Source organism: Aquisalimonas sp. 2447 (assembly GCF_012044895.1).
In the GTDB taxonomy this organism is placed as follows: domain Bacteria; phylum Pseudomonadota; class Gammaproteobacteria; order Nitrococcales; family Aquisalimonadaceae; genus Aquisalimonas.
Map to the genome: position 1 here is coordinate 2,723,863 of NZ_CP050695.1, position 55,618 is coordinate 2,779,480.

A 55,618-nucleotide genomic window follows, 5' to 3' on the forward strand; every position below is an offset into this window, starting at 1 on the left:
GGCACTGCCCCGACACGTCAGGCCCAGGTGGCGGAAATGGTAGACGCGCTAGCTTCAGGTGCTAGTGGGGGAGACCCCGTGGAGGTTCAAGTCCTCTCCTGGGCACCAGGCATTGAAAAAGGCGGCCACAAGGCCGCCTTTTTCGTTTCCGCACCACTACCTGTGCGGCCGACCGGCACGCGACGCCACCGCGCCGCGCACCGGCGGTTCCCGGCGCACGCACCCGATCAGACGCCGTCCTCGAAGGGATGCTTGATCATGATGGTCTCGTTGCGATCCGGGCCGGTGGAGATCATGTGCACGGGCACGCCCACCAGTTCCTCGAGCTTGTCCAGGTAGGCCCTGGCATTGGTCGGGAGCTCTTCCATGGACGTGAGCCCGGCGGTGGAGCCTGACCAGCCCGGCAGTTCAATGTATTCAGGCTGGCAGTCGGCCATGGCCTCGGCACCCAGCGGCGGCACCGCGTGCCACTGGCCACCGCACTGGTAGCCCACACAGATCCGCACTGTCTCCAGGCCGTCGAGCACGTCGAGCTTGGTGATGCACAGCCCGGAGACGCTGTTCACCTGCACCGAGCGACGCAGCGCCGCGGCGTCGAACCAGCCGCACCGCCGGGCACGCCCGGTGGTGGAGCCGAATTCATTGCCCTGCTCGGCCAGGTAGCGGCCGATGTCGCAATCCAGCTCCGTCGGGAACGGCCCGGCACCGACGCGGGTGGTGTACGCCTTGGTAATGCCCAGGACATAGTCGATGTCCCGCGGCCCCATGCCACTCCCGCAGGCGGCACCACCGGCGGTGGTGTTGGATGAGGTCACGAAGGGATAGGTGCCGTGGTCGATGTCCAGCAGCGCACCCTGCGCCCCCTCGAACATGATCCGGTTTCCTGCCTTGTTGTGGGCATGCAGGATGCTGATCACGTCCTCGACCATGGGGCGCAGTTCTTCGGCATGCTTCAGGCAATGCTCGTAGACCGCATCGAAGGACTGCACCGGCTCGCCGAAGTACTGCTCCAGGACGAAGTTATGGAAGGCCACCAGGTCCCGCAGCTTGGGCGCCAGCACGTCCGGGCGCATGAGGTCGGCCACGCGGATGCCGCGCCGGGCGACCTTGTCCTCGTAGGCGGGGCCGATACCCCGCCCGGTGGTGCCGATGGCCTCCTTGCCGCGGGCCTTCTCCCGCGCCTTGTCCAGGGCCGCGTGGGAGGGCAGGATCACGGGGCAGGCAGGGCTGATGCGCAGCCGGTCCCGCGCCGGTACGTCGCGGGCCTCCAGCTCGCGAATTTCCTTGAGCAACGCTTCCGGGTCCAGCACCACACCGTTACCGATCAGGCAGTGCACGCGCTCGCGCAGGATGCCGGAAGGAATCAGATGCAGGACGGTCTTCTCGCCGTCGATCACCAGGGTGTGCCCGGCGTTGTGTCCGCCCTGAAAGCGCACCACTGCGGCGGCGCGCTCGGTAAGCAGATCCACCACCTTGCCCTTGCCTTCGTCACCCCATTGGGTGCCGATTACGACCACGTTGTTTGCCATGCTGTCCGTTCCAGTTCCTGTGGCGCGGCGACTGCCGCAATGAATCATGAACTCGCTGGATCGTCAGAGATCCACCACTTTCCAGGCCCCGTCCTGCTCCACCAGCTGGCGATCGCAGCCGAGTTCGTCCGGTAGCGCGGGCTGCCCGGGCAGCTGCACGACGACACGCTCGCCATGCTCGCGCAGCTGGCGAATGGCATTCACCAGGTCGGCGGCATCGCCCCAGGGCGCGAGGATCCCTCGAGGCGCAGGCGCCGCAGCACGCTCGCCCAGAGCGCACAGGGTCTTGAGATCGGCACTGAAGCCGGTGGCCGGCCGCGAGCGCCCGAAGACTTCACCGATGCTGTCGTAACGACCGCCGCGTGCGACCTCCTGACCATACCCGGGCACGAAGGCGGCGAACACCACGCCGGTGTGGAAACGGTAGCCGCGCAGCTCGGCCAGATCGAAATGCAGGGTCGCTTCCGGGATGTGCCGCTCGATGGCCGAGGACAGAGCCCAGAGATGGCGTAGGGCCTGCTGGACCTCTTCGCCTGCCCCGGCCAGCTGCTCACCGGCGTGGTCGAGCACTTCGACGCTGCCATTGAGATCCACTAGCGCCGCCAGACGATCCCGGACCGGGCCGTCCGCCACCTCGTCCAGCAACCCCGCAATCTCGGTGCGGGCCTTGCGCTGAAGACAGTCGAACAGCCGCGCCTCGAGATCGCGGTCGAGTTCGGCTTCCCGGGCCAGGGCCCGGAAAATCCCGACGTGCCCGATATCCAGGTGCGGCGACGGCAACCCGGCGATGCCCAGGGTCTCCATCATCAAGGCGATGATTTCCACATCGCTCTCGACACCGGCATGCCCGAACAACTCGGCCCCCAGCTGGACGGGATTACGGCTGCGCCCCGGCCCTTCAGGGCGCGTGTTGAGCACTGTCCCCAGATAGCACAGCCGTGCCGGACCGACACGCCGCAACTGGTGGGCATCAATGCGCGCCGCCTGCGGCGTCATGTCCGCGCGCACACCCATGAGCCGGCCCGAGAGCTGATCGGTGAGCTTGAACGTCTGCAGATCCAGATCCGGGCCGGTACCAATCAGCAGCGAGTCCAGGTACTCGATGACCGGCGGCATCACCAGCTCGTAGCCCCAGCGATCCCAGGTATCCAGGATCTCCCGGCGCAGCGTTTCCAGCGCCGCCGCCCGCGGCGGCAGCACTTCATCCACCGCATCCGGAAGCAGCCAGCGATTGGTCCGGGAAAACTCGGCTTCTTTCATCGGGGACGGTTCTCCATATCAGGGACCGAACAGGTAGAGCAGCCCCAGCCCACTCAACATGGCCGCCAGGCCGCCCAGGCGCAGGCTGCGGTCATCCATCGCCAGCACCTGTGCCAGATAGCGACGCAGCAGCGTCGGACTGAGAAACGGCAGGATCCCCTCGACGATCAGCACCAGGGCCACCGCGGTCATCAGCAGCTCGAAAGGTCCCATGCCATCTCCAAAAAAAGCCGGGCGGTATGAAAACCGCCCGGTGACCGTTGCTCACCCGTGACTACCTGCCAGAACTCTCAGTCCTCGCGGCCGCCATCCATCTGGTCCAGATAGCGGAAGAACTCACTGTCCGGCGTCAACACCAGTACGTCGTCATCACTGCGGAAGGCGCGGTCATACGCCCGCAGGCTGCGGGTGAATTCGAAGAACTCGCGGTCCTGCTCCGCTGCCTGGGCGAAGATGGCAGCCGCCTCGGCGTCACCTTCACCACGCAACTCCTCACCGTCGCGACGCGCCTCGGCCACCAGCACCGTGCGCTGGCGATCCGCGTCGGCGCGGATACGCTCGGAGGCCTCGTCACCACTGGCACGGATATCCCGGGCCACACGCTCACGCTCGGCGACCATGCGATTGAACACCGACTCGCTCACGGCAGGCGGGAGATCCACGCGCTTGAGGCGCACGTCCAGCACTTCGATGCCGAGATCCGCAGCGTAGGTGTTCGCCTCTTCACTGAGGATGTCCATGATCACGTCCCGTTCTCCCGAGACCACATCCTGGATGGTGCGGCGACCGAACTCGCTGCGCAGGCTGTCCTTGATGTTCTCATTGAGACGGGCGTTGGCACGCGTGGGATCACCACCCACGGTGGTGTAGTAGGTGCGCACGTCGGACACGCGCCACTTTACGAACGCATCGACGATCAGGTTCTTCAACTCGCCGGTGAGGTAGCGCTCCGGCTCGGCGTCCAGGGTCTGCACCCGGGCGTCGAACTTCCGGACGTTGTTCACGAACGGCATCTTGAAGTGCAGACCCGGCTCATAGTCGGCCCGCAGGATCTCACCCAGGCGGAACTTCAGGGCCTTCTCGGTTTCGTCCACGGTGAAAACGGAGAAATACCCCAGCACAACGGCGATGGCGACAACAATACCGGCAACGGACTTGAAGGATTGCATCAGCGGCCCTCCCTGGAGCGGAGATCACCGCGGCTGCGGGCGCCATCCTGACCACCACTCTGGGAGGTGCTCAGCCGGCGATCGAGAATGTCCGGGTCGAGCCGACCCGTGTCGCGCTGCCCGTCGCCGTCGGCGCGGGGCCGGGACATGCCGTCCAGCGGCAGGTAGAGCAGCGAATCGGCAGCATCACCCGTCATGAAGATCTTCCTGCTGCGAGAGTAGATATCGGAGACTGCATCAAGATAGATGCGCGTCCGCGTGACTTCCGGTGCCTGGGAGTACTCCTGGAGCAGCGCCAGGAAGCGGGCACTTTCACCCTCGGCCTCGGCAATGGCCTGCTGGCGATAACCCTCGGCTTCCTCACGGATGCGGGCCGACTCACCCTGGGCCCGGGGGATGACCTCGTTGCGGTAGGCGTTGGCCTGGTTGATTTTCCGCTGCTCGTCCTCGCGGGCCATGATGGCGTCCTCGAAGGCTGGCTGGACTTCTTCCGGCGGCTGCACGTCCTGCATGTCGACACTGACCACGCGCAGCCCGGTCTGATAGCTCTCCATGGCATCACTGACCAGGCGCCGTGTCTCCTGCGCCACCTCGGTGCGGCCCTCGGTGAGCACGAAATCCATGCGCCGCTTGCCCACGGTCTCACGCAGCGCACTCTCGGCCATGTCCTTCAGCGTCTGATCCGGTTCACGGAAGTTGAAAGCGTAGGCGGCGGGGTCTTCCACCTGGTACTGCACTGCCAGCTGCACGTCGACGATGTTCTCGTCCTGGGTGAGCATCAGTGCCTCGCGGGGTACATGCCGACGCTGGTTACCACCACCGGTCTGGTAGCCGATCTCGGAAACCCGGATTTCTTCAACGTTGATCCGCTCGACGCTACCGATGGGCTGCGGTGGCCGCCAATGCGGGCCGGGCATGGTGGTACTGTGATAAGCGCCAAAGCGCTTCTCCACGCCACGGTGACCCTCGTCGACAATGTAGATACCGGAGGCGAGCCAGACCAGCACCGCAACACCGATGATGCCGCCAATGGCGGTTCCGCTGATGCCGGACGGGCCTCCCGAGCCGTCATCACCGCCACCCTGCTGACCGTTGCCGCCGGACTGTCCGCCCTTGCCGCCAAACAGTCCGCCGAATTTGCCCTTGACGTTCTTGATGACCTCGTCCAGGTCCGGCGGCCCCTGATTCCCTGAGCCACCCCAAGGGTCCCGATTCCCACGACCGGGTTCGTTCCAGGACATACCCTTCTCCGAGTAAACAATTATTGGAATGCGCGCGGACCGCAGACTAGCACGGGATTGTAATGACCCGGACCGCTGCCCCGCAACATGTCACCGCTACACTGCCTGCAGAGGCGCGGTGAGGCCCTCCTTTTCGTACAGCCGATCCAGATCGCGGCGGCGCAGCTCCACCTCGAGCACCAGCTCGCCGGATTCGGTCCAGTCCTCGCCGAGCACTTCGCCCAGATCGAAGAAGCGCGACCGCAGCCGGCCCTGCGCAGGATCCAGACAGATGCGGCCACGTACCCGCTCTGCGGCCACGCTGTCGGCGATGGCCGACAGCAGCAGATCCATGCCGCGGCCGTCGTGGGCAGATACCCAGACATCGGTGATGCCGGTCTCCGGGTCCACGGACACGCCGGGTTCCCGCGACGTGCGGTCCACCTTGTTGTAGACCCGGATGCGCGGAATCTCCGCCGCACCGATGGACTCCAGCACCGACTCCACTTCGGTGATGCTGGCCTCGCGGTTGTCCTCGCCGGCGTCGATGACATGCAGCAGCAGCTGCGACTCGGTTGCCTCTTCCAGGGTGGAACGAAACGCTGCCACCAACTGGTGCGGCAACTCGCGGATGAAACCCACCGTGTCGGCAAGGATCACCGTGTCGCCACTGGCGACGTGCACGCGACGCAGGGTGGTATCCAGAGTCGCGAACAGCCGGTCATCGGCGTAGACACTGGCCTCGGTGAGCCGGTTGAACAGCGTCGATTTCCCGGCGTTGGTGTAGCCCACCAGGGAAACCGTGGGGACTTCCTGCTTGCGCCGGGACTGGCGCCCCTGCTCACGCTGCTGGCGCACCCGCGCCAGACGCTTCTCCAGCTGCTTGATGCGCACGCCCAGCATGCGCCGGTCCATCTCCAGCTGAGTCTCACCCGGGCCGCGCTGGCCGATGCCACCCTTCTGCCGCTCCAGGTGGGACCAACCACGCACCAGGCGCGTGGCCATGTGGCGCAGCTGTGCCAGCTCGACCTGGAGCTTGCCTTCGTGGGTCCGCGCCCGCTGCGCGAAGATGTCCAGGATCAGTCCGGTGCGATCCAGCACACGGCAGCCCAGCTGCTGCTCCAGGTTGCGTTCCTGGCTGGGTGACAAGGCGTGATTGACCAGCACCAAGTCGGCATCGCCGGCGGCGACCAGCGCTGCCAGCTCCTCGACCTTGCCACTGCCGATATAGTAACGCGGATCCGGACTGGTGCGGCGGCTGACGAAACTGTCGATCACTTCGGCCCCGGCCGACTCTGCCAGCGCGTGCAACTCGTCCAGCGCATCGGCAACGCCGCTACGCTCCGTATCCAGATGCACCAGCAGCGCCCGCTCACCTCCCTCGGGCCGGTCAAACAGACTCAGTTCGGACGTCGCCGCTCCCGGTAGTTCACGCGTTACCAAGTTCCTGACCACCTCGCTCCTGTTCCGCCGGCGCCAGCTTGACGTTGCGGGCGGGTACAATTGTGGAGATCGCGTGCTTGTAGACCATCTGGTTGACAGTATTCCGCAGTAGAATCACGAACTGGTCAAAGGACTCGATCTGTCCCTGCAGCTTAATGCCGTTGACCAGGTAGATCGAAACCGGAATCCGTTCCTTGCGCAGCGCATTGAGAAAAGGCTCTTGCAGCGACTGTCCCTTGGACATTGTTAGACCCCTTAAAATTCCTGATGAACTTGTTCTTATGGCAGGCCCGCAGGCACGCTCTATCCATCGAGCATCCACGAAACACCCGCCGCCATTCTAGCACAGCAACCCGGCTTCGCCCCGCATCCCTTAAGGTGATCGACGCGTGAACCAGCCGTGCTTCAGGCCCCGTGAAACCAGTTGGCGATGGCTCCCGAGGCGTCACCCCGCTCCGGGTTCAGCCACGTGGCGTCCTTTTCCCGCCGCAGCCACGTCATTTGCCGCTTGGCGAACTGCCGCGTGGCAATGATGCCTCGCTCCAACAGCGCTTCATGCCCGAACTCGCCGTCCAGGTACTGCCAGACCTGCCTGTAACCGACAGCGCGAATGGACGGGTGGTTCAACCCGAGATCGCCGCGGCTGCGCAACGCATCCACCTCGGCAATGAAACCCGCCTCAAGCATGGCCTCGAAGCGCCCGGCGATGCGCTGATCCAGCACCCCGCGTTCGGCGGGAGCCAGCACCCATTTCACCAAGCGGAGCCCCGACGCAGGCCGCTGGCGCTCCTGCTGCAGAGCACTCAACGGCCGGCCACTGATACGGTAGACCTCCAGCGCCCGCTGGATGCGCTGGGCGTCGTTGGGATGAATGCGCGCGGCGCTGTCGGGATCCACCTGCTGCAACTGCCGGTGGAGGGCTTCCCAGCCCTCCTCCCGCGCCTCGGCCTCGATGGTTTGGCGCAGCGCTTCATCTGCATCGGGAAGGTCCGCCAGGCCGTACTCCAGGGCACGGAAGTACAGCATGGTGCCTCCCACCAGCAGCGGCCACTCGCCGGCGGCCAGGGCAGCCTCGATTTCGCGGACGGCGTCATTGCAGAAACGCGCAGCGGAGTAGGCCTCTGCAGGGTCGAGGATGTCTACGAGCCGGTGTGGCGCACGCACGCGCGTCTCGGCATCGGGCTTGGCGGTGCCGATATCCATGCCGCGGTAGACCTGGGCGGAGTCCACGCTGATGATGCGCACCGGGAAGTGCTCGGCCAGGGCAACGGCGACTCCGGTCTTGCCCGAGGCGGTGGGGCCCATGATGCACGGAATGGCGACCTCGTTCATGGTCACTGTCCGCGCATGAACAGACGATCCAGCGCGGCCATGCCGAGACGCGTCCAGGTCGGCCGACCGTGGTTGCACTGTCCGCTGTTCGGCGTGCGCTCCATATCCCGCAGCAGGGCGTTCATTTCGGCGATGGTCAGTGACCGGTTGGCACGCACCGAACCGTGGCAGGCCATGGTGCCGAGCACTTGGTTGAGCTGCTCCCGAAGGCGCTCGCCGTCGCCGCCGAGGGCTCGCAGATCAGCAAGCACGTCCGCCACCAGACGCCCCACATCGGCATGCCGCAGCAGACCGGGCACCTGGCGCACCAGCACGGAATCCGGGCCGTTGCGGTCCACCTCGAAACCGAGTTGCCGGAAGGTCTCCTGGTGGGACTCCGCCAACTCTGCCTCCGCCGGGGTCACCGCCACCGGCACCGGCACCAGCAGCGGCTGCGAGGCGACCCCCTGGGTGGCCAGCGCCTCCTTCATACGTTCGTAGACGATGCGCTCGTGAGCGGCATGCATGTCCACCAGCACCACGCCATCGGCGGTTTCGGCAAGGATGAACACGCCGTGGATCTGCGCCAGCGCGTAACCCAGTGGCGGAACGTCCCGATCCTCGGTCGCGGCCGTCGGCTCCGGTCTCGCCACCGTCCCCGCCGGCTGATCCGCCGCCGGGGGCGGCTCCCCGTAGAGCGCCTGCGCTTCCCGCAGACCGAAGCCGAAACCACTCTGTTGCGGCGCCTCCGCAGGCGATGCCGGGCTCCCTGCGGTCGACGTGGACCCGGGGCTCCTGGCTGCCGGCGCAGCATCGTTCGGCGCCGCGACAAACGAGACGTCCGCCGCCTCGGGCCGGACCGACTCAAGCACGTCCCGCAGGCTGCGTGCCAGGAAATCGTGAATCAGCCGACCGTCGCGAAAACGGACCTCATGCTTGGCCGGGTGCACGTTCACGTCCACCTTTGCCGGATCCACCTCCAAGTACAGAACGTAGGCTGGATAGCGATCCTTGAACAGCACATCCTGGTAGGCGCGACGAATGGCGTGCGCGGCGGTGCGATCACGCACATGGCGGCCGTTGACAAAAAGGTACTGGAGGTCCGCGGTGCCACGGGAGAACGTGGGCAACCCTACCCAACCCTGCAGGGTCAGCCCCGCGGCTTCCAGGTCCACCCGCAGGGCCTGTTCCACGAACCCCGAGCCCAACAGGCGCGCCAGGCGCTCCTCGCGGGCAACATCATCCATGGCGGGCGCCACCTGCAGGCCGGTGCGGTCGTTGTGGCGCAGACGCACGCCAATATCGAAGCGCGCCAGGGCGATGCGCCGGACCTGCTCCTGGATATGGCCGAACTCCGTGCGGTCGGCCTTGAGGAACTTGCGCCGCCCCGGAGTGTTGAAGAACAGGTCGCGCACTTCGACGGTGGTACCCCGGGGATGAGCCGCCGGCGCCGGTTCGCCGGGCGCAGCGCTGTCGCCGGCATCCACCTCCCAGGCAAGTTCTTCGCCGTCGGCGCGGGACGTCAGCGTCAGCCGCGACACCGACGCGATGCTGGGCAGGGCCTCACCGCGGAAACCGAGGCTGGCCACTCGCTCCAGCTCCTGCAGCGATGCCACCTTGCTGGTGGCATGACGGTTCAGGGCCAGGGCGAGCTGTTCCCGGGCAATGCCGGCGCCATTGTCGCGCACGCGGATCAGCCGCTTGCCGCCGGCCTCCAGGTCCACGTCCACCCGATCGGCACCGGCGTCGAGGCTGTTCTCCACCAGTTCCTTGACCACGGAGGCCGGCCTCTCCACCACCTCGCCGGCGGCGATCTGGTTGATGAGCTGTTCCGGAAGTGCCTGGATGGGGCGCGTTGCAGCCATGAACAATGAGATCCCGCTGGTGCATCAAACGGGCATTATGGCGCAGCGGCTTGTCGCCCTGCCAGTACCGTGCCGGAGAGACCGGGCATGGCGGGGTTCAGCGGGGAATCTTCAGGGTGGAGCCCACGCTGATGCGGTCACCGTTGAGGTCGTTGGCGGAGCGTAGATCGGAGACGCTGACCTGGTGGTCCCGGGCGATCCCGCTGAGGGTGTCACCACGCTGTACTTCGTACTCCTGTGCCGAAGCAACCTGGGAGCCGGATGGACGGTGACGCTCGGCGTAACCGGTCACGCCCCGGGCAATGGCGCGTGCCAGGTCCCACTGGTGGTCCGCCTGGCGCAGCCGCTGCTCCTCTTCCGGGTTGGAGATAAACGCCAACTCCACCAGTACGGAAGGCATGTCCAGGGACTTCAGCACCACGAAGCCGGCCCGCTCCACGTCGCGCCGGTGAACCGGACCCACGCCGGCCAGCTCCTGGAGTACTTCTGCCGCCAGCCCGACGCTGGCCTCCAGAGTGGCCCCCCGGGAGAGGTCCACCAGCACGGAGCGGGTAAGATCATCCTTGTCGGACAGCGAGACATCGCCGAGCAGATCGGCGGTATTCTCCCGCTGCGCCAGCATGCTGGCCGCCTGGGAGGAAGCGCCCGTCTGCGACAGGGTGTACACGGAGGAGCCTCGCGGGCCGCCGCTCTCCACGGCGTCCGCGTGCAGGGAGACGAAGATGTCGGCACGGTTGGAACGCGCCGTTTCACGGCGCTCCGACAGGGGCACATAGGTATCCGAATCACGGATCATCAACGGCTTGATGCCCGGGGCCTCATCCAGCAGGTGCCGCAATTTGCGTCCCACCTCGAGGACCACCTCCTTCTCGGTGAGCCCGGTGGGGCCGATGGCGCCGGGATCCCGGCCGCCGTGTCCCGGATCGATGGCCACCACGAAATCCCGCTGGCCGCTGTCGCGGGCGGTCCGTACCGGCTCATCCCGTTGTTGGTCCGGGCTCAGGTCCACCACCAGGCGATGGCCGTACTGGTCATTCGGCCTGACCATGAAGGACTGCACACGCGCCGCCTGTTCCAGATCCAGCACCACGCGCAGATCCGTATCGCCCCGCGGGGCCGCGCGCAAGTTCTCCACAAGGCCGGCACTGGCCACGGACGGGTCACCCTCCAGGGCAGCACCGCTGAGGTCAATGACGACCCGGTGCGGATCCTGCAGGGTGAACACCTGGTGCTCCGCTTCGCCGGAGAGATCGAACACCACACGGGTACGTTCGTCGCTGGTGGACGTACGCACCTTCTCCACGTGCACCTGGCCTGCAGCAAGGGTGCCGGAGAGCAGAATCAGCAACATGGAGAGGAGTACGCGCGCCATGGAGGACAAGCCTGGTATCGGGCCACTAACAGGAACGATAGACCGGGCGCCCACTGCATTGCAAGCACAACATCAAGGAAAGCGTTTATCTTGTTGATATAAAAATCTAATCATTCAACCGCAGACACCAAGAAGGCAGCGCGCCAGTCGCTCCCCCGCGCTGTCATGACCGACCACCCGCGCGCAGCGACCGTCGCCGTGGTCGGACAGGCCCACCTCCAGGCCCCAGGGCGGCATCACGCCAACGCCCCGTTCCGGCCACTCCACCAGCACCAGCACCCCGTCTGCCAGCTCATCACGCAACCCCAGAAAATCCAGTTCGCCGGGGTCCGCCAGGCGGTAGAGGTCCAGATGCAGCACCCTGCGATCGCCGAGGTCGTAGGGTTCCATCAAGGTGTAGGTCGGGCTGCGCACCGGCCCCGTGTGCCCGGCCGCCCGCAGCAGCCCTCGCACCAGGGTAGTCTTGCCCGCCCCCAGATCACCCTGCAGGGCAACCACGCATTGGCGGCCATCCCAGGCGCGCCAAAGGTCCGTGCCCAGCCCTGCGGTGGCGTCGGCATCCGGCAGGGCCAGCGTGTGTGGAGGCAACTCGGGCCGATCGGCAGAGTGTCTCATGGCACCGGGTTCAACAACGGTCGCAGTTCCGGAAACAGGTCCGTCGCCAGCATGCCCCGTTCGCCGCGAAAAGCGGCGCGGTCACCGGCGGCGCCGTGGAGACAGCAGCCGGCCAGGGCGGCCTGCTCCGGGGTCATGCCCTGCGCCGCCAGACCGCCGATGATTCCGGAGAGCACATCGCCCGTGCCACCGGTGGCCATGCCCGGATTGCCGTCGGTGCACACATGGGGCGCACGCTCCGGGCCTGCCACGATGCTTCCGGCACCCTTGAGCAGGGCAACACCGCCATAGGCGTGACGCAGCCGGTCAACAGCGGCGAAGCGGTCCTGCTGCACCTCGGAAACACTGGCGCCCAACAGCCGGGCCGCTTCGCCCGGATGCGGCGTCAGTACCCAGTTGGCGCCTTGCCGTGGTGCGGCAGCCAGCAGATTCAGAGCGTCGGCATCGACCACCAGCGGCCCGTCAAAGCCGCACACGCCATTGAACAGCTCCTGTCCCCAGGCGCCCTGCCCGATCCCCGGCCCCACCACCACGACATCCACCGCTCCCAGGAGGCGTGGCAGTGCCGTCGTGTCGTGAACCATGAGTTCCGGTTGCGCCGCCAGATACCCGCTTGCGTGCTCGCCCCTGGTGACCACGCTGACCAGGCCCGCGCCGCTGCGGGCGGCGGCCCGGCCTGCCATGAGCGCAGCACCCGCCAGACCATGGTCACCACCGACCACCAGCACATGACCGTAGCGCCCTTTGTGGGCATTCCGGGCCCGCCGCGGAAACCAGTGACGCAGGCCCTCGTAATCCGCGCGCCAGGCCACCGGCTCCATGCCGTCGTGCACCCCGGCCGGCACCTCCAGCCCAAAATACCGGATACGCCCCGCCTTTCCGGGCCCGTCGGCGGTAAGCAGTCCGGCCTTGAGGCCGATGAAGGTGGGCGTCAGGTCGGCGTTCACTGCATCCCCCAGCACCTGCCCGGTTGCTCCATGCAGCCCCGAGGGGATGTCCACGGCCACCACCGGCAGGTGGGAGGCGTTGATCGCCTGGACCGCGTCCAGATAACGCCCCTCCACCGGACGCTCCAGACCGGTGCCCAGCATGGCATCGACAATCAGCTGCGCGCCGGCGGGCAGTTGGCCCTGGAACGGCCGCAACACGCCGCCGTTGTCCCGGAAGCGTGCTGCCATGGTGCCGGCATCGCCCTTCAGGCGCTCCGGGTCAGCAAGGTAGAGCACCTCCACCGGGCAGCCTTCGGCCCGCGCCAGCTCGGCGATCACGTAGCCATCACCGCCATTGTTGCCTGCGCCGCAGAGCACGACCAGATGCCGCCGCTCGGGCCACTGCTCGCGCAGAGCCCCGTAGGCGCAACCACCAGCCCGCTCCATCAGCGTGGCACCGGGAACGCCGAACTCCTGAATGGCGCGACGGTCCAGCTCGGCCACCTGGTCCGGACGATACAGTTCACGGGGAAGTGCAGTCATGGTGACGAGTATAACGGTGGTCTCCGCCTATGGGGACCGCCTGCCGTGGGCGGTACAATGCCGCCATGAACCACGTGGGCAAAGACACCAGCGCTGAACTGGATATGCAGACGCTTGCCGGGCGTATACGGCGATGGGGCCGGGAACTGGGGTTCCAGGAGGTCGGGATCACGGACACGGACCTGGGGCCCACCGAGGAGCGGCTGGAGGCCTGGCTGGCGGACGGGCGCCACGGCACCATGGAGTGGATGGCCCGCCACGGCCGCAAGCGGACCCGCCCTGAAGACCTGGTGCCCGGGACGCACCGCGTGATCAGCGTGCGCATGGACTACCACCCCGGGCACCAGGCTGCATCCGCCGACACCACCCTGGACGACCCCGGCAAGGCCTTCGTCTCCCGCTACGCCCTGGGGCGGGACTACCACAAGCTCATGCGCAAACGACTGCAGCGCCTGGCCTCATGGATCGAGGCGGAGACCGGGAGCCGCGGCTATCGCGCCTTCGTGGACAGCGCCCCGGTGATGGAAAAGCCGCTTGCGGAAAAGGCTGGCCTGGGATGGATCGGCAAGCATACGCTGCTGCTGAACCATCGCGCCGGCTCGTGGTTCTTCCTCGGCGAGATCTACACCGATCTGCCCCTGCCCGTGGACACCCCGGGTACGGATCACTGCGGCAGCTGCCGCGCATGCATCGACATCTGCCCCACCGGCGCCATCACCGGCCCCTATCAGCTGGACGCGCGGCTGTGCGTGTCCTACCTCACCATCGAGCACCAGGGCAGTATCCCGGAGGAGTTGCGGCCGCTGATGGGCAACCGCATCTTCGGCTGTGACGACTGCCAGATGGTCTGCCCCTGGAACAAGTTCGCCCGGCCCACGGATGAGGCGGACTTTCACCCGCGCCACGGCCTGGATACGGCGGCGTTGATCGCCCTGTTCGCCTGGGACGAGGCGACCTTCCTGGCGCGCACCGAGGGTTCGGCCATTCGCCGGCTGGGACACCACCGCTGGCTGCGGAACATCGCCGTGGCCCTTGGCAATGCCCCCTCCACCCCGGAGGTATGCGATGCCCTGCTGGCCCGACGCGACCACCCGGATGACGTGGTCAGGGAGCATGTAGGCTGGGCCCTGGCCCGGCACGGCGAACAGGGCCTGTAGGCGACTGCCCCGGGGTCAGCTCCCCTCGGTGACGATGTCGGCAACTTCGATGTTGTCGATCAGGCGCGCCCGCCCCAGGTGCACCGCCGCCAGCACCACCAGATCGTTGGCGGGCAGATCCGGCACCGGCTCGGAGAGATCCGCTCGGCGCCGAATGCTGACGTAGTCCGGCAACATGCCCGCCGTGGCCAGCTCGCGCCAGCCGTCGCTCTCCAGCATGCCGAAATCCCGCTCGCCAGCGGCCAGGGCCTCTGCCAGCCGGCGAAGGCAACGGTAGAGCGCAGGCGCGAGCTCCCGCTGGGCAGGTTCCAGGTAGGCGTTGCGGGAACTCATGGCCAGGCCGTCGTATTCCCGGGCCGTCGGTGAGCCGATGATTTCCACCGGCATGTTCAGGTCCGTGACCATTCGCCGAATGACCTGGAACTGCTGGAAGTCCTTGCGCCCGAACACCGCGCAGTCCGGGACCACCATGTTGAACAGCTTGCACACCACCGTGGCAACGCCGGTGAAGTGGCCGGGACGGTAGGCACCGCAAAGAATCTCGGACAGCCCCGGAACGTGCACCGTGGCCAAGTGGTCCAGACCACGCGGGTAGACCTCTGCCACGGTGGGATTGAACAGCAGGTCGGCGAGCTCCTCCCGGAGCAGCTCGCTGTCACGCTCCATGGTGCGCGGATAACTTTCGAAGTCCTCCCCCGGCGCGAACTGGGTGGGATTGACGAAAATGCTGACCACGACCCGGTCGCTCACCCGGCGGGCATGGCGCACCAGCCGCAGATGACCCTCGTGCAGATTGCCCATGGTGGGCACGAACCCCACCTTCAGGCCCTGCGACTGCCACGCCCGCACCTGGGCACGCACGGCATCGATCTGGCGCTCTGTCTCCATGGGATACCCGTCAGAAGGTGTGTTCCGGCAGCGGGAAACGGCCCTCGCGGACCGCGCTGACGTAGGCCTCCACCGCTCCCTGGATGGTCTCAGCGTCGTCCATGAAATCGTGCGAGAACTTCGGCGTCTTGCCCGGCGTGATGCCGAGGATGTCCTGCAACACCAGGATCTGGCCGTCGGTATCGGCACCGGCGCCGATGCCGATCACCGGCACCGACACTTCCTGGGTGACGCGGGCCGCCACGGTGGCGGGGACGCATTCCAGCAGGATCATGTCCGCGCCCGCCTCCGCCAGCGCCCGGGCATCACTGACCATAGCGTCGGCGGCCGCCGCATCCTTGCCCTGGACCCGGTAGCCACCCAGCTTGTGCACCGACTGCGGCTGCAGACCCAGGTGGGCGCACACCGGCACGCCGGCCCCGCTGAGGCGGCTGACTGCCTCCACCTGCTCACGCCCACCCTCGAGCTTGATCATCTGCGCACCCGCCTCTTTCATCATGCGCGCACCGTTGCGCAGGGCATCGTCGACAGTGGCATGGCTCATGAACGGCATGTCCACCATCAGCAGCGCCCGTGGGCGCGCCGCGGCAACGCAGCGGGCATGGTAGATGAGGTCTTCCATGGTCACGGACAGAGTGGTCTCGCGGCCCTGCATGGTCATGCCCAGAGAGTCCCCGACCAGGATCACGTCGACGCCCGCCGCATCCGTCACGGCGGCGAAGGAGTAGTCGTAGGCGGTCAGACAGGCAATCTTGTCACCCGCGGCCTTCATTTTTGCCAGGCTGGCGACAGTGACGGGGCGCTTGCGGGATTCACCGGCGTACATAGGCACTCCGTGGTTCAGGGAAATCGGGAACGATCAGGCGATGGGCGCCGGATTGAAGAAATGACGCCCGCTGCGGATGGTCCGCAGGCGCTCAAGCAGCTGCCAGTAATCGCCGTCGTTGCTGACAAGGTCGATCTCCGCGGCGTTGACGATCAACAGCGGAGCCCGGTCATAGTGGTGGAAGAACTCCACGTAGGCATCGCTGAGCCGCTGCAGATACTCGGCATCAATGCGTTGCTCGGCCTCGATGCCGCGCTTGCGCACGCGCTCCATGAGCACGCTCACCGGCGCCTGCAGATAGATCACCAGATCCGGCGGTTGCACCTCCGGCGCCAGATGATTGTAAACCCGTTCGTACAGCTCGAACTCCTCCGGGGTCAGGGTGAGCTGGGCGAACAGCCGGTCCTTCTCGAACAGGAAGTCGGCAATGCGCGTGGTCTCGAACAGGTCGGCCTGCCGAAGCCCCCGCAGCTGCTCGGCCCGCTGCATGAGAAAGTGCATCTGCGTGGCGAACGCGGCATCCCGGGGATTCTCGTAGAAACGCTCCAGGAATGGGTTGTCTTCGGCGCCTTCCAGCAACAGTTCGCTGCCGAAACTGCCGGCAAGCCGCCGCGCCAGCGTCGTCTTGCCCACACCGATGGGCCCTTCCACCACCACGTATGCCGGGTCGTTGTGTTCAGCCATCAGCGACCGCCACTGTCGTACCGTCTGTCCGTATTCGCTGCAGGCCGGCCGCCGGACACACGCACAGCAGTTCCTGCAACGACCCCATGCCCGGGATGTGCAACCCCGGCGCCAGTTCGGCGAGAGGATACAGCACAAACGCGCGCGCATGTATACCGGGGTGCGGTACCTGCAAGCGGGGGCTGTTGATCACCGCATCACCGAACAGCAGCAGATCCAGATCCAGCGTCCGCGGCCCCCAGCGCCGGCCGCGGCGCCGTGCCTGGGCCTGCTCCTGCGCCAGCAGCACGTCCAGCACCGCCTCCGCACCGAGCATGGTAGTCACCTGCATGACGGCATTGATGAAGTCAGGTTGATCCGGCGGGCCCATGGGGGGGCTGGTGTACAGACTGGATACCGCCTCGACCTGCAGGCCATCAGTCCGCCCAAGCGCCGCGGCGGCGGCACGAACCTGGGCCTGCGGGTCATCCAGATTGCTGCCCAGACCGATCCAGGCAGTGGTTGTGCCGGTCATTATTCCGGCGTTTCCGGCGCCTCGTTGCGCCGCGGCCGACGGCGCCGACGACGGCGCTTCTTCGGCGCCCCGTCTTCCCCCGTCGGCGCCTTCTCGGCTTCACCATCTCCCTGCTGCATCGCCGTCCAGCGATCGGCCAGTTCCTGGGGCGCATCCCCCGCGGCGGCACGAATGAGCAGGAAGTCATAGGCGGCGCGGAACCGCGGATGGGACAGCAGTCGCCGTGCCCGCTTGCCCTGGTAGCGCTCCAGCCGCGGCTGCAGCAGCATGATCTCGCGCATGGGCACGCTGAAACGCTTGGGAATCGCCACCCGCTCCAGTTGCTGCCCCACCACCTCGGCGATGGCCTCCTGTAGCGCCTGAGCCGGCGACAGACTGTCGTCTGCGGCCAGCACCTCGCTCCGTTCGGTGACACGGGGCCACAGCAGCGCCGCGAACAGGAACGCCGGTGTCACCGGCTTGTCCTCGTTCACACGCCGATCGGTATTCTCCAGCGCACGCAGGATGAAGAGGTCCCAGACTTCGCCACGGTCGCCGCCCAGAACCGCCTCCGTCTGCGGGAACAGGTGACCGAACAGGCCGTACTGGCGAAGAATGGAGAACGTTGCCGCCCCGGCCCCGGCCATCAGCAGTTTCATGACCTCGTCGAACAGGCGCGCCTGGGGGACGTGATCCAGCAGTTCGGCCATCTCCGGTATGGGCGCGCCGGTGGCCTCGTCGATGCGGAAACCGAGCTTGGCGGCAAACCGCGCCGCCCGCAGCATGCGTACCGGATCCTCCCGGTAGCGGGTGGCCGGATCGCCGATGAGCCGCACTCTGCCCTCCTCGAGGTCCTTGAGGCCGTTGGCGAAATCCACCACGGAGAAATCGGCAATGCTGTAGTAGAGGGAGTTGATGGTGAAGTCACGCCGGAAAGCGTCCTCCTCCACCGTCCCGTAGACGTTGTCACGCAGGATGCGTCCGTCCTCGATCTCCACGTCGCCGTCGTTGTCATCGGCATCCGGATCGTGGAGGGCGCGGAAGGTAGCAACCTCGATGATCTCGCGACCGAAGTGAACGTGTGCGAGCCGGAATCGGCGGCCGATCAGACGGCAGTTACGGAACAAGTCCTTGACGTCCTCCGGGCGCGCATCGGTGGCGATATCGAAGTCCTTGGGTTCGCGCCCCAGCGACAGATCGCGCACACCACCACCCACTAGGTACGCCTCGAAACCGGCGTTGTGCAGCCGGTAGAGCACCTTGAGGGCCTTGTCGCTGATGTTCTTGCGGGAGACCTGATGGTCCTCCCGGGGAATGACGCGAATGCCCGCGCGTAGTTCCTCGAGTTCCTGTTCTGTCACGGATTCCAAGCTTGAGCCAGTGAAGTGAGCGCGTATAATAGCACCCTCACCGTGGTGGAAGAGAACCCGTCCGCCATAGGTGTCCCTGAATGCAAGCACGCTCCCATCGTCTAGCGGTCCAGGACGCCGCCCTCTCACGGCGGAAACCGGGGTTCAAGTCCCCGTGGGAGCGCCATATGCCCAACGCTTGACCGTCGCCAGCCCATGAACGCGTCCACCATTGAGACATCCGAACCCGGCCTGATGCGCCGGCTGGCGTCCCTGACCTACGATTCCATGCTGGTCTTCGCCGTGCTGATGGCGGCCACGGCCCTGCTGCTGCCGATTACCGGCGGCGAGGCGATGGACGGCCTCGGTCCCGCCACCTTCCTCTATCAGGCGTATCTGCTGCTGGTGGTGTTCGGCTTCTTTGCCATGTGCTGGACCCACGGCGGCCAGACCCTGGGCATGCGAGCGTGGCGGATCCGGCTGGTTCTGGCCGACGGCAGCCCGGTGCAGCTACGCGAGGCGGCCATGCGCTATGCGGCGGCCCTGCTGACCTGGATCCCGCTGGCACTGATCCTGCTCTGGACCCACCAGCACGGCCTCATTGGAATGGCCTCCGTGCCAGTGATGGGCGTGTTCGTTTGGAGTCTCGGCGGGAAGGGGCGGCTGGCCTGGCACGACCGGCTGGCCGGAACACGCCTGATCGTCATGCCCAAGGGACAGTGATCGAGAGTCCACTCACCCGTCACGGCAGTTAGGCGTCAACGAATACGCGCGGTGAAGTAGATGGCCGCCGCCAGGCAGATCAGTGTCGGTAGCAGAGCGCTGACCATGGGTGGAATGCCGTAGACCAGCCCCAGGTGGTTGAGCAGCCGGTTGGACAGATAGAAGGCGATGCCGATCATCACCCCCACGAAGATCCGCTGCCCCGCCCCGGTGGAACGCAGCGAGCCAAAGGCCAGGGGGATGGTCAACAGCAGCATGGTCAATGTGGCGATGGGCGTGCCGATCTTCAGCCACAGCGCCAGCTCGTAGCGCTCGCTTTCCAGTTCGTTGCGCTGCAGATAGCCGATGTAGGTCCACAGCTCCACCATGGACAGCGTCTCCGGGTCCACCACCACCACGTCCAGTACGTCCGGCTGCAGGCCGGCCTCCCAGAACAGGGAATCCTGGCTTTCGGTATCGACGTTGCCGCCGGCGAAACGGTTGCGCTGCACGTTCTCCAGATCCCAGCCGTCACCCGCGTAGCGGGCACGGCTGGCGGTGGTCACCTCCCGCAAACGGCGCTGGTCGTCAAAGGCATAGATGCGCACGTCCTCGAGCAACGAGGCCGAAGGCGCCGAGCCGACACTGATGAAGCGCTGCCCGTCCCGGGCCCAGAAACCGTCCCGGCTGAGCATGGAGACCTGCCCGCCCCGGGCCTGTGCCTCGACATCCAGCGAGGCGCGCTCGGCCGGGGGCGCTACCCATTCGCCGATGGCCGCTGCCACCAACGCCAGCAGGAGGCCGGCCGTCATCACCGACCGGCCGATGTTGAGCACGGACATGCCCGAAGCCCGCATGACCACCAGTTCGTGCCGGGCGGCCATGCCGCCCAGGGTCATCAGGCTGCCGATGAGGGTGGCGATGGGAAACGCCTCATACGCCCGTTGCGGCCCCGTGAGTGCGACGTAGAGAAGCGCCTGGAAGGCTGTGTACTCGTCGTCGATATCGCCGCTCTCGTCGACAAAGGAGAAGATCAGCTCCATGGACACGATAATCAGCAGCACTGTGAGGCTGCCACCGATCACGGCCCGGGCGATGTAGCGATCAAGAATGCGCATTCGCCCCTCCTGATCCGGATCGGCCGCCTCGCCGCCGCAGCACGCCGTACTGATGTGCCAGCCACAGCAACGCCACCGTCGCCGCAACCACGTGCACCGGCCACAGCCCCAGCCAAGGGGGCAACGTGCCCTCCTCCAGCCAGCCCTGGCTGACCGTGAGCCCATTGGAGTACACGGCGTAGACCAGCACGGCCAGCAGCAGCCGGCCATAGCGCCCGTCCCGGGGCGAGCTGCGGCTCAGGGGAATCGCCATCAGCCCCAGCGTCACCACCATCACCGGCATGGACAGGCGCCACTGCAGCTCGGAGATGTCACCGAGATCGTCGGACCCCCACAGCTCCGAGGTGGGCATGCCGTCCCGGCGCACCCGTACCTCCGGAGGATCCCCCTCGGCAATGCGCACGCCGTGCACGGCGTACTCGTATTCCCGCCACCGGCCCTGGCCCGGCTCGCCGTCGTAACGGCGCCCGTCCAGCAGCACCAGGTACTGATCCCCGGTTTCCGGATCCGCTTCCACGTAGCCCTCATCGGCGCTAAGAAGAATCTGCTCGCCGCCCTGACGGGTCTGCAGGAACACGTTGCGCATGCGCTCACCGTCCTCGGAGAAGCGCTCGATGTAGAACATGCCGTCCGCCTGGCTGGACTGGATGAACCGCCCGGGGCGGATGGCCTGGATCTCCACTGCCTCCTGCGCCAGCTGCTCTGCCTCGCGCCCTTCCCGGGCGGCCCAGGGCCCCATGTCCAGCGCCATCCAGGCAATGATCATGGTCAACGGTGCCGCCAGCAGGAACAGCGCCTTGTAGAGCTCTTTCGGGCCGATACCGCAGGCCCCCAGGGCAGCCATTTCGCTGTCCCGGTACAACCGGCCCAGGGCGAGGATGATACCGAGGAAAAAGCTCCCGGGGATGGCGAGGGCCAGGTAGCTCAGCGCCTTGTACCCCATGAGCTGCATGACCATGTCGCCGGGAATGGCGCCACTGGCGGCGTCCCCCAGATAGCGCACCAGGCGGTTGGTGAACAGCACGGCAGTCAGCACCAGCGTGACGGCCAGCCAGGCCTGGCCGATCTCGCGGATGAGGTAGCGGGCGACAATGGTGAACCCCACGTTGCGTTCCTTCTCCGTACCGGCCGGGAGGCCCCCGGGAATCCTGCGGCGATCTGCGTTAAACTGCGCACCGTTATTGGACGGCCTGCGCAGGATACCAGTCCCGCACCGTACGCACCGCATTCCAGCAATGACGAACGGGTCGAGGAGTTGCAGATGGAATACACCGTCAAGAGCGGGAATCCCGAGAAGCAGCGATCCGCCTGCGTGGTGGTGGGCGTGTTCGAGAACCGCCGTCTCAGCCAGTCCGCGCAGCAACTGGATCAGGCCTGCGACGGGCAGCTCACCCAGCTCGTGCGCCGCGGCGACATGGACGGACGCAAGGGCCAGTCGTTGATGCTCCACCGCGTCCCGGGGCTGGTCTGCGACCGCGTGCTGCTGGTGGGCCTCGGCCGCGAGCGCGGCTGCGATGAACGCGCCTACATCAAGGCCGTGGAGACCATGGCCGGCGCGCTGCAGGACTCCGGCGCCGGCGATGCCACCTGCTATCTCACCGAGATCGGCATCCGCGCTTGGGACGTATTCTGGCGCATTCGCGCCGCAGCCCGGACGCTGGAAACCTTCTTCTACCGATTCGACCGACTGAAGACGGCCCCGTCGGAGCAGCCCCGCATCAACCTCCGGCGGGTCACCTTCAGTGTCCCCAGCCGTCGCGAGCTCTCCGGCGGTGAGCAGGCCGCCAGCGAGGGGGCCGCCATCGGCAACGGCATGAACGTGGCCCGTGAGCTGGGTAACCTGCCAGGCAACTACTGCACCCCGCGCCACCTGGGTGAGCAAGCCCTCGAGCTGGCCAATGGCCACCCGCGCATGGAAGCGGAACTGCTGGACGAGGCGGCCATGGACGAGCTTGGCATGGGCGCACTGCTGGCGGTTTCCAGGGGCAGCCGCGAGGAAGCGCGACTCATTGTCATGCGTTACCGGGGCGCGGACGACGACAGCGCGCCGTACACGCTGGTGGGCAAGGGCGTGACCTTCGACACCGGCGGCATATCGTTGAAGCCGGCTGCTGCCATGGACGAGATGAAATTCGACATGTGCGGCGCTGCCAGCGTCTTCGGCACTCTCTCTGCCGTGGCCGACCTGGAGCTGCCGGTGAACGTGGTCGGCATCGTCGCCGCCGTGGAAAACATGCCCGACGGCCGCGCGTACAAGCCCGGCGACGTGGTCACCACCATGTCCGGCCAGACCGTGGAGGTCCTCAACACCGACGCCGAGGGGCGTCTTGCCCTGTGTGATGCGCTCACCTACGCCGAGCGGTTCCGGCCCGCCGCCGTGGTGGACATGGCAACCCTCACCGGTGCCGCCATCGTCGCCCTGGGGCACCACACCCACGGGCTGATGGGCAACAACGGCGGCCTGGTGAACGAGCTGCTGGCAGCCGGCAGGGCAGCCACGGACCGGGCCTGGGAGCTGCCGCTGTGGGACGAGTACCAGGAGCAGCTCAAGAGCACCGTTGCCGACATGGCCAACATCGGTGGCCCGCCGGCTGGGACCATCACCGCTGGCTGCTTTCTCAGCCGCTACACGAAGAAATACCGTTGGGCACATCTGGACATCGCCGGCACCGCCTGGAAGTCCGGGGAACATAAAGGGGCCACAGGGCGCCCGGTCCCCCTGCTAACCCAGTGGCTGCTGGACCGCACGGCGCGGTAACCCGGGACCATGAGTGCAAGCCAGGTCGACTTCCATATCCTCGCCTCGGCGGACGAAAACGCCCGCCGCTCCTACGCCTGTCGCGTGGTGGAAAAGGCGCGGGAACGCGGGCACCACGTCTATCTGCGGGTCGCGGATGACACGGCGGCCGGGGAACTGGACAATCTGCTGTGGACATTCCGTGACCGCAGCTTCCTGCCCCACGCGGTGGACGCCCCCGGGGCCCCGGATGAGCCGGTACTCATCGGCACCGCGGACGGACCGTCACGCGGAGAGGCGGACGTGCTGGTCAACCTGGCCCTCACCGCCCCCGGGGAGCCGGCGCGGTATGCGCGCATCGTCGAGATCGGGGACAATCAGGACGAGGTGCTGCGGGCAGCGCGACAGCGCTTCCGGACCTACCGGGACATGGGCATCACCCCTGAACACCGCACCGTGGAGGGCGTGTGAACGACCAGCGGACGCCGCCAGTACTGGATGACGCGGTCGTTGATGGCGACACCCTCCGGCGTCGCGGTCTGTGGCTGCCGCTGCAGGACGTGACCGACGCTGGTCGCCCCCGGCTGGAGTGGGCACCGGAGCTGCCCGCGGATATCCGCGAGACGGCCGACCGGATCCTGCCCCGGGTGCGCGAACGTGCCGTCGAGGCCGCGGTGGACGCCGCACGCCGACGGCTCCGGGGCACTCCACCGGCGGATGACGGCACGGAACAGCGGTAAGACCGGCGGCAACGAATCCAATCCTTTGAATCGCGAAACCACCAACAGGCAAGGCATGGACAAGACCTACGACCCACACCGGATCGAGCAGCACTGGTACGACACCTGGGAACGCGAGAACCACTTCGCCCCCTCCGGCCAGGGGGCGCCCTACTGCATCATGATCCCGCCGCCCAATGTCACCGGCACCCTGCACATGGGTCACGCATTCCAGGACACCATCATGGATGTCCTCACCCGGTATCACCGCATGAGCGGCAACAACACCCTGTGGCAGCCCGGCACCGATCACGCCGGCATCGCCACGCAGATGGTGGTGGAGCGCCAGCTCAACGCAGAGGGCAAGACGCGCCATGATCTGGGTCGCGAGGCGTTCGTGCAGCGGGTATGGGACTGGAAACACGAATCCGGCGGCACCATCACCCAGCAACTGCGTCGCATGGGCGCATCGGTGGACTGGTCCCGCGAGCGCTTCACCATGGACGACGGTCTCTCCAGCGCGGTGCGCGAGGTGTTCGTGCGCCTCTTCGACGAGGATCTCATCTACCGCGGCAAGCGTCTGGTGAACTGGGACCCGGTGCTGCACACCGCCGTCTCGGACCTGGAAGTGGTCTCCGAAGAGGAGAAGGGCCACATCTGGCACATGCGCTACCCGCTGGCCGACGGCGACGGTCACATGGTGGTGGCGACCACACGCCCGGAGACCATGCTGGGCGATACCGCCGTCGCCGTTCACCCGGAGGATGAGCGCTTCACCCACCTGGTGGGCAAGCGTGTGCAGCTGCCCCTGTGCGATCGCACCATCCCGGTAATCGCCGATGACTACGTGGATCCGGAATTCGGCTCCGGTTGCGTCAAGATCACCCCGGCCCACGACTTCAACGACTACGCCGTGGGCATGCGCCACGACCTGGAGCTGATCAACATCCTCACCGAGGATGCCCACATCAGCAACCAGGCACCTGCCGCCTACCAGGGTCTGGACCGCTTCGAAGCCAGGGAGCGCATCGTCGCGGATCTCGACGCCCAGGGGCTGCTGGCGGCGACCGAAGACCATACGCTAATGGTGCCCCGGGGCGACCGCACCAGTGCGGTCATCGAGCCTTTCCTCACCGACCAGTGGTTCGTGCGCGCCGAACCCCTGGCAAAACCCGCCATCGAGGCGGTGGAAGACGGCCGCATCCGTTTCGTGCCGGACAACTGGAAGAACACGTACTACGAGTGGATGCGCCGCATCCAGGACTGGTGCATCTCCCGGCAGATCTGGTGGGGTCACCGCATCCCCGCCTGGTACGACGACGACGGCAACATCTTCGTCGCCCGCGACGAGGAGGCGGCCCGGGCGCAGGCGCGCGCCCATCACGGCCACGACGTGGCCCTGCGCCAGGACGAGGACGTGCTCGACACCTGGTTCTCCTCGGCCCTGTGGCCCTTCTCCACCCTCGGCTGGCCGGAGAACACCCATGAGCTGCGCACCTTCTACCCCACCAGTGTGCTGGTCACCGGTTTTGACATCATCTTCTTCTGGGTGGCGCGGATGATCATGATGGGCATGAAGTTCATGGACGATGTGCCCTTCCGCGAGGTCTACATCCACGGGCTGGTGCGGGACTCCGACGGCCAGAAGATGTCCAAGTCCAAGGGCAACGTCCTCGACCCCATCGACATCATCGACGGCATTGATCTGGAATCCCTGGTGGAGAAACGCACGTCCGGGATGATGCAGCCGCAGCTGGCCAAGCGGGTGGAGAAAACCACCCGCAAGGCCTACCCGGATGGCATCGCGCCCCACGGCACCGACGCCCTGCGCTTCACCTTCTGCTCCCTGGCCACCACCGGGCGGGACGTGGTCTTCGACATGGGCCGTGCCGACGGCTACCGCAACTTCTGCAACAAGCTCTGGAACGCCGCCCGCTACGTGCTCATGAACACCGACGGCGAGGACTGCGGCGCAGACACCGGGTCCGAGGTGCGCTACACCATCGCCGACCGCTGGATCCGCTCCCGGCTGCAGGCCACCGTCGAAGAGGTGGATCGCAACATTCGGGGCTACCGCCTGGATCTCGCGGCCCAGGCGCTCTACGAATTTATCTGGGACGAGTACTGCGACTGGTACCTGGAGCTGTCCAAGCCGGTCCTGCAGACCTCCGAGGACGGCGCGGAGCGCCGCGGTACGCGGCAAACCCTGGTGCAGGTCCTGGAGACCGTGCTGCGGCTGACCCATCCGATGATGCCCTTCGTCACCGAGGAGATCTGGCAGCGCGTTGCCCCGCTGGCCGGCCGCACGGGGCCAAGCATCATGCTGGAGCCCTTCCCGACGCTGGAGGAGGACTGGCGCGATCAGGCCGCAGAGGCAGACGTGACCTGGATCCAGACCTTCATCCTGGGCGTGCGCCGCATCCGCGGGGAGATGGACATCTCGCCGAACCAGGCGCTGCCCGTGCTGCTGCGCAAGGGCGGCAGCGAGGATCGTCGCCGGCTCGACGACTACGGCGTCTTTCTCAGCCGCCTGGCACGCCTGGAACACATCGACTGGCTGGAAACCGGCGACGAGGCGCCGGAGGCCGCCATTGCCCTGGTGGGCGAGATGGAGCTGCTGGTGCCCATGAAGGGCCTCATCGACAAGGACGCGGAGCTGGCGCGGCTGGACAAGGAGCGCAACCGGCTGCGCGGCGAGCTGGACAAGACCGAGAAGAAGCTGGACAACCCCAGCTTCGTGGAGAAGGCGCCGGAGCAGGTGGTGGCACAGGAACGCCAGCGCCTGGAGGACCGGCGCACAGCGCTGGAACAGCTCGACGCCCAGTACGCCCGTATCCAGCGACTCTGACACAGCAACGCCCGCCAGCCTGCGGACTGGCGGGCGTCGCCGCCGCCGGTCAGTCCACGCCGGCGGAGCTCAGCACCACGTTGACCACCACCACCAGGATCACGATCAACAGCACGGTGAACACGACTCCGCCGATGATGTAGGGCATCGGGCTCCCGCTCTGGAAATCCCGTTTGCGGGCTTCGTTGGTCTGCACACCGAAAGCCCCGGCAAGCACGCTTTGCACCACGTGCCAGAAACCCGGCCGCCGTGGTCGATCATCATCCCAATCGCGCTCGTGATCAGTCATTTCCAACTCCCGTGAGCTGTAACGCGAAAATCAGTGCGTCCTCGCGACGGCCTGTGGCGACCGGATAGTATTCGGGGCGCACGCCGACTTCACAGAAACCGGCGCGCTCGTACAGATTCACGGCGCGGGTATTGGACGGACGGACTTCCAGGAACACCGTTTCCGCACCCAGACGTTGCGCGTGTTCGATGCCCGCGGCCAGCAGGAAACGCCCGAGCCCCTTGCCGTGGCGCGCCGGATCGATGCAAATGTTGAGCACATGCCCCTCACCGGCCACCACGGACATGACCAGGTAGCCCGCAAGGCGCTCCTCGGCGATCAGCACCCAGCAGCCGTACCCAACCCGCATGCAGTCGCGGAACACCGTGGGGGTCCAGGGAAAATCGTAGGCCTGGCGCTCGATGGCCACCACATCAGTCAGGTCCTGCTCGCGCATGCGCCGGACTTCCGGGGCCGGTGCCTGAACCACTGCACTCATGCACGCACCTCCTCGCTGGCCGGGAGATATTCCCGCAGACGCTTGAGATCATCCCAGGCCTTGGCCTTGTCCGCCGGCGAACGCAACAGGTAGGCCGGATGGTAGCTCACCACCACGGGAACATCGCCCTGGTGGAGGGTATGAATCTTCTGGCGAAGCATGCGCAGGGGGCGGTCGCTATCGAGCAGGTTCTGTGCCGCAATGCGCCCGACGGCCAGGATCACCGCTGGCTGTACCAGCGCGATCTGCCGCGCCAGATAGGGTCGACACGCCGCCACCTCCTCGGGCTCGGGATCGCGGTTGCGGGGTGGACGGCACTTGAGGATGTTGGCAATGAACACCTGCTCCCGACCGTACCCCAGGGCGCGCAGCATATTGTCCAGCAACTGCCCGGCGCGGCCGACGAAAGGCTCGCCCTGACGGTCCTCCTCCGCTCCGGGGGCCTCCCCGATCACCATGATGTCGGCATCCCGCCGACCCACCCCGAAGACGGTCTGGGTGCGCCCCTGGCAGAGCCCGCAGGAGGTGCAGCCGGCGACGCTGGCTTCCAGCTCCGGCCATTCCATGGCGGCCACGTGTCCGTAGGCATCCGTTGCGCCCGCGGGGGCGGCCGGCGCCGCGGCCCCGGAGGGCGCCACATCCGGCCTCACGCCTGGTGCAGCGGACGCTGGAACCTCAACGGCCGGGACATCACCCGCGTCCGCCTCGGCAGGTGGTCGCCGCACCCAGATATCGATCCCCATGCGGCGCAGAACATCGCGGCGCCGTTTGTCCGCCTGGTACTGCTCACTCATGGGTTCGTCCGCGCTCACCGCTCCACCGCCCGATTCTGACCCTTACTCTACCAGCTCAACCGCCGCGTCGACCGACCGCTCGCTGGCGACGCCGCTGGATGAGCGTCAATGCCGGACCGGACACCGCGTAAGTCAGGAAAGCAAGGAACAGCACCAGCGGCGGGTGGATGGACGCAAAGGCAATGATCAGCACCAGCACCACCAGGACGATGAAGGGCACCCGGTAGCGGAAATCGAATTCCTTGAAGCTGTAGTAGCGGAAGTTGCTCACCATCAGTAGTCCGGTGGCCACCGTCACCAGTAGCGCGATGATCTTGGCGCTGCTGCCGTCGAAGCCGGTACTGGCGCCGAACCAGACCATGCTCGCCAGACCGGCGGCGGCGGCGGGGCTGGGCAGCCCCTGGAAATAGCGCTTCTCGGCAACGCCGGCCTGGGTGTTGAAGCGTGCCAGACGCAGGGCTGCGCATGCCGCATAGGTGAAAGCGCCGATCCAGCCGATTTTGCCCCAGAAATCGCCCATCCCCGCCAGATCCCCCAGCGCCCACTGATACATCACCAGTGCCGGGGCCAGGCCGAAACAGACCATGTCCGAGAGGCTGTCGAACTGGACACCGAAATCGCTCTGGGTATTGGTCAACCGGGCCACACGCCCGTCCAGGCCATCCATGACCATGGCCACGAAAATGCCCAGCGCGGCCAGGTTGAACTCGCCGTTGATGGCAGAGACGATGGCAAAGAAACCGAAGAACAGGCCCGCAGTGGTGAACAGATTGGGCAGGAGGTAGATGCCGCGGCGCCGCCGGGAATGTTGCTCTGTGGGCATGCCGGTTCATCCGTTTGGCTGGGGAAATGGCCGGCCCCTGACCATACCATAGCTGCGAAGAGACGAGCCGAGGGAACACCGCCACCGCCGCAGTCGGGCGGTGACGGATGGTGCCGAACTGAACCGGCGTAACGCCGGTTCAGTTCCTGTTGCGGTCCACCAGCTGCTTCTGACGGATCCAGGGCATCATCTCGCGGAGTTTCTCGCCCACTTCCTCGATGGGATGCTCGGCGGCCAGCCGGCGGCGGGCCTTGAGAGTAGGCGCGTTGGCCTGGTTCTCGAGAATGAAGTCACGGGCGAACTTGCCGGTCTGGATGTCCTCCAGGATCTCCTTCATGGCCTTGCGGGATTCCTCGTTAATCACCCGCGGACCACTGACGAAATCACCGTACTCGGCGGTGTTGGAGATGGAGTAGCGCATGTTGGCGATGCCGCCCTCGTAGAGCAGATCGACGATCAGCTTGACCTCGTGCAGGCATTCGAAATACGCCATCTCCGGGCTGTACCCGGCCTCGGTCAGCGTCTCGAAGCCGCCCTGGATCAGGGAGGTCAGGCCACCGCACAGCACCACCTGCTCGCCGAAAAGGTCGGTCTCCGTCTCCTCGCGGAAGGTGGTTTCGATAACCCCGGCACGACCGCCGCCAATGGCGGAGGCGTAGGACAGCGCCACTTCCTTGGCCTGACCGGAGCTGTTCTGCTGGATGGCGATCAGCGAGGGCACCCCGCCGCCGTCCACATAGGTGGAACGCACCAGATGGCCGGGACCCTTGGGCGCAATCATGATCACGTCCAGGTCGGCTCGCGGCTCGATCTGGCCGTAGTGGATATTGAAGCCGTGGGCGAAGGCAATGGCCGCGCCCTTCTTGAGATTCGGCTCGATCTTCTCCGCGTAGATGGCACCCTGGTGCTCATCCGGGGTCAGGATCATCACCAGGTCCGCCTGGCTGGTCGCCTGTTCGACGCTGGCCACCTCCAGGCCTGCCTGGCGGGCCTTCTCGGCGGACCCTGAACCTTCACGCAGACCCACGACCACCGAGCCACCGGATTCCTTCAGGTTGTTGGCATGGGCATGGCCCTGGGACCCGTAGCCGATGATGGCCACCTTGCGGTTCTGGATAATCGACAGATCCGCATCCTTATCGTAATAGACTTTCATTCCGCCCCCGTTCGGTTGATTGACATGGTCGGGCGCGCCGGCGGCGCGCCCCGGAATTCAGACCCGCAGGTGCTTCTCGCCCCGCGAGATACCGATCACGCCGGAGCGCACCACCTCCAGGATGGTGTTGTGGCCCAGGGTGTCGATGAAGGCATCGAGTTTCGCGCTGGCACCGGTGAGTTCCACGGTATAGACCCGCTCGGTGACATCCAGGATCCGCCCCCGGAAAATGTCGCTCAGGCGCTTGATCTCCTCCCGCGACTCGCCGGTGGACGCCGCCACTTTGACCAGCATCATTTCCCGCTCGATGTGGCTGCCCTCGGTCATGTCCATGACCTTGACCACATCCAGGAGCTTGTTGAGCTGTTTGATGATCTGCTCGATGATACTGTCATCACCGATGGTCACCAGCGTCATTCGTGACAGGGTAGGATCATCGGTAGGCGCGACCGTGAGACATTCGATATTGTAGCCACGGGAGGAAAACAACCCGGCCACGCGGGACAGGGCGCCGAAGTCGTTCTCGACCAGAATGGAAATGATATGGCGCATACGATCCTTCTCGGCAGCTCGCTCATGTCTCACGCGGGCGCAGTCCGTGCCCGTGCAGGGACCGGGACGCACCGCACCGGGTCGCCACGGCCTGACGCCCGACGGTGATGGAAAACGCATGAGAAACAGCCACATTAGCGGCTGGTGAAAGGGCGCAAAGCTACTGCGGATTGCGAGGGACGTCAAGGCGCACCTCACACGACGAGACGCGACACAAGGAAGGCAGCATGATTCTACGAACTCTTCTAGCGATGACACTTGGATTCACCCTGGCAGCCCCGGCCATGGCGGACATTTACCGCTGGACCGATGACGACGGCCAGGTCCACTTCGGCCAGAACCCGCCCATGGGAGTCGATGCCGAGCCGGTGGAAAGCCGCTCCCAACCAGCACCGGCCGACAGCGAGCCGTCACCGGAAACCGGACAGACTGACGAAGAGGACGCAACGCCACCGGACGGCGCGGAAGAGCCAGCGCAGCAGGAAGACGACGACGCCGTCGATCCAGCCATGGCCGAGATGTGCGACGACATCCAGCAGAACGCCGAGATCTACGCCGACGAGTCGGTACGGCGTGTGCAGCGCGAGGACGGCGAAGTGGAAATCCTCACCCCCGAAGAGCGCGAGGAGCGCCTGGGGGAGGCGGAGGCCTTCCTGGACGAGCACTGCTGACACCCTGGCGGGACCAGGGTGGGACAGCTGCCGGTCCGGGCCTGTTTCCCGCGCCGCGGCCTGGGGTATGCTGTGCCGCCGGCGCCGGCGGCCGGATCTCCCGAACAGCAACAAGGAACCAATCAGGCTGATGCGACTTTCCCGATTCCCCCTGTCCACCACCAAGGAGACCCCGGCTGACGCCGAGATCGTCAGCCATCAGCTCATGCTGCGCGCCGGCATGATCCGCAAGCTCGCCGCCGGGCTCTACACCTGGATGCCGCTGGGGCTGCGGGTGCTGCGCCGGGTCGAGGATATCGTCCGCGAGGAGATGAACCGCAGTGGCGCGGTGGAACTGCTGATGCCCGCAGTCCAGCCCGGCGAGCTGTGGCGGGAGACCGGGCGGTGGGACAAGTTCGGCCCGCTGCTGCTGCGCTTCCATGATCGCCATGAGCGGGAGTTCTGCTATGGACCCACCCACGAGGAAGTGATCACCGACCTGGTGCGCCGGGAGATCCGCAGCTACAAGCAGCTGCCCCTGAACCTCTACCAGATCCAGACCAAGTTCCGGGACGAAACCCGCCCCCGCTTCGGTGTGATGCGCGCGCGGGAATTCCTGATGAAGGACGCCTATTCCTTCCACGTCCATGAGGGCTCGCTGGCGGAGACCTACCAGGTGATGTACGACACCTACAGCCGGATTTTCGAGCGCACCGGGCTGAACTTCCGCGCCGTACAGGCGGACTCCGGCGCCATCGGCGGCAGCATCTCCCACGAATTCCACGTCCTCGCCGACTCCGGCGAGGATGCCATCGTGTTCTCCGACGGCAGTGACTACGCCGCCAATGTCGAACTCGCACCCACCCTGCCCCCGCAGGAGGAGCGCCCGGCAGCGGCTGCAACCATGGCCACCGTGGACACGCCCGGCGTGCACACCATGGACGAGCTTGTCGCCGCCCTGGGCCTGCCGCTGGCGCGCTGCGTCAAGACGCTGCTGGTGCAGGGCAGCGAGACCCCCGTGGTGGCGCTGCTGCTGCGCGGCGATCACAGCCTCAACGAACTCAAGGCCGAGAAACACCCCGCGGTGGCCGAGCCGCTGACCATGGCCTCCGCCGAAGCAATCCAGCGGGCGGCCGGCTGCGGCCCGGGCTCCGTCGGCCCGGTGGGCCTGGACGTGCCCCTGATCGCCGACCATGCCGCCCTGCCGCTGGCGGATTTCGTCTGCGGAGCCAACAGCGAGGGGCAGCACTTCACCGGCGTCAACTGGGAGCGGGACCTGCCCGAGCCGGAGGCCGCCGACCTGCGCGATGCCGAGGCCGGCGACACCAGCCCCGACGGCCGCGGCCGGCTGGGCGTCGCCCGCGGTATCGAGGTGGGTCACATCTTCCAGTTGGGCACCCGATACAGCGAGGACATGGACGCCACCGTGCTGGACGAGAACGGCGCCAGCCAGCACCTGCACATGGGCTGCTACGGCATTGGCGTGTCGCGGATCGTGGCGGCGGCCATCGAGCAGAACCACGACGCCAATGGCATGATCTGGCCGGAGGCCATTGCACCGTTCACGGTGGCCGTGGTGGGAATCAACATGAACAAGTCAGAACGCGTCGCCACTGCGGCCGAGCAGATCTATCAAGAGCTGCTGGCACGGGGTGTGGACGCAGTACTGGATGACCGCGACGCCCGCCCGGGGGTCAAGTTCGCCGACATGGAACTGATCGGGGTCCCCCACCGCATCGCCATCGGCGATCGCGGCCTGGAGCAGGGAACGGTGGAGTACCGCGGGCGGCGGGATACGGACAACCAGGACGTGGCCGTTGACCATGTGGTGGCACACATCCTCGCGCAACTGGGGCAGTAACCCGGCAGTGCCGGTACGGATCCTGTGTGTGCTGATGGCGCTGGCTCTGTGGGGCGGCACCGCTGTTGCACAGGAACGTCATCCGGTGGAACCGGAACTGCGCGAGCGTCTCAAGGACGCCGTGGAGCGGTCCGAGAGCTTCGAGAACCGGTTCGTTGCCCAGGTCTGGCTCATGGACATGAGCCAGCGGCTTGCCGGCCAGGTGCAGGACTACGATGAACGTCTGGAGCTGCTGCGCCAGGTCCACTTCGAGGCGCGGAACGCCGATCTGCGCCCGGAGCTGGTGCTGGCGGTCATCGAGGTGGAAAGCAATTTCAACCGTTACGCGATCTCACCGGTCGGTGCCCGCGGGCTGATGCAGATCATGCCGTTCTGGTTGGAGGAGATCGGACGCGCCGACGACAATCTCTTCGAGGTGGAGACCAATCTGCGCTTTGGCACCACCATCCTGCGCCACTACCTGGACAAGGAGAACGGTGACCTCACCCGCGCCCTGGCCCGCTACAACGGCAGCCTGGGCCAGACATGGTATCCCGAACGGGTATTCCGGGCCATGGAGGAGCGCTGGTACCGGCATTAGCACGGTGCATCAAGATGCACCGGTTCCTCCGCAGGAACCTATTCGACGGCTTTCAGGGCCGCAGCGCCGCCGACCACGTGACCCTCTTCATCCAGCGCCGGGTAATCCAGTCCCCGCGCCCGGCAGTAGCGGGCGATCTTTGGCTGCATCCACTCGAACAGTGTGCGGCGGTAGGTTTCCTCATCCATACGGCACCGGTCGTACAGACCCGCCGCTGCGCGCTGGCGCTGCGCTTCATACAGGGTGACCGCCGCCGCCACCGAGACGTTCAGCGACTCGGTCAAGCCCGCCATGGGAATGCTGATGTGCGCATCCGCCGCAGCAACTGCCGCCGGCGGCATGCCTTCCAGCTCCTGCCCCAGGATCACCGCGGTGGGTCGGGTATAATCCACCGAACGGAAATCCACGGCCTGAGCGGAGGCGTGGGCAGCCAGCAGCCGGAATCCCTGCTCCCGGAGCATCGCCAGGCTGGCGGTAATTTCCTCGTGCTGCTGCAGCTTCACCCAGCGGGTAATCCCGGCCGAGGCGGTACGCTTGATGGCCAGCTTGCCGTCCTGACCAATGCTGTGCAGCACCGGCACACCCACGGCGTCACAGCTGCGTACCACGGCCGATACGTTGTGCTCCTTGTGAACACCGGCCATGACCACCGTCAGGTCCGGCTGGCGCATTCTCAACGCCTTCTGCATGCGCCGCAGACGCTCCGCACTCATTGCTCACGCTCCTCCTTTCAGCGTTTCCCTTGCGCCGTCACCGCGCATTCGTCACCTTGGGCAACGTCTGCATTCTACGACACCGAACATCCCATCGACGGAGCACGCCCAATGGCAAACGTACTCATCGCCGGTTGTGGTGACCTGGGCAGCGGCGTGGGCCTGGCCCTGGCCGATGCCGGACACCAGGTCTGGGGCATGCGGCGGCGCCCGGAACAAATCCCCGCCCCGATCCGGCCGCTGGGCGGCGACTTCTCCCGCCCCGACGGCCTGCCCGAGCTGCCTGACGCTCTGGATGTGGTCTATTTCATCGCCACACCGGGGCGCTTCGAGGACGAAGCCTATCGTCTGGCCTACGTGGAGGGGATGCGTCACCTGCTGGCGGCGCTGGACCGGCAGGAGCAGTCCCCGGGGCGTATTATTCTGGTCAGCAGCTCCTCGGTCTATGGCGTCACCGACGGTGGCTGGGTGGACGAGGATACCCCCGCCGAGCCCGGAGGTTTCTCCGGCAAACGCCTGCTGGAGGCGGAACAGCTGCTGGCGGAGAGCCCCCATACTGGCGTGATTATCCGCTTCGGCGGCATCTACGGCCCCGGGCGGGAGCGGATGCTGCGCAAGGTCCGCAACGGCGAGCCGGTGGTCACCGACCCACCCCAGTACACCAACCGCATCCACCGGGATGACTGCGTCGGCGCGCTGGTCCACCTGTTCGGCCTGGAACACCCGGCACCGCTCTACCTTGGCGTGGACAACCACCCCTGCACCCAGGAAGAACTCACCGACTGGCTTGCCGATCGCATCGGCCTGCCCCGTCCGCCGAAGGAAACAGGCTCGGCCGGCGGTGTGCGCGGCAGCAACAAACGCTGCCGCAATGACCGGCTGGTGGCCAGTGGCTACCGGCTCCGGTACCCGGACTACCGGGCCGGTTACGAGGCGATGCTGGCGGACGTGTAACCACCGGCCATGAAGGGCGGCCTCAGCTCTCCTTGTTGACCACGATCTTGGGGAAGCGGCTGCCCTTCTCGGTGGACTGCTGCGAGAGCTTGGCGCCCACCCGGCGGGCAATCTCGCGGTAGGATTCGGCACTCTGGCCGTCCGGCTCGGAGATCACCGTGGGCTTGCCGCCATCCGCCTGCTCACGGATATGCAGGGCCAGCGGCAGCGAACCCAGCAGATCCACCTCGTACTGCTCGGCGATGCTCTGGCCGCCACCGGCGCCGAAGATGTGCTCCTCGTGGCCGCACTGGCTGCAGATGTGGGTGCTCATGTTCTCGACAATGCCGAGCACTGGCACGTTGACTTTCTCGAACATGCGCAGGCCCTTGCGGGCATCCAGCAGGGCAATGTCCTGGGGCGTGGTCACGATGACGGCGCCACTCACCGGCACCTTCTGGGACAGGGTCAACTGGATGTCACCGGTCCCCGGCGGCATGTCCACCACCAGGTAGTCCAGATCGTGCCAGTTGGTGTCCCGCAGCAGCTGCTCCAGGGCCTGGGTGACCATGGGGCCGCGCCACACCATGGGGGTTTCCTCGTCGATGAGAAACCCCGAGGACATCACCTGCATGCCGTAATTGGACAGCGGCTCCAGCTTCTTGCCGTCGTGGGAATCCGGCTTGCCAGTGATGCCGAGCATGCGGGGGACGCTGGGGCCGTAGATATCTGCATCCAGCACACCCACTCTGGCCCCCTCCGTGGCCAGCGCCAGGGCAATGTTCACCGTGGTGGTGGACTTGCCCACGCCGCCCTTGCCCGAGGCCACGGCGATGATGTTCTTCACGCCGCTGACCAGCGAATTGCTGCTCTCCACCATGTAGGCTTCGATATTCGAGCGGATACCCACGGCGACCTCGCCGACGCCATCCAGGCCCTGGACGGTCTCCTGCACCGCCTGGCGCAACCCGACCTCCCAGCGCTTCGCCGGGAATCCCAGCACCAGGTCAATGCTGACCTTGTCGCCGTTGATGCGAATGTCCTCCACGCACCGTGCGGCCACCAGATCCTTGCCCAGATGCGGCTCCACGTACTCCTGCAGACGGGCTTCGACCTGTGCCCGGGTGACCTCGCTCATACCAACCTCCGCCGAATCCGCGCGGTCTGCGCTTGCATTCCCGCAACGGGTGTTATTTGCTTGGGGATGACGGTCCTTGTTCAAAACCGGAATCTCGCATCCATGATAACGCATCGCATTTTCTTCTTGGCGGTTCCTTTGCTTGCCATGGCGCTCTCCGGCCTCACTCTCGCCCACCATGACGGTGATCACGCCGCCGAGGAAGAACTGGTCGACGCCGTACGCGGCGGCGACCGGGACCGGGTGGCGGCGCTGCTGGATCGGGACACCGACGTGGAAGCAGCCCTGTCCGACGGCGAATACGAGGGCAAGACGGCACTGATGTGGGCGGCCGAGGCCGGTGATGTGGCCATCCTGGAGAAACTCATTGACGCCGGTGCCGACGTGGATGCCCGCAACCCCAAGGGTGGCACCGCACTGATGTACGCGGCAGTGAACGGGCGCGAGGATGCGGCGCGGATCCTGGTCGATGCCGGCGCAGACCCCAATCACAGTGTTCGCCACGGCTGGACACCCGTCCTACTGGCCGCGGCCAAGAGCCATGACGACACAGTGACCGCGCTGGTGGAACTGGGCGCCGACCACGACCCCCGCGATGTCTACGGCTGGACACCCCTGATGCGCGCCGCCGAGCGTGGCGACCGGGAGATGGTGCGCACGCTGCTGGAGCTCGGCGCCGACGTCGACGCCGAGGACAACGCCGGCAACACGGCACGCACCATCGCCCGCCGTACCGGCAACCGGGACGTCCTGGACCTGCTGCGTCGGGCGGACGACGAGAGTTCCTCGTAACCCTGCCTTCAGCAGCGCATGACGTTGCCACTGAAACGGCTCATGGGAACCACCTCGGTTTCACCGCGAATGCGCCCGTCGGCTTCGCCGTCCAGGTACTCCATGGCCAGCCGCGCCTCGAACTCGTCGAAAAAGCGCTGGAACATCTCGCCACCCAGCGTGCCAGTGACATACAACCCGTCGTCGTCCGGGTCGTGCTCCAGCAGCACCGCCGCCAGGGGCTGGTCGGCCGGTCCGGAAATCACGTCAGCGCCGGTATACGGATCATAGACGCTGTTCTCGGCGCAGCAGGTAATCTTGCCCCCATTGGCGCCCTCACCCGGCTGCCGAAAGCCGATGTAACTCACCTGCTGGGTGGGGTGCGCCATCTTGTGGGCGCAAATGGCCGAGAACGCCACCAGGGATCGATCAGGGCCGACACCCCCGGGCCAGTCGTAGGTTTTTCCATCCCGGGTACGCAAACCGTTCCGTCCCTCCGCCGGTTCGCCCAGGTCCAGCAGGAAGCACGGCGTGGCCCGGTAGGGATAATGGAAGACGTAGTTGCGCTTTGTTTCCAGCGCCGCCGCGCGCAGCGGTTCTCCACGATCGTCCACCAGTCGGACCCGCTCGTACTCGCGTGGCGTGACCTGCTCGGCGGCAAGCAGCCACTGCGGCCCGACACTGAGACACCCTGCACCCGCGGCACAGGCCTTGACGAAGCCTCGGCGACGCATACACACCCCTCCTCGAACGGGGCCGTCCCGGGCCGTTGCCCACCCGGTCAAGGTGAGGCGGTTCCTGAATGGATTGGCGCACCTGCCCGGGCCGGGCAGGTGCGAACATGGCGATCAGCCGCCCTGCACGACCCCACAGGCGACCCGTGCGCCGGCGCCGCCGATGGGCTGCGTCATGTGGTCATCCGGGTTCTCGTGGATGACCAGCGCGCTGCCATCGTCATCGAGCATGTTGCCACCGACGCTGCCGTCGAGGCTCGCCCGTTCGTTGAACATTTCCACCATGGCGGTGCCGTCGCCGTGGACGTAGAAGTTGGGCAGATCACCGGCGTCCGGGCCTTCCGGATTGAGGTACCCGTGCTTTGAGTCATCGGGATTCAGGTGGCCGCCGGACGCCTGGAAGCCCTCCTCCGGATCATCACAGGTACCGACGCTATGGATGTGGATGGCCTTCCAGCCTTCGTCCAGGCCATCGATGCTGAAGTTGATGAGCACGCCGGCCGTTCCCTGCTCGATACTTCCCTGGCCGACGACCTCGCCCTCGTTGTCGACGAACTCGACGCTGGCCGCTGGCGACATGCCCTCGTCGGCCATGCTCGCCAGGGGAAACGCCACCGCAGTCAAACCGATCAGCACTACATGTCTTATTTTCATCGACTCCTCCAAAGCGCCTGAATAACCATTATTGGTTGAGTTCTTCAAGACGCTGAATCAACGCCCCCTTAAGCATAGACCCAACCGGGAAGCGGGCCAAACTCAACGCTCCCGTAGGCGCGGGATCAGCGAGACGAAGTTGCAGGGCTTGTGGCGGCGATCCAGCTGCTGCTGCAGGATGCCGTCCCAGGCGGTGGCGCAGGCGCCGCTGGAGCCGGGCATGACGAACACCAGCGTGCCGTTGGCCACACCGCCCACGGCGCGGGACTGGATGGTGGAACTGCCGATCTCCTCCCAGGAGAGGTGCCGGAAGAGCTCGCCGAAGCCGTCCACTTCCATGTCCAGCAAGGGCCGCACGGCTTCCGGCGTGGTGTCGCGTCCGGTGATCCCGGTGCCACCGGTGGTCATGACCACCTTCACAGCCTCGTCGGCGATCCAGCGCGACACCACCGCGCGCACCTGGTAGATGTCGTCGCGGACGATGGCCCGATCCACCACCTGGTGCCCGGCACCGACGGCGCGATCGGCAAGCAGCTTGCCGGACTTGTCGTCCGCTTCAGTGCGACTGTCGGAGACGGTCAGCACCGCCACCGGCAGCGGGACGAAACCGCTGGCGTCCGCCCGCAGCTCATCGCTCATGACTGTTCTCCTGATCGGTCTCCCCCGCCGCTTCCGAAGTCACCAGCGGCGTGCCGTCCTGGTAGCCACTGGAGCCGTCGGTGTAGAAATCCTCCTTCCACACGGGCAGGCGCTCCTTAAGCGTATCAATGGCGTACTGACCGGCCTGGAAGGCGTCACCGCGGTGGGCGGAGCGCACCGCCACCAGCACGCTGGCTTCGCCGATGCCCAACTCACCGATGCGGTGAACAATCCGGCACTCGGCGACACCGAAACGCTCGCAGGTTTCCTGCTCCAGCTCCTCCAGTACCCGCTCGGCCATGGGCCCGTAGGCGGTATACCGCATGCCGGCGACACCCCTGCCCTGGTGGTGATTGCGCACCGTGCCGCCGAAGACGACATAGGCGCCGCAGGTATCGTTCTCGGTGTCCGCCAACACAGTATTGATATCCAGGGGCTGCTCGGTAATTCGCTGCATCAGCGGGCCTCCGGCGGCATTGAATGGGAACCCCCGCTCACCGGGGGCAACAGGACCAGCGGCCGCGCCGGGTCCACGCGGTCGGCTCGGCGCACCAGGTGTTCGCCCTGGGCGCAGGCCACCCGGGGCAGGTGATCGGACAGCGCCGGCACCTCGCCCCGCAGGCGCTCCAGCACCTGCTCCACGGTGGGCGCCTCGTCCGGCACCTCCACCTGCAGCGACCGGGCGCCGGCGAGCTGCTGCAGTACGCCGTAGAACTCTACGTCCAGCATCGATCCTCCCGGGTCAGGGAACCGCCGCGGCGGCATCGTGTCCGAGTATGCCACAGAGCACCAGCGGGAAGGCACGGTGGCCCCGGCCACTGTGTTATCGTGAAACCAGATTCAGATCAGGGTGAGAGATGATGGAACTCCAGGACCTGGTAGACACCTTCGAATTTCTGGACGACTGGGAAGACCGCTACCGCCTGCTCATCGACATGGGGCGGGAGCTGCCGGAATTCCCGGATGATGCGCGCACGGAGCATAACCGGGTGGACGGTTGCACCAGCAACGTATGGCTGATCACCGAAGTGGAGGACGACAATCCGCCGCGCCTGCACTTCCGCGCGGACAGTGACGCCTTCATCGTCAAGGGGCTGGTGGCCATCCTGCTCAAGGCCTATTCGGGCCGGACGCCCCAAGAGATTCGCGACACCGACATCGAGGGCCTGTTCAATCGCCTGGGCCTGAGCAAGCAGCTCACGCCCAACCGCCGCGACGGCTTCTTTGCCATGGTCAAGCGCATTCACGGCCTTGCCGAACAGCACGGTGGCACCGCGACCGCCAACGCCTGACCTGCTTTACTGATGTGTTTCCTTAACGAGTGCCGCCCTGCAGGCGGCACTCGTTATCCGACCAATCAGCCTCGACCGGTGGTCAATACGATCTTGCCGGTGGCCTTGCGGCTCAGCAGCCCGTTGAGCGCATCTGCCGCCTGCTCCAGGGGATAGGTCTTCCACACGTGGGGCTTGAGCTTGCCCTCGGCGTGCATGGCGAAGAGTTCCTGGAAGTTCTTGGCGTTGTCCTGGGGCTGACGACGGACGAAATCACCCCAGAACACCCCCACCACGCTTGAGCCCTTGAGCAGCGGCAGGTTGCCGGGGATCTTCGGGATCGTGCCACTGGCGAAACCGATGATCAGCAGCCGGCCGTTCCAGTTGATGCAGCGCAGCGCCTGTTCGCAGGCCTCGCCACCCACCGGATCGTAGATCACGTCGGCGCCCTTGCCATCGGTGAGCGCCTTGACCTGATCCTTGAGGCTACCTTCGCTGTAGTTCACCAGCTCGTCGGCGCCGTGCTCTTTCGCCACCTGCAATTTCTCATCGGAGCTGGCGGCGGCGATCACGCGGGCACCCATGGCCTTGCCCAGCTCAACTGCAGCCAGGCCCACGCCACCGGAGGCGCCCAGCACCAGCAGGGTCTCACCGGCGGCCAGGTGCCCGCGCTGCTTCAGCGCGTGGTAAGACGTGCCGTAGACCATGGGAAAACCGGCAGCGGTGACGTAGTCCATGCTGGACGGCATAGGCAGCACCCGGTCGGCGCCAATCACCACTTCTTCGGCGAAGCCGCCCCAGCCGGTGAGAGACATCACCGGATCCCCCACCTTCAGGTGGCTGACCGCGGAACCCACCTCCAGAATCTCCCCGGCCACTTCAGAGCCCGGGGAGAACGGCAGATCCGGCTGGATCTGGTACTTGCCCTGGATGATCAGGGTGTCCGGGAAGTTGACGCCGCAGGCATGGATGCCAATGCGCACGTCGTTCTCGCCCAGCCCGGGGCTGGGCGCCTCGTCCACCACCAGGGATTCCGGTGGTCCGTGTTCCTTGCACAGTACTGCTCGCATTTGTCCGTCTCCTCGATTAGTCGTCATGGTTGATTCATGCGGCGCATCAGTACGCACGGTGCGCCGGCCGACACTCCCCGGAACCCGGAGGAGCCCGGGGGTTCCATCGTGGATCACCCTGATAATGTCTTGGTGGTTGGTTCATTCGGTGCATCAAGATGCACCCTACGCATAAGGGTGAACGTTTACATCCACCGTTCCCCGACATCTCGCGTCCGGCGGCTCGCGGATGTCCGGCAACGGTGGACCTGAAGGTCCACCCTACGCGACCGCCAACGTCCGCCTCGGCGCGTCGCGATCAATCGTCGTTCTGGACCTTGATCACCAGCTTGCCGAAGTTCTCGCCGCGGAACAGCATCATCAGGTGCTTCTGGAAGTCGTCGATGCCGTCGACCACGTGCTCCCGGGCCTCCAGCTTGCCCTCCTGGATCCACTGGGCCATCTGCTGGGCGGCCTCGCCGTAGCGCTTGGCATAGTCGAACACCACGAAGCCTTCCATGCGTGCGCGGTTGACCAGCAGCGCCATGTAGTTGCGCGGTCCCTGCAGGGAATCGGCGTTGTTGTACTGGGAAATGGCACCACACAGCACCACCCGGGCGTTCAGCCGCAGCCGCGCCAGGGCGCCTTCCAGGACCTCGCCACCGACGTTGTCGAAGTAGACGTCGACGCCGTCGGGGCAGGCGCGCTTGATGCCCTTGCCCGCCTGCTCGGCCTTGTAGTCCACCACGTCGTCGAAGCCCACCTCACGGGCGAAGTCGCACTTCTCCTGGCCGCCGGCCACGCCAACGGCCCGGCAACCCTTGATCTTGGCGATCTGGCCCACGGTGGCACCCACGGCGCCGGCCGCGCCGGAGACCAGCACGGTGTCCCCTTCCTTGGGCTGTCCCACGTCCAGGAGCCCGAAATAAGCGGTCATGCCGGGCATGCCCAGCACGCCCAGGTAGCGCTCCAGGGGCGCGATGGAGGGGTCCACCTCGATGACACCCTTGCCGTCGCTGACGGCATAGTGCTGCACGCCGAACATGCCACTCACATAGGCGCCTTCACGGAAGTGGTCGTTACGCGACTTCACCACGCGACCGATGGCGCCGGCGCGCATCACTTCACCCAGTTGCACCGGCTGGATGTAGGAGCGGCCCTCGTTCATCCAGCCGCGCATGGCCGGGTCCACCGAGTTGTAGAGCACCTTGACCAGGAACTCCCCGTTGCCGGGCTCGGGTACCGGCGCCTCGTTGACTTCGAAGACCTCCGGTCCCGGCTCGCCCACCGGGCGCTGGGCAAGAAGGATCTGCCGGTTGATTTCGCTCATGTACTTCTCCTGTTACGTTATCGGTTCAGGTCGGTTTTCAGAACCAGTCTTCCGCCATGGCCAGACAGGTGTCGTCCAGTCCGGTCAGCAGGCGACTGTGGTGCTCGATCTGCGGCAGCTCCCAGCGCAGGTAGTACTGCGCGGCCTGCAGCTTGCCGCGGTAGAAGGCGGTATCGGCGGCGGCCTGGCCCAGCGCCCGGGCGGCCACGGTGGCCTGGCGCAACCACAGCCAGCCGACGACGAAGCGGCCCATGAGATCCAGATAGATCCAGGCGTTGGCCAGCACCCGTTCCGGGCCCTGTTCGCCCATGGCCGTCATCAAGCTGCCGGCGGTCCGCTCCACCGTTGCCAGGGCGCGCTCCAGCTCCGCCGCCAGCGGTGCCGCCAACTCCGTCTCCCGGGCCTCGGCGATACTGCGTCGAACGCGCTCAAGCAGCGCCTCGAAACCCGCACCGTTGTTCTGGGCCATCTTGCGCCCGAGCAGGTCCAGCGCCTGGATGCCGTTGGTGCCCTCGTGGATGGGATTGAGACGGTTGTCCCGGTAGAACTGCTCCACCGGATAGTCCCGGGTGTAGCCCGAGCCGCCCAGGACCTGAATGGCCAGATCATTGGCCTTGCAGCCGTACTCGGCGGTCCAGGACTTGACGACGGGAGTCAGCAGATCCAGCAGCTCCTGGGCCTCTGCCCGGTCATCGGCGACCGGCGCGGTGGTGCTGTCGTCGAACAGGGTGGAGGCGTACAGGCACAGCGCCAGCGCGCCCTCGGCGTAGGCCTTCTGCGCCAGCAGCATGCGCCGCACGTCCGGGTGCTGGATGATGGGCACCTGGCTGCCACTGCCCTTGGCCGTTACCGGGCGGCCCTGGGGTCGCTGACGGGCGAAGTCCAGGCTGTGCAGATAGCCGGTGTAGGCCAGCATGGCGGCGCCGACGCCGACGCCGATACGCGCCTCGTTCATCATGTGGAACATGTAGGTCAGGCCCTTGTTGGGCTCGCCCACCAGGTAGCCATGACAGTCACCGTTATCGCCGAAGCTGAGTACGGTGGACGTGGTGCCGCGGTAACCCATCTTGTGGAGCAGCCCCGCCAGGGTGACGTCGTTGTGCTCACCGGGCTCACCGTTCGCGTCGGGGCGGTACTTGGGCACGATGAACAGGGAAATGCCCTTGACCCCGGCCGGCTCGCCCTCGATGCGGGCGATGACCATGTGCACGATGTTGTCGGTGATGTCCTGCTCGCCGCCGGAGATGTAGACCTTGTTGCCGACAATGCGATAGCTGCCGTCGGCCTGGGGAACCGCCTTGGTGCGCAGATCGCCCAGGGAAGACCCGGCGTGGGGTTCGGTGAGCGCCATGGTGCCGGCGGAGCGCCCATCCAGCAGCCGCGGCAGCCACTGCGCCTGCTGCTCGGCGCTGCCGTGGGCCTTGAGCAGGTTGCCGGCGGCGATGGTGAGCATGGGATAGGCGGCACTGGCCACGTTGGCGGCGTAGAAGTGGCCCTGGCACGCCTGCTGGATGGTGGTGGGCAGTTGCATGCCGCCGGCTTCGGCATCGTGGTGCGCCGCCAGAAAGCCCGCCTCGGCAAAGGCCCGCCAGGCCGTCTTGGTCTCGGCAATGGTCTCGGCGGCGCCGTCCCGGAACACCGGCTCGTTCTCGTCGCCCTTGCGGTTATGAGGCGCGAACTGCTCCGCGGCAATCTGCCCGGCGGTCTCCAGGGCAGCATCGAAGGTCTCGCGGCTGTGCTCGGCGAAGCGCTGGCGTTGCGTCATGGCCTCGACATCCAGCAATTCGTAGAGCTGGAAGCGCAGGTCACGTGGGTTGATCAACAGATCGCTCATGGCGTGGATTCCCGGTTACTGGGCGGTCATGCCGCCATCGACGGTCAGGGCGTGGCCGTTGACAAAGCTGGCCGCATCCGAACAGAGCCAGACCACCGCTTCGGCCACCTCTGCCGGCTCGCCCAGGCGGCGCATCGGGGAGTTGCGTACCAGTTTCTCGGCCAGATCACGGCGATCGGTCAGAGAGCGCTCGAACATCTCGGTACGGATGGCGCTCGGGCACACGGCATTTACCCGTACGCCCATACGCCCGTATTCCAGGGCGGCCGTGCGGGTCAGCCCCACCACGCCGTGCTTGCTGGCCACGTAGGGTCCGAACAGGGGTGCTCCCACCAGGCCGGCCACGGAGGCCAGGTTGACGATGCTGCCCTGGCCCTGGCGGACCATCACCGGCAGCTCGTGCTTGAGGCACAGCCACACGCCCTTGAGGTTAATGTCCTGAACCCGCTCCCAGTCCTCCTCGCCGAAATCGGCCAGCGCCTGCAGGCCGTGCTCGACACCGGCGTTGTTCACCGCACAGTCCAGGCGGCCGTAGGTATCCAGTGCGGTCGCCACCATGGCCTGCACCTGATCACCGTTGCGCACATCGGTGTGGACGAATACGGCCTCGCCTCCGGCCTGGCGGATCTGCTCGGCGACACTCTCGCCTTCACCGGCGAGGATGTCCGCGATCACCAGCCGGGCGCCGTCCGCGGCCAGCCGCTCCACCACGGCGCGCCCGATGCCGGACGCGCCGCCGGTGACCAGCACCGCTTTGCCGGCAAACCCGGCCCGTGCGGTCATGCCAGCAGGCCGCCGTCGACGTTGACGCAGGTACCAGTGGCGTAGCTGGAGGCGTCAGAGGCCAGGTAGATAATGGTGCCGGCCATTTCCTCCGGCTCCGCATGGCGCTGCATGGGAATGCTGGTCATCACGCCCTTGCGCACATCTTCGTTCTCGAACAACGCGGAGGCGAACTTGGTCCTGGTCAGACCCGGCAGCAGCGCGTTGCAGCGGATGTTGTGCTGGGCACACTCCTTGGCAAAGGCCTTGGTCATATTGATGACCGCGCCCTTGGTGATGGAATAGATGGCCTGCATGTTGCCGGGAGAAACGCCGTTGATGGAGGCAACATTGACAATGGCACCGCCGCCGTTGTCTCGCATGAGCTTGCCGGCCTCGATGGACATGAAGAAGTAGCCGCGAATGTTCACGTCCGCCGTCTTGGTGTACGCCCCAAGATCGGTGTCCAGGATATGGCCGAAGTACGGGTTGGTGGCGGCATTGTTCACCAGGATGTCGAGCCGGCCGTGCGTCGCCCGCACATGCTCGAAGATGGCGGTGATCTGCTCCATGGCGCCCACGTGGCAGGCGAACGCCGAGGCATCCCCGCCTTCCTCGCGGATGCTGGCCGCCACTTCGTCGCAGGCCTCCTGCTTGCGGCTGGAGACGATCACGTGCGCCCCGTGCTGCGCCAGCAGGCGTGCGGTGGCTTCGCCGATGCCGCGGCTGGCGCCTGTCACCAGGGCCACGCGGCCGCTGAGATCAAACAGGTTCTTGCTCATTTCATCACTCCCCGTGATTGTTGTGCGGCCGTGGCGGCTTCGTGCCCCAGGGCCGATTCGACGAATGCGATCATGCCGTCAGCGTAGTCGTCCACGCTCACCTTGCGGCGTCGATATTTCCAGCGCTTGAGATACCAGTCCTGCAGCAGCGGCTTGATCAGGGCCGCCGTGAATTCGGTGTCGCTGACGTGGTAGACACCCTCCGCCACGCCCTCCTCCAGGAGCTCATGGATCAGCGTTTCGGTGCGCAGCTCACCGGCCATGGTCTGAGCCCGGGAGTCCCGGTCGAAGTGCCGGGACTCCATGTAGGAGAAGTAGAACCACGGCTGCATTACCTCGCTGAGGTAGACATGGGTGCGCAGCACATAGCGCATGCGCCGCCGGGCGCCCTGCAAGCCGTCCGGAATGCCCAGGGCATGGTTCACCATTACATGACCGTAGGTCAGGATCATGTCCAGCAGGCGATCCTTGCTCTCGATGTACGAATAGAGAGACCCCATGCTGATACCGGTGGCCTCGCCCAGGTCGCGCACGCTCATGGCCTGGAAGCCGTGCTGGTTGCTGATCTCCAGGGTTTTCTCGAAGATCACCTCCAGCTTCGGCAGCGCCACTTCCTCCTTCTTCACCCGAATGACGTCCTGATGGCGGTTCAGCACCTCGCGCAGATACCCGTCACGGCAACAACGGATGCGGTGCCGGAAGGAGGGATAGTCGGACTGCTCGGCGGTGGCGCTCATCGGAAGGTAATCATCTCTGCGCGTTCCGGGTCTTCCAGGTGGGGCACGCTGTTGAAATCCAGCAGACTGACGTCACCGGATTTGTTGTATACGAACCGCGTCAACGACGTGTTGTAGATGGTCCAGCCCAGGCGCATGGCAGCCTCGTCGCGCAGGCCCAGCACCTGGCCGACCAGCACGCCGATGACGCCGGCGGAGGTCACCACGCCGATGCGCGCCCCGCGGGGCTGCTCCGCCATGAGTTCCGACAGTGCGCCCCGGCAACGCTCACGGAACCCGTCCCACGACTCCAGACCCTCGGTGGGCGGCAACCGCCCTTCCAGCCAGGCGGTCATGGCCTGCGCATAGAAGCGTTGAAACACGCGACGATCCGAATTGAGCAGTTCCCGGTCCGGCATGTTGGCCGGATCCTGCTCCCCCAGTCGCCGCCACCAGGCGCGCAGCACCGGCTGGTGGGCGAACTCGTCGAGACAGGCGGACTGACGCCATTCCGGAGCGAGCTCCCCGCTCATGAGGAGATTGGCGGTGCTGCTCTGCCGGTGCAGCAGGCCGCAGTAGATGACGTCGAATCGCAATCCGAGCTGGCGCCAGTGGTCCCGCAGCGCGACGGTCTGCTGCCGCCCGAGATCCGACAGCCGGTCGTAGTCGTCACTGCCGAAGGAAGCCTGACCATGCCGGATCAGGTGAATTTCACCCATGCGGAGCAATCCTCGTGGTACTGCGATGAACGGCTATGCCGCTGAGGTGGCGGCCAGCGCCCTGTTGTTTTTCGAGCGAGCGCTCGCTCTATTGTTTATCAGCGCCACTCCGTATTGCAAGCCCCGCTCTCATCGCAGCGCGCAATACGGAGCAGTGAACGGGATCAGGCCGGTTCGGTGCGCACGGGGATGCCGGCGATGCGGTCGCGCCATTCCCGGGGACCAGTGTCATGCACGGACTGGCCGGCGGCGTCCACGGCGACGGTCACCGGCATATCCTCCACCTCGAATTCGTGGATCGCTTCCATGCCGAGATCCTCGAAGGCCACCACCCGGGATGTCCTGATGGCCTTGGAGACCAGGTAGGCGGCGCCGCCCACGGCCATCAGGTAGACCGCCTGGTTGTCGCGGATGGCCTGCACCGCCTCGGGGCCGCGCTCAGCCTTGCCGATCATGCCCAGCAGGCCGGTGCGCTCGAGCATCTGGCCGGTGAACTTGTCCATGCGGGTGGCGGTGGTGGGGCCGGCGGGACCAACCACCTCATCGCGCACCGGATCCACGGGGCCCACGTAGTAGATGAAGCGGTTGTTGAAATCCACGCCTTCGGGCAGCGCCTCGCCGCGGGCGAACAGGTCAGCGATGCGTTTGTGGGCGGCGTCGCGGCCGGTGAGCATCTTCCCGGAAAGCAGCAACGTCTCGCCGGGCTGCCAGCTAGCCACTTCCTCCCGGGTGACCGTGTCCAGATTCACCCGCCGGGCGCTGTCGCCCGCATCCCACGTGATCTCCGGCCAGTCGTCCAGGGATGGCGGCGTCAGCTCCGCCGGCCCTGTACCGTCCAGCACGAAGTGGGCGTGGCGGGTGGCGGCACAGTTGGGAATCATGGCCACCGGCAAATTGGCGGCGTGGGTAGGGTAGTCCTTGATCTTCACGTCCAGCACGGTGGTCAGGCCGCCAAGCCCCTGGGCACCGATGCCCAGCTCGTTGACCCGGTCGAAAATCTCCAGGCGCAGCTCTTCGGCCTTGCTGGACGGGCCACGCTCACGCAGTTCGTGGATGTCGATGGATTCCATGCAGGCTTCCTTGGCCTGCACCATGGCCTTCTCCGCGGTGCCACCGATACCGATGCCGAGGATCCCCGGCGGGCACCAGCCGGCACCCATGGTGGGGACCGTCTTCAGCACCCAGTCGACGATGCTGTCCGAGGGGTTGAGCATGGCGAACTTGGCCTTGGCCTCGGAACCGCCGCCCTTGGCCGCCAGCTCCACCTCCACGGTATCCCCGGGAACCACCTCCATGTGAATCACCGCCGGCGTGTTGTCGCCGGAATTCCGACGGGCGCCTGCGGGGTCCTGCAGCACGGAGGCACGCAGCACGTTGTCCTGGTGGGTATACGCGCGGCGCACCCCCTCGTTGACCATGTCCTCGACACTCATGGTGGCATCCCAGCGCACGCCCATGCCGATGCGCAGGAACACCGTGACGATCCCGGTATCCTGGCAGATGGGGCGCCGCCCCTCGGCGCACATGCGGGAGTTGATCAGGATCTGCGCCATGGCATCCCGCGCCGCCTGGGATTCCTCCCGCTCGTAGGCGGCGGTCACCGCCTGCACGAAATCCTTGGGATGGTAGTAGGAGATGTACTGCAGCGCGTCGGCCACGCTCTGGATGACGTCGTCCTGGCGAATGGTGGTCATGGGTGCCCCCTCGCGTTGATCAGGCCAGTCGGCCGGACGCACCGGCCGGGCAAGCGAACGGCGCGGTTATACCACAGAACGGCGCGTGTTGGATCACCCGGTTACGCGGTCTCGCAGGTAGACTGGTGCCGCATCCCGGGCCGTGGTCCACTGCCCGGCCCGCAGGGCATGCCGGGCCAGAGGTAGCATGTCGCGGGCATCAGGGAGCGCCTCGCCGTCCACCAATGCAGGCGACCCGACACGTTCTGTCAGTGCCTGCCGATAGGCCTGCCACCCCGTGCCGATACCAGCGGCGTCGGCCAGGGCGCGAGAGACCGGCACCTGCGCCGGATCACCGACACAATCCGGGACGGCCGCGACCATGACATCGGCACCCTCCTCGAGCACGTACCCGCCCCAATAGACCTCACCCATGCGGGCATCCAGAGCGCTCCAGACCGTCCGCACCCCGTGGCGGCGATACGCCCCCTGTGCCAGGGCCGCAAGCGTGGACACGCCCACCACCGGAAGCTCCCGGCTCCAGGCAATGCCCTGAACAACACCCGCGGCGATGCGCACGCCGGTAAACGCCCCGGGGCCATGCCCCCAGGCAACAGCGCCGAGATCCGCCGCTACCAGGCCCGCTTCCTCCAGCACCTCGTCAATGAGCGGTAGCATCCTCGCGGCGTGCTGACGCGGCATGACGGCAAACCGGCAGAACACGCGATCACCGTCATGCACGGCCACGGAGCAGGCGTCGGTGACCGCGTCCAGCGCCAGCAGGGGCCGTGAGGTCAGTTCCGTAGCGTCAGCCACGCGCACCCCCGTTGTCTGTTACCAGTCATGGTCATCCACCTGCTCCGCAAACTCGAATTCGAACTCCAGCTGGGCGTCGTCAGAGGCGGGATCCAGCCCGGTCCAGTACGGCGTCGAATGCGTCGCCTGGGGCGATACCTGGTAGCGCTCCTGGGCCTCCACCTCAATGCGTTCGCCGACCCGGTCACGATAGCCGCCGAACAGCGCGATCAACGCCGCCACCACCGCGATCCCCAGAAACAGACCGTGGGCGCCAATGGCATCCATGAGGCCGGACAACGCCAGTGGGCCGATGATCATGCCGATGCCGTGGACCAGGAGCAACGTGGCACTGGCCGGCACGCGCTCCTCGGGTGCCATGAAATCGTGGGCCAGGGCAAGGCTCAGAGCGTACATGGTGAAGTTGGTGCCACCCCAGAAAATGACCAGCACGATCACCGTCCACACCGGCTGATCTTGCAGCATCACCAGGCCAACGCTGACGAGTGATACCAGCAGCGCGGTGGCCATGACCACGCGTCGCCGGTCGTACCAGTCGGACAGGCGACCGATCAGGTACTGCAGGAACAGCCCCCCGAGCACCGCCGAGCCCATGAACGTGCCCACCTCACCGGCACTGAAGCCAACCTCCACCGCGTACACCGGACCGAGGAAAAAGAACGCACCATTGGTTATTCCTGCCCCGAGGGCGGTGATGGTCGCCAGGGGGGAGATGCGGTACAAGGCGCGCAAGGTGACGCGCCCGGTGGCCTGGAGCTCCGGCGACGGCACCCGCGCCAGGGCCACGGGAATCAGGGCTGCGGCCAGCAGCATGGCGGCGACACTGAACAGATGGTGGGTATTCACGTCTCCGAGGCCGAGCACGAACTGCCCCGAACCCAGGGCGGCCGAGGTGACCACCACGTAAATGCCCAGCATCCGTCCGCGTATCTCCCGGGGTGTCCGGTCGTTGAGCCAGCTCTCGGCGACCATGTACAGCCCGGAGATGGCGAACCCGAACATGACCCGCATCCCCGCCCATAGCCAGGGATCCACGTACAGTCCGTGCGCCAGCGCGGCGCAGGCGGCAACGGCAGCCAGGGCGGCGAACACACGGATGTGCCCGACCTTCTGGATGATGCGGTCACAGAACAGGGTGCCCAGCACGAAACCCACGGAATAGCAGGCCATCACCATGCCGATGACGGTGGCAGAGACACCCTCGACGCCCATGCGAACGGAAAGCAACGTCCCCAGAAGGCCGCCACCCAGCAGCAGAATGCCGACGGAAATCAGAAGCGCCGCAAGGGACGCAAGAGTCGGAACCATCATCGAGCGAGGCCAACCTTTGTGCTGGGTGACGCGAAAACGAGGCAATCGTCCGCCGGGTGGGCGCCAGCGTCAAGGAAATAAAGCGTGATCAAAGGGTCATCGTAGCGAAGCAATCCATGGTTCCGGCGACTGCGCAGGAGATTGCTTCGTCGCCGCACTGCTCGCAATGACGACTTTTCAATATTACGTCAAGGTAACGCTGAAAACGACGCCGAAGAGATCGACATACACAACTAAAAAAGAATTTATTATATGAGAATAGGAAGAAATAAGAACATGTAACTTCATCTTTTTATATCATTCAATAATTGAATTAATTACAGACGCCTCCAAGCTTGACCCCGAGGCGAAATCATGATTAACTTCCTCACGAACTCAAACCCCAAGGGGCCAGATCTTTGGCTGACCCGACAACACCCGCCCCGGTCGCACCGGGGGGTGACCCCGACACTCCGTTCCGGGCCGACGCAGCGGCCTTTCCCCAGCACTCCAGTGACGCCGACACGCCGAAGCCCGCGGTGCGGCGCCGCCGTGTCGGCAGCACCGATCACCCGGGACGTTTTCTCGGCCATCAGGCCGATCGGGGCAAATGCGCCACCGGACACCACTGGCACGGGCAGGCGACATCCAATGAATGCGAAAAGCGATTCCATTAGCTTCCGGAACCCGTCCACGGAGGATGGTGCGGCCATCTGGCGCGTGGTTAAAGAGTCCGGCGTTCTGGATCTGAATTCGGCGTACATGTACATGCTTCTCGCCCGCGAATTCAGTGACACCTGCGTGGTGGCGGAACATGACAACTCCGTCGTCGGTTTTGTCACCGGCTTCCGACCGCCGCAACGGCCTGACAGCGTCTTTCTCTGGCAGGTCGGGGTGGATGCCAGCATGCGCGGCGCGGGGCTGGGCAAACGGCTTCTGGCCGCCTTTCTGCAGAGCCCCGGCGTCCGCGGAGCCACCATGCTGGAGACCACCATTTCACCATCCAACGAGGCGTCGAAGGCGCTGTTCACCGCCATCGCGCGGGAGCTCGGCACGGGCATCCGCCAGGCCGAGGGGTTCCGCAGCGATCAATTCCCGCCGGAGGGCGATCACGAGGCCGAAGACTGGTACTTCATCGGCCCGTTCAACCCCTCTGCACCCACTCAACTCAAGCCGTGAGGATCAACTCATGACCATGGATTACATGCAGATCATTAATCAGCACGAGTCGGAAGTCCGCAGCTACGTGCGCGGTTTCCCGACCACCTTCGCCAAGGCGCAGGGCTCGTACATGTACAACACCGACGGCGAGGCCTACCTGGACTTCTTCGCCGGCGCCAGTGTCATGAACTACGGGCACAATCACCCGGAGCTGACAAAGGCGCTGATCGAGTACCTCAGCGACGACAACATCACCCACAGCCTGGACATGGCCAGCGTAGCCCGGGCCGAGTTCCTGGAGACCCTGGACCGGCTCGTTCTCAAGCCCCGCAACATGGATTATCGCGTCCAGTTCCCCGGGCCGACGGGCACCAATGCCGTCGAGGCGGCGCTGAAAATCGCGCGCAAGGTGAAAAAGCGCGACACCATCATGGCCTTCACCAACGCCTTCCACGGCATGACCCTCGGGTCCCTGTCCGTCACCGGTAACGGCTTCAAACGTCAGGGCGCAGGCGTCACGCTGGACAACACCTCGCACATGCCCTTCGACCGCTACCTGGGCCCGGGCACCAACAGCCTGGAGTACATCGATCGCATGCTCGCCGACGGCGCCTCCGGGGTGGACACTCCGGCCGCGGTGATCACGGAGACGGTGCAGGCCGAAGGCGGCGTCAACGTCGCCGATCTCGAGTGGCTCCAGGGGCTGGAGAAGTTGTGCCGCAAGTACGACATGCTGCTCATCGTCGATGACATCCAGACCGGCCTGGGCCGCTGCGGCCACTTCTTCAGCTACGAGGAAGCCGGCATCTACCCCGACATTGTCACGCTGTCCAAGTCGCTGAGCGGCTACGGCCTGCCGCTGGCCATCACCCTGATCAAGCCGGAGTACGATATCTGGGCTCCGGGTGAGCACAACGGCACCTTCCGTGGCCAGAACCCGTCCTTCGTCACTGCCAAGCGCACCCTGGAGTTGTTCTGGTCCGACGACAGCTTCGAGAAGGACATCGCCCGCAAGGGCAAGCGCATGGCCGAGTTCCTGGACGGCCTGGCGCACAAGTATCCGGATGCCCGTGGCTGCCCGCGGGGCCGCGGCATGATGCAGGCCATCGAGTTCGCCCACGTGGAGCTGGCGGAGAAGATCTCCGAGGTGGCCTTCCGCCACGGGCTGATCATCGAGACTGCAGGCACTGACGACCAGGTGCTGAAACTGCTGCCGCCGTGCACCATCGAGGATGCCGACCTGGAGAAGGGATTGCAGATCATCGAGACCTGTCTGGTCGAGGCCATGGGTGAGCTGGGCATCCAGCGGCAGGCATCGAGCCAGTGACAGCACTCACAGCACCCCGGCCCACAACCGCGGGCTGGACGTAACGCCACCAGCGACCGATCATGGAGGCGCGGAGAACGCAGCGGCGTTGTCCTGTCCCCCGGATCGGTCGCTTTTCCTTCCGGACGGGTGAAACGCCACCATCCATCGCGTTGCGACGAGGAGAACCGTCAATGAAGATTGTCAACATCAACGACCTCAAGGGTACTGAGCGGGAAGTGCAGGGCCCGGGCTGGACCAGCTACCGGATGTTGCTGAAGAAGGACGGAATGGGTTTCTCCTACCACGAGACCATCATCCCGGCTGGCGCCGAACTGCATCTGTGGTACAAGAATCACCTGGAAGCCGTTTACTGTGTGAGCGGCAACGGCAGTATCGAAGACCTCGCCACCGGCGAGGTGCACCAGATTCATGACGGCATTCTCTACGCACTGGATCAGCACGACCGCCATATCCTGCGCGGCGGTACTGAAGATATGCGCCTGATCTGCACCTTCAACCCGCCGGTGACCGGTCGCGAGACCCACGACGCGGACGGCTCGTACAACCTGGTCGAGGATTGAGACGCACCACCCGCGAGGGTACTCACCTTTCAACAAGTAAAGCCCGCTCTGGCAACCCCTCGGGCGCACTCAGCCGCAGGGGGTTGAATGACCCCAACCCCCTGCGGTGTTCTGAAACCCTGTATGCCGGGCAGCGCCGGACCATGGTGGCACCGGCATCCAGTCCAGCCTCGTCGTTTGGAAAGCAGAAGCGCTTATAGCCCGATAACAATTTCCGCTCGCCTCGCCGCTCAACTCCCTCGTCAACGGCTCCCGAATCCGCCAGCCTTGACTGTACTGACAACGGCCAGCGCTGGATGGGGCCGCCGGGCATGAGAACGACGACGAGAAGGTGGGAGTTATGAGTGAAACCACTACAGCGGCAGCACCCGCGGTGGCGAGGCCCGGCCTCGGTGATCCATGGGTACTCGGCCTAAGCGGCGGCTTCATCGTCGCCTTTCTGGTGTTTTCCCTCATCGACCTGGCTCAGGTGCAGGAACTGGTGGACACGGGACACGCCCTGGCGGCGGAGTACCTGGGCTCATTCTGGCAGCTGCTATTGCTGGCGACCTTCTTTACCGCCATCGGCGTCGCTGTCTCCCCGGCCGGCAGCGCCGTGATGGGTGACCTGGACCGACCGGAGATGAGCACCTTCCGGTGGGTGTCGATCATCATGTGCACGCTGCTTGCCGGAGGCGGCGTGTTCTTCGCCGCCGGCGAACCGCTTTACCACTTTCTGGAGACTCCGCCGGTGTTCGGTGTGGAGTCCGCCACCCACGATGCCGTGGCACCGGCCCTGGCGCA

The 55,618-nt window shown here is 66.0% G+C and carries 58 protein-coding genes and 2 tRNA genes (1 of these 60 cut by a window edge); 18 read left to right on the forward strand and 42 right to left on the reverse strand.

Annotated features, from left to right (window positions below; genetic code table 11):
* The first annotated feature begins 21 nt into the window (after positions 1–21).
* Positions 22–108, forward strand: a tRNA-Leu gene (locus KU884_RS12900).
* Positions 109–227: 119 nt separating this feature from the next.
* Here KU884_RS12900 and KU884_RS12905 read toward each other — a convergent pair.
* The 12 genes from KU884_RS12905 to KU884_RS12960 all read right to left on the reverse strand — a co-directional run bounded on the left by KU884_RS12905 (position 228) and on the right by KU884_RS12960 (position 13,256).
* Entirely contained in the window at positions 228–1,529 is a 1,302-nt protein-coding gene (locus KU884_RS12905) for an adenylosuccinate synthase (protein ID WP_167783004.1), read from the reverse strand.
* A 63-nt stretch (positions 1,530–1,592) separates the two neighbouring features.
* Complete coding sequence (locus KU884_RS12910; RefSeq protein WP_167783005.1) at positions 1,593–2,789, reverse strand: ATP phosphoribosyltransferase regulatory subunit; 1,197 nt, start codon at positions 2,787–2,789, stop codon at positions 1,593–1,595.
* Between the two features lie 18 nt (positions 2,790–2,807).
* Positions 2,808–3,002, reverse strand: a complete 195-nt coding sequence (locus tag KU884_RS12915) for a DUF2065 domain-containing protein (RefSeq protein ID WP_167783006.1) — start codon at positions 3,000–3,002, stop codon at positions 2,808–2,810.
* Between the two features lie 77 nt (positions 3,003–3,079).
* Positions 3,080–3,958, reverse strand: a complete 879-nt coding sequence (gene hflC, locus KU884_RS12920) for a protease modulator HflC (protein ID WP_167783007.1) — start codon at positions 3,956–3,958, stop codon at positions 3,080–3,082.
* A complete protein-coding gene (gene hflK, locus KU884_RS12925; RefSeq protein ID WP_167783008.1) occupies positions 3,958–5,199 on the reverse strand; it encodes an FtsH protease activity modulator HflK in 1,242 nt (413 codons plus the stop codon). Before hflK ends, hflC begins: the two co-directional genes overlap by 1 nt.
* 96 nt (positions 5,200–5,295) lie before the next feature.
* Positions 5,296–6,621 carry a ribosome rescue GTPase HflX gene (gene hflX / locus KU884_RS12930; protein ID WP_254432053.1) on the reverse strand — a complete coding sequence of 442 codons (1,326 nt, stop codon included), beginning with the start codon at positions 6,619–6,621 and terminating at the stop codon, positions 5,296–5,298.
* Positions 6,608–6,865 carry an RNA chaperone Hfq gene (gene hfq, locus KU884_RS12935; protein ID WP_167783009.1) on the reverse strand — a complete coding sequence of 86 codons (258 nt, stop codon included), beginning with the start codon at positions 6,863–6,865 and terminating at the stop codon, positions 6,608–6,610. The genes hflX and hfq overlap by 14 nt, the downstream gene beginning before the upstream one ends.
* Positions 6,866–7,026: 161 nt before the next feature.
* On the reverse strand, positions 7,027–7,953 hold the full coding sequence (gene miaA / locus KU884_RS12940) for a tRNA (adenosine(37)-N6)-dimethylallyltransferase MiaA (protein ID WP_167783010.1): 927 nt from the start codon (positions 7,951–7,953) through the stop codon (positions 7,027–7,029).
* A 2-nt stretch (positions 7,954–7,955) separates the two neighbouring features.
* A complete protein-coding gene (gene mutL, locus KU884_RS12945) occupies positions 7,956–9,797 on the reverse strand; it encodes a DNA mismatch repair endonuclease MutL (protein WP_167783011.1) in 1,842 nt (613 codons plus the stop codon).
* A 97-nt stretch (positions 9,798–9,894) separates the two neighbouring features.
* A complete protein-coding gene (locus KU884_RS12950; RefSeq protein ID WP_167783012.1) occupies positions 9,895–11,169 on the reverse strand; it encodes an N-acetylmuramoyl-L-alanine amidase in 1,275 nt (424 codons plus the stop codon).
* 114 nt (positions 11,170–11,283) lie between these two features.
* Complete coding sequence (tsaE, locus tag KU884_RS12955; protein ID WP_167783013.1) at positions 11,284–11,784, reverse strand: tRNA (adenosine(37)-N6)-threonylcarbamoyltransferase complex ATPase subunit type 1 TsaE; 501 nt, start codon at positions 11,782–11,784, stop codon at positions 11,284–11,286.
* Positions 11,781–13,256 (reverse strand): NAD(P)H-hydrate dehydratase, encoded by a 1,476-nt coding sequence (locus KU884_RS12960; RefSeq protein WP_167783014.1) that lies wholly within the window; start codon positions 13,254–13,256, stop codon positions 11,781–11,783. The genes tsaE and KU884_RS12960 overlap by 4 nt, the downstream gene beginning before the upstream one ends.
* Before the next feature lie 65 nt (positions 13,257–13,321).
* On the opposite strand from KU884_RS12960, the gene queG reads away from it, so the two are divergent.
* Complete coding sequence (gene queG, locus KU884_RS12965) at positions 13,322–14,413, forward strand: tRNA epoxyqueuosine(34) reductase QueG (protein ID WP_167784249.1); 1,092 nt, start codon at positions 13,322–13,324, stop codon at positions 14,411–14,413.
* A 15-nt stretch (positions 14,414–14,428) separates the two neighbouring features.
* Here the strand turns inward: queG and panC are convergent, their stop codons facing one another.
* The 5 genes from panC to pcnB are packed head-to-tail and all read right to left on the reverse strand — an operon-like array spanning position 14,429 to position 18,665.
* Positions 14,429–15,301, reverse strand: coding sequence for a pantoate--beta-alanine ligase (panC, locus tag KU884_RS12970; protein WP_167783015.1), 873 nt, complete (start codon positions 15,299–15,301; stop codon positions 14,429–14,431).
* A 10-nt stretch (positions 15,302–15,311) separates the two neighbouring features.
* Positions 15,312–16,127, reverse strand: a complete 816-nt coding sequence (panB, locus tag KU884_RS12975) for a 3-methyl-2-oxobutanoate hydroxymethyltransferase (RefSeq protein ID WP_167783016.1) — start codon at positions 16,125–16,127, stop codon at positions 15,312–15,314.
* A 33-nt stretch (positions 16,128–16,160) separates the two neighbouring features.
* Entirely contained in the window at positions 16,161–16,811 is a 651-nt protein-coding gene (locus KU884_RS12980) for a deoxynucleoside kinase (protein WP_167783017.1), read from the reverse strand.
* On the reverse strand, positions 16,804–17,325 hold the full coding sequence (gene folK / locus KU884_RS12985) for a 2-amino-4-hydroxy-6-hydroxymethyldihydropteridine diphosphokinase (protein WP_167783018.1): 522 nt from the start codon (positions 17,323–17,325) through the stop codon (positions 16,804–16,806). Before folK ends, KU884_RS12980 begins: the two co-directional genes overlap by 8 nt.
* The gene (pcnB, locus tag KU884_RS12990; RefSeq protein WP_167783019.1) at positions 17,325–18,665 is read right to left on the reverse strand and encodes a polynucleotide adenylyltransferase PcnB; all 1,341 of its coding nucleotides are present in this window, start codon (positions 18,663–18,665) and stop codon (positions 17,325–17,327) included. Before pcnB ends, folK begins: the two co-directional genes overlap by 1 nt.
* 99 nt (positions 18,666–18,764) lie before the next feature.
* Between pcnB and KU884_RS12995 the strand changes: the two genes are divergently transcribed.
* Together KU884_RS12995 and KU884_RS13000 are read left to right on the forward strand one after the other, a co-directional pair.
* Positions 18,765–18,840: transfer RNA gene (locus KU884_RS12995), tRNA-Glu, on the forward strand.
* 29 nt (positions 18,841–18,869) lie between these two features.
* Positions 18,870–19,376, forward strand: a complete 507-nt coding sequence (locus tag KU884_RS13000) for an RDD family protein (RefSeq protein ID WP_167783020.1) — start codon at positions 18,870–18,872, stop codon at positions 19,374–19,376.
* A gap of 35 nt (positions 19,377–19,411) precedes the next feature.
* Here the strand turns inward: KU884_RS13000 and lptG are convergent, their stop codons facing one another.
* Both lptG and lptF read right to left on the reverse strand, forming a co-directional pair.
* Entirely contained in the window at positions 19,412–20,473 is a 1,062-nt protein-coding gene (gene lptG, locus KU884_RS13005; RefSeq protein ID WP_167783021.1) for an LPS export ABC transporter permease LptG, read from the reverse strand.
* A complete protein-coding gene (gene lptF / locus KU884_RS13010) occupies positions 20,460–21,578 on the reverse strand; it encodes an LPS export ABC transporter permease LptF (protein ID WP_254432054.1) in 1,119 nt (372 codons plus the stop codon). The genes lptG and lptF overlap by 14 nt, the downstream gene beginning before the upstream one ends.
* A 156-nt stretch (positions 21,579–21,734) precedes the next feature.
* Here lptF and KU884_RS13015 point away from each other — a divergent pair, with 156 nt between their 5' ends.
* The 4 genes from KU884_RS13015 to KU884_RS13030 are packed head-to-tail and all read left to right on the forward strand — an operon-like array spanning position 21,735 to position 26,777.
* On the forward strand, positions 21,735–23,231 hold the full coding sequence (locus KU884_RS13015) for a leucyl aminopeptidase (protein ID WP_167783023.1): 1,497 nt from the start codon (positions 21,735–21,737) through the stop codon (positions 23,229–23,231).
* A gap of 9 nt (positions 23,232–23,240) precedes the next feature.
* On the forward strand, positions 23,241–23,681 hold the full coding sequence (locus KU884_RS13020; RefSeq protein WP_167783024.1) for a DNA polymerase III subunit chi: 441 nt from the start codon (positions 23,241–23,243) through the stop codon (positions 23,679–23,681).
* Entirely contained in the window at positions 23,678–23,950 is a 273-nt protein-coding gene (locus KU884_RS13025) for a hypothetical protein (protein WP_167783025.1), read from the forward strand. The genes KU884_RS13020 and KU884_RS13025 overlap by 4 nt, the downstream gene beginning before the upstream one ends.
* A gap of 55 nt (positions 23,951–24,005) precedes the next feature.
* On the forward strand, positions 24,006–26,777 hold the full coding sequence (locus tag KU884_RS13030) for a valine--tRNA ligase (protein WP_167783026.1): 2,772 nt from the start codon (positions 24,006–24,008) through the stop codon (positions 26,775–26,777).
* A gap of 49 nt (positions 26,778–26,826) precedes the next feature.
* On the opposite strand, the gene KU884_RS13035 is transcribed toward KU884_RS13030, so the two are convergent.
* The 6 genes from KU884_RS13035 to ilvN all read right to left on the reverse strand — a co-directional run bounded on the left by KU884_RS13035 (position 26,827) and on the right by ilvN (position 30,869).
* On the reverse strand, positions 26,827–27,066 hold the full coding sequence (locus KU884_RS13035; protein ID WP_167783027.1) for a DUF2970 domain-containing protein: 240 nt from the start codon (positions 27,064–27,066) through the stop codon (positions 26,827–26,829).
* Positions 27,059–27,544 carry a ribosomal protein S18-alanine N-acetyltransferase gene (rimI, locus tag KU884_RS13040; protein WP_167783028.1) on the reverse strand — a complete coding sequence of 162 codons (486 nt, stop codon included), beginning with the start codon at positions 27,542–27,544 and terminating at the stop codon, positions 27,059–27,061. Before rimI ends, KU884_RS13035 begins: the two co-directional genes overlap by 8 nt.
* The gene (locus KU884_RS13045; RefSeq protein ID WP_167783029.1) at positions 27,541–28,338 is read right to left on the reverse strand and encodes a uracil-DNA glycosylase family protein; all 798 of its coding nucleotides are present in this window, start codon (positions 28,336–28,338) and stop codon (positions 27,541–27,543) included. Before KU884_RS13045 ends, rimI begins: the two co-directional genes overlap by 4 nt.
* A 55-nt stretch (positions 28,339–28,393) precedes the next feature.
* Positions 28,394–29,161: a CDP-diacylglycerol--serine O-phosphatidyltransferase gene (gene pssA, locus KU884_RS13050; protein WP_167783030.1), complete on the reverse strand. Its 768-nt coding sequence runs from the start codon at positions 29,159–29,161 to the stop codon at positions 28,394–28,396.
* 139 nt (positions 29,162–29,300) lie between these two features.
* Complete coding sequence (gene ilvC, locus KU884_RS13055) at positions 29,301–30,317, reverse strand: ketol-acid reductoisomerase (RefSeq protein ID WP_167783031.1); 1,017 nt, start codon at positions 30,315–30,317, stop codon at positions 29,301–29,303.
* A gap of 57 nt (positions 30,318–30,374) precedes the next feature.
* Positions 30,375–30,869: an acetolactate synthase small subunit gene (ilvN, locus tag KU884_RS13060; protein ID WP_167783032.1), complete on the reverse strand. Its 495-nt coding sequence runs from the start codon at positions 30,867–30,869 to the stop codon at positions 30,375–30,377.
* Positions 30,870–31,096: 227 nt separating this feature from the next.
* Here ilvN and KU884_RS13065 point away from each other — a divergent pair, with 227 nt between their 5' ends.
* From KU884_RS13065 to KU884_RS13075, 3 genes are all read left to right on the forward strand, one after another.
* The gene (locus tag KU884_RS13065) at positions 31,097–31,540 is read left to right on the forward strand and encodes a DUF4124 domain-containing protein (protein WP_167783033.1); all 444 of its coding nucleotides are present in this window, start codon (positions 31,097–31,099) and stop codon (positions 31,538–31,540) included.
* Between the two features lie 130 nt (positions 31,541–31,670).
* Positions 31,671–33,380 (forward strand): proline--tRNA ligase, encoded by a 1,710-nt coding sequence (locus KU884_RS13070; RefSeq protein ID WP_167783034.1) that lies wholly within the window; start codon positions 31,671–31,673, stop codon positions 33,378–33,380.
* Positions 33,343–33,960 carry a lytic transglycosylase domain-containing protein gene (locus KU884_RS13075; protein ID WP_254432055.1) on the forward strand — a complete coding sequence of 206 codons (618 nt, stop codon included), beginning with the start codon at positions 33,343–33,345 and terminating at the stop codon, positions 33,958–33,960. The genes KU884_RS13070 and KU884_RS13075 overlap by 38 nt, the downstream gene beginning before the upstream one ends.
* Before the next feature lie 38 nt (positions 33,961–33,998).
* Here the strand turns inward: KU884_RS13075 and trmH are convergent, their stop codons facing one another.
* Positions 33,999–34,673, reverse strand: a complete 675-nt coding sequence (gene trmH, locus KU884_RS13080) for a tRNA (guanosine(18)-2'-O)-methyltransferase TrmH (RefSeq protein WP_167783035.1) — start codon at positions 34,671–34,673, stop codon at positions 33,999–34,001.
* A gap of 111 nt (positions 34,674–34,784) precedes the next feature.
* Between trmH and KU884_RS13085 the strand changes: the two genes are divergently transcribed.
* Positions 34,785–35,627, forward strand: coding sequence for an SDR family oxidoreductase (locus tag KU884_RS13085; protein WP_167783036.1), 843 nt, complete (start codon positions 34,785–34,787; stop codon positions 35,625–35,627).
* A 22-nt stretch (positions 35,628–35,649) separates the two neighbouring features.
* On the opposite strand, the gene apbC is transcribed toward KU884_RS13085, so the two are convergent.
* Positions 35,650–36,744, reverse strand: a complete 1,095-nt coding sequence (gene apbC / locus KU884_RS13090) for an iron-sulfur cluster carrier protein ApbC (RefSeq protein WP_167783037.1) — start codon at positions 36,742–36,744, stop codon at positions 35,650–35,652.
* A gap of 102 nt (positions 36,745–36,846) precedes the next feature.
* On the opposite strand from apbC, the gene KU884_RS13095 reads away from it, so the two are divergent.
* Positions 36,847–37,536: an ankyrin repeat domain-containing protein gene (locus KU884_RS13095; protein ID WP_167783038.1), complete on the forward strand. Its 690-nt coding sequence runs from the start codon at positions 36,847–36,849 to the stop codon at positions 37,534–37,536.
* 8 nt (positions 37,537–37,544) lie between these two features.
* Here KU884_RS13095 and KU884_RS13100 read toward each other — a convergent pair whose 3' ends face one another.
* The 5 genes from KU884_RS13100 to KU884_RS13120 form a co-directional block, all read right to left on the reverse strand.
* Entirely contained in the window at positions 37,545–38,249 is a 705-nt protein-coding gene (locus KU884_RS13100) for a twin-arginine translocation signal domain-containing protein (RefSeq protein ID WP_167784251.1), read from the reverse strand.
* Between the two features lie 114 nt (positions 38,250–38,363).
* Positions 38,364–38,903 carry a superoxide dismutase family protein gene (locus tag KU884_RS13105; RefSeq protein WP_217351365.1) on the reverse strand — a complete coding sequence of 180 codons (540 nt, stop codon included), beginning with the start codon at positions 38,901–38,903 and terminating at the stop codon, positions 38,364–38,366.
* 102 nt (positions 38,904–39,005) lie between these two features.
* On the reverse strand, positions 39,006–39,542 hold the full coding sequence (moaB, locus tag KU884_RS13110) for a molybdenum cofactor biosynthesis protein B (RefSeq protein ID WP_167783039.1): 537 nt from the start codon (positions 39,540–39,542) through the stop codon (positions 39,006–39,008).
* Complete coding sequence (locus KU884_RS13115) at positions 39,532–39,999, reverse strand: molybdenum cofactor biosynthesis protein MoaE (protein ID WP_167783040.1); 468 nt, start codon at positions 39,997–39,999, stop codon at positions 39,532–39,534. Before KU884_RS13115 ends, moaB begins: the two co-directional genes overlap by 11 nt.
* Entirely contained in the window at positions 39,999–40,271 is a 273-nt protein-coding gene (locus KU884_RS13120) for a MoaD/ThiS family protein (RefSeq protein ID WP_254432056.1), read from the reverse strand. Before KU884_RS13120 ends, KU884_RS13115 begins: the two co-directional genes overlap by 1 nt.
* A gap of 128 nt (positions 40,272–40,399) precedes the next feature.
* Between KU884_RS13120 and KU884_RS13125 the strand changes: the two genes are divergently transcribed.
* The gene (locus KU884_RS13125) at positions 40,400–40,834 is read left to right on the forward strand and encodes a SufE family protein (protein ID WP_254432057.1); all 435 of its coding nucleotides are present in this window, start codon (positions 40,400–40,402) and stop codon (positions 40,832–40,834) included.
* Positions 40,835–40,899: 65 nt separating this feature from the next.
* Here the strand turns inward: KU884_RS13125 and KU884_RS13130 are convergent, their stop codons facing one another.
* From KU884_RS13130 to KU884_RS13175, 10 genes are all read right to left on the reverse strand, one after another.
* Positions 40,900–41,883 (reverse strand): NADPH:quinone oxidoreductase family protein, encoded by a 984-nt coding sequence (locus KU884_RS13130; RefSeq protein WP_167783041.1) that lies wholly within the window; start codon positions 41,881–41,883, stop codon positions 40,900–40,902.
* A gap of 298 nt (positions 41,884–42,181) precedes the next feature.
* Positions 42,182–43,192, reverse strand: coding sequence for an NADP-dependent oxidoreductase (locus tag KU884_RS13135; RefSeq protein ID WP_167783042.1), 1,011 nt, complete (start codon positions 43,190–43,192; stop codon positions 42,182–42,184).
* Between the two features lie 37 nt (positions 43,193–43,229).
* Entirely contained in the window at positions 43,230–45,026 is a 1,797-nt protein-coding gene (locus KU884_RS13140) for an acyl-CoA dehydrogenase (protein WP_167783043.1), read from the reverse strand.
* A gap of 15 nt (positions 45,027–45,041) precedes the next feature.
* The gene (locus KU884_RS13145) at positions 45,042–45,809 is read right to left on the reverse strand and encodes a glucose 1-dehydrogenase (RefSeq protein ID WP_167783044.1); all 768 of its coding nucleotides are present in this window, start codon (positions 45,807–45,809) and stop codon (positions 45,042–45,044) included.
* Positions 45,806–46,570 (reverse strand): SDR family oxidoreductase, encoded by a 765-nt coding sequence (locus KU884_RS13150; protein WP_167783045.1) that lies wholly within the window; start codon positions 46,568–46,570, stop codon positions 45,806–45,808. Before KU884_RS13150 ends, KU884_RS13145 begins: the two co-directional genes overlap by 4 nt.
* Complete coding sequence (locus KU884_RS13155) at positions 46,567–47,307, reverse strand: TetR/AcrR family transcriptional regulator (RefSeq protein WP_167783046.1); 741 nt, start codon at positions 47,305–47,307, stop codon at positions 46,567–46,569. The genes KU884_RS13150 and KU884_RS13155 overlap by 4 nt, the downstream gene beginning before the upstream one ends.
* On the reverse strand, positions 47,304–48,005 hold the full coding sequence (locus KU884_RS13160) for a histidine phosphatase family protein (RefSeq protein ID WP_167783047.1): 702 nt from the start codon (positions 48,003–48,005) through the stop codon (positions 47,304–47,306). Before KU884_RS13160 ends, KU884_RS13155 begins: the two co-directional genes overlap by 4 nt.
* 164 nt (positions 48,006–48,169) lie before the next feature.
* Positions 48,170–49,699, reverse strand: coding sequence for a fumarate hydratase (locus tag KU884_RS13165; protein WP_167783048.1), 1,530 nt, complete (start codon positions 49,697–49,699; stop codon positions 48,170–48,172).
* Between the two features lie 93 nt (positions 49,700–49,792).
* Positions 49,793–50,494: a tRNA (adenosine(37)-N6)-threonylcarbamoyltransferase complex dimerization subunit type 1 TsaB gene (gene tsaB / locus KU884_RS13170; RefSeq protein WP_254432058.1), complete on the reverse strand. Its 702-nt coding sequence runs from the start codon at positions 50,492–50,494 to the stop codon at positions 49,793–49,795.
* 18 nt (positions 50,495–50,512) lie between these two features.
* Positions 50,513–51,805 carry an MFS transporter gene (locus KU884_RS13175; protein WP_167783049.1) on the reverse strand — a complete coding sequence of 431 codons (1,293 nt, stop codon included), beginning with the start codon at positions 51,803–51,805 and terminating at the stop codon, positions 50,513–50,515.
* 630 nt (positions 51,806–52,435) lie between these two features.
* Here KU884_RS13175 and ectA point away from each other — a divergent pair.
* The 4 genes from ectA to KU884_RS13195 form a co-directional block, all read left to right on the forward strand.
* Positions 52,436–52,963, forward strand: coding sequence for a diaminobutyrate acetyltransferase (gene ectA, locus KU884_RS13180; RefSeq protein WP_167783050.1), 528 nt, complete (start codon positions 52,436–52,438; stop codon positions 52,961–52,963).
* Between the two features lie 10 nt (positions 52,964–52,973).
* The gene (gene ectB, locus KU884_RS13185) at positions 52,974–54,272 is read left to right on the forward strand and encodes a diaminobutyrate--2-oxoglutarate transaminase (RefSeq protein ID WP_174813741.1); all 1,299 of its coding nucleotides are present in this window, start codon (positions 52,974–52,976) and stop codon (positions 54,270–54,272) included.
* A 173-nt stretch (positions 54,273–54,445) separates the two neighbouring features.
* On the forward strand, positions 54,446–54,835 hold the full coding sequence (locus KU884_RS13190; protein WP_167783051.1) for an ectoine synthase: 390 nt from the start codon (positions 54,446–54,448) through the stop codon (positions 54,833–54,835).
* 340 nt (positions 54,836–55,175) lie between these two features.
* Positions 55,176–55,618, forward strand: the start of a protein-coding gene (locus KU884_RS13195) for a BCCT family transporter (protein ID WP_167783052.1). Its footprint extends 1,114 nt past the window's final position; 443 of the gene's 1,557 nt are visible here — the first part of the coding sequence; the start codon lies at positions 55,176–55,178; its stop codon lies beyond the right edge, outside the window.

Bases quoted from the DNA above. Each gene is read 5' to 3' on its own strand.
- tsaE (WP_167783013.1), bottom strand. From the start codon at position 11,784: ATGAGACACTCTGCCGATCGGCCCGAGTTGCCTCCACACACGCTGGCC.
- KU884_RS13000 (WP_167783020.1), top strand. From the start codon at position 18,870: ATGAACGCGTCCACCATTGAGACATCCGAACCCGGCCTGATGCGCCGG.
- KU884_RS13100 (WP_167784251.1), bottom strand. From the start codon at position 38,249: ATGCGTCGCCGAGGCTTCGTCAAGGCCTGTGCCGCGGGTGCAGGGTGT.
- moaB (WP_167783039.1), bottom strand. From the start codon at position 39,542: ATGAGCGATGAGCTGCGGGCGGACGCCAGCGGTTTCGTCCCGCTGCCG.
- KU884_RS13085 (WP_167783036.1), top strand. From the start codon at position 34,785: ATGGCAAACGTACTCATCGCCGGTTGTGGTGACCTGGGCAGCGGCGTG.
- KU884_RS13145 (WP_167783044.1), bottom strand. From the start codon at position 45,809: ATGACCGCACGGGCCGGGTTTGCCGGCAAAGCGGTGCTGGTCACCGGC.
- KU884_RS13165 (WP_167783048.1), bottom strand. From the start codon at position 49,699: ATGACCACCATTCGCCAGGACGACGTCATCCAGAGCGTGGCCGACGCG.
- ilvC (WP_167783031.1), bottom strand. From the start codon at position 30,317: ATGAAAGTCTATTACGATAAGGATGCGGATCTGTCGATTATCCAGAAC.
- KU884_RS13140 (WP_167783043.1), bottom strand. From the start codon at position 45,026: ATGAGCGATCTGTTGATCAACCCACGTGACCTGCGCTTCCAGCTCTAC.
- rimI (WP_167783028.1), bottom strand. From the start codon at position 27,544: ATGAGTGCAGTGGTTCAGGCACCGGCCCCGGAAGTCCGGCGCATGCGC.
- panC (WP_167783015.1), bottom strand. From the start codon at position 15,301: ATGGAGACAGAGCGCCAGATCGATGCCGTGCGTGCCCAGGTGCGGGCG.
- ilvN (WP_167783032.1), bottom strand. From the start codon at position 30,869: ATGCGCCATATCATTTCCATTCTGGTCGAGAACGACTTCGGCGCCCTG.
- hflK (WP_167783008.1), bottom strand. From the start codon at position 5,199: ATGTCCTGGAACGAACCCGGTCGTGGGAATCGGGACCCTTGGGGTGGC.
- KU884_RS12950 (WP_167783012.1), bottom strand. From the start codon at position 11,169: ATGGCGCGCGTACTCCTCTCCATGTTGCTGATTCTGCTCTCCGGCACC.
- KU884_RS12910 (WP_167783005.1), bottom strand. From the start codon at position 2,789: ATGAAAGAAGCCGAGTTTTCCCGGACCAATCGCTGGCTGCTTCCGGAT.
- KU884_RS13115 (WP_167783040.1), bottom strand. From the start codon at position 39,999: ATGCAGCGAATTACCGAGCAGCCCCTGGATATCAATACTGTGTTGGCG.
- trmH (WP_167783035.1), bottom strand. From the start codon at position 34,673: ATGAGTGCGGAGCGTCTGCGGCGCATGCAGAAGGCGTTGAGAATGCGC.
- KU884_RS12960 (WP_167783014.1), bottom strand. From the start codon at position 13,256: ATGACTGCACTTCCCCGTGAACTGTATCGTCCGGACCAGGTGGCCGAG.
- KU884_RS13070 (WP_167783034.1), top strand. From the start codon at position 31,671: ATGCGACTTTCCCGATTCCCCCTGTCCACCACCAAGGAGACCCCGGCT.
- KU884_RS12980 (WP_167783017.1), bottom strand. From the start codon at position 16,811: ATGGCTGAACACAACGACCCGGCATACGTGGTGGTGGAAGGGCCCATC.
- KU884_RS13150 (WP_167783045.1), bottom strand. From the start codon at position 46,570: ATGAGCAAGAACCTGTTTGATCTCAGCGGCCGCGTGGCCCTGGTGACA.
- hfq (WP_167783009.1), bottom strand. From the start codon at position 6,865: ATGTCCAAGGGACAGTCGCTGCAAGAGCCTTTTCTCAATGCGCTGCGC.
- KU884_RS13120 (WP_254432056.1), bottom strand. From the start codon at position 40,271: ATGCTGGACGTAGAGTTCTACGGCGTACTGCAGCAGCTCGCCGGCGCC.
- apbC (WP_167783037.1), bottom strand. From the start codon at position 36,744: ATGAGCGAGGTCACCCGGGCACAGGTCGAAGCCCGTCTGCAGGAGTAC.
- KU884_RS13135 (WP_167783042.1), bottom strand. From the start codon at position 43,192: ATGAGCGAAATCAACCGGCAGATCCTTCTTGCCCAGCGCCCGGTGGGC.
- panB (WP_167783016.1), bottom strand. From the start codon at position 16,127: ATGTACGCCGGTGAATCCCGCAAGCGCCCCGTCACTGTCGCCAGCCTG.
- KU884_RS13035 (WP_167783027.1), bottom strand. From the start codon at position 27,066: ATGACTGATCACGAGCGCGATTGGGATGATGATCGACCACGGCGGCCG.
- KU884_RS13125 (WP_254432057.1), top strand. From the start codon at position 40,400: ATGATGGAACTCCAGGACCTGGTAGACACCTTCGAATTTCTGGACGAC.
- KU884_RS13160 (WP_167783047.1), bottom strand. From the start codon at position 48,005: ATGGGTGAAATTCACCTGATCCGGCATGGTCAGGCTTCCTTCGGCAGT.
- KU884_RS12905 (WP_167783004.1), bottom strand. From the start codon at position 1,529: ATGGCAAACAACGTGGTCGTAATCGGCACCCAATGGGGTGACGAAGGC.
- KU884_RS13175 (WP_167783049.1), bottom strand. From the start codon at position 51,805: ATGATGGTTCCGACTCTTGCGTCCCTTGCGGCGCTTCTGATTTCCGTC.
- KU884_RS13065 (WP_167783033.1), top strand. From the start codon at position 31,097: ATGATTCTACGAACTCTTCTAGCGATGACACTTGGATTCACCCTGGCA.
- KU884_RS13020 (WP_167783024.1), top strand. From the start codon at position 23,241: ATGAGTGCAAGCCAGGTCGACTTCCATATCCTCGCCTCGGCGGACGAA.
- KU884_RS13030 (WP_167783026.1), top strand. From the start codon at position 24,006: ATGGACAAGACCTACGACCCACACCGGATCGAGCAGCACTGGTACGAC.
- KU884_RS13130 (WP_167783041.1), bottom strand. From the start codon at position 41,883: ATGCGAGCAGTACTGTGCAAGGAACACGGACCACCGGAATCCCTGGTG.
- KU884_RS13045 (WP_167783029.1), bottom strand. From the start codon at position 28,338: ATGAGTGAGCAGTACCAGGCGGACAAACGGCGCCGCGATGTTCTGCGC.
- KU884_RS13105 (WP_217351365.1), bottom strand. From the start codon at position 38,903: ATGAAAATAAGACATGTAGTGCTGATCGGTTTGACTGCGGTGGCGTTT.
- pssA (WP_167783030.1), bottom strand. From the start codon at position 29,161: ATGCCCACAGAGCAACATTCCCGGCGGCGCCGCGGCATCTACCTCCTG.
- KU884_RS13075 (WP_254432055.1), top strand. From the start codon at position 33,343: ATGTGGTGGCACACATCCTCGCGCAACTGGGGCAGTAACCCGGCAGTG.
- KU884_RS13015 (WP_167783023.1), top strand. From the start codon at position 21,735: ATGGAATACACCGTCAAGAGCGGGAATCCCGAGAAGCAGCGATCCGCC.
- KU884_RS13155 (WP_167783046.1), bottom strand. From the start codon at position 47,307: ATGAGCGCCACCGCCGAGCAGTCCGACTATCCCTCCTTCCGGCACCGC.
- miaA (WP_167783010.1), bottom strand. From the start codon at position 7,953: ATGAACGAGGTCGCCATTCCGTGCATCATGGGCCCCACCGCCTCGGGC.
- lptG (WP_167783021.1), bottom strand. From the start codon at position 20,473: ATGCGCATTCTTGATCGCTACATCGCCCGGGCCGTGATCGGTGGCAGC.
- hflC (WP_167783007.1), bottom strand. From the start codon at position 3,958: ATGCAATCCTTCAAGTCCGTTGCCGGTATTGTTGTCGCCATCGCCGTT.
- KU884_RS13190 (WP_167783051.1), top strand. From the start codon at position 54,446: ATGAAGATTGTCAACATCAACGACCTCAAGGGTACTGAGCGGGAAGTG.
- queG (WP_167784249.1), top strand. From the start codon at position 13,322: ATGAACCACGTGGGCAAAGACACCAGCGCTGAACTGGATATGCAGACG.
- ectA (WP_167783050.1), top strand. From the start codon at position 52,436: ATGAATGCGAAAAGCGATTCCATTAGCTTCCGGAACCCGTCCACGGAG.
- folK (WP_167783018.1), bottom strand. From the start codon at position 17,325: ATGACCGGCACAACCACTGCCTGGATCGGTCTGGGCAGCAATCTGGAT.
- KU884_RS13095 (WP_167783038.1), top strand. From the start codon at position 36,847: ATGATAACGCATCGCATTTTCTTCTTGGCGGTTCCTTTGCTTGCCATG.
- mutL (WP_167783011.1), bottom strand. From the start codon at position 9,797: ATGGCTGCAACGCGCCCCATCCAGGCACTTCCGGAACAGCTCATCAAC.
- ectB (WP_174813741.1), top strand. From the start codon at position 52,974: ATGACCATGGATTACATGCAGATCATTAATCAGCACGAGTCGGAAGTC.
- KU884_RS12915 (WP_167783006.1), bottom strand. From the start codon at position 3,002: ATGGGACCTTTCGAGCTGCTGATGACCGCGGTGGCCCTGGTGCTGATC.